We start from the raw sequence: 54,583 nt of genomic DNA, 5'->3' as shown, positions 1-54,583 counted from the left end.
CCTCGCGCGTCGCGCGGCATTGGACGGGCGAGGCGATCCAGGTGCTCGGCGGCTACGGCTACACCCGGGAGTTCCCCGCGGAGCGGTTCTACCGTGACGCCAAGGTGACCGAGATCTACGAGGGAACGAGCGAGATCCAGCGGCTCGTCATCGCGCGCGGCATCCTCGGGGAGCTGGCGTAGGTGGCCCGCCGAATCGGCTTCAGCGAGCAGGAGTGGCTGCGCCTCGGCCGCGCGCCGATCCTCGTCGGCCTGGCGATCACGATGGCCGATCCCGGCGGCCCGTTCGAGGCGCTCAAGGAGGCGTCCGCCGCCGCCCACGTGCTGCAGGAGGCGACGACCGACGACCGCTTCGGCGCGTTCGTCCGCGACGTCGCGCGCGACGCGGCCGAGCACGCGCGCCACGCCGGCGGCGACTTCCTCGGCGAGGTCAAGCCCACGCGCGAGGGCGGCGTGCAGCCGATCCTCGACGAGCTGCGCGGCGTCCACGCGCTGCTGCGCGACAAGGCGTCGCCGGAGGAGCTCGACGAGGTGCGCGAGTGGCTGCGCGTCGCCGGCCAGCGCGCCGCGCTGGCGGCGAAGGAGGGCGGCTTCCTCGGCATCGGCGGCGAGTGGGTGAGCGAGCGCGAGCAGGAGATGCTCGAGACGATCGGCGAGATCTTCGGCGTGCCCCGCGCCTGACCCTGCCGCTTGCTCACGAGACCTGGTTCCTGACGCTCATCATCCGCACGATCGCGAAGGCCCGCGGTCCTGCTCGGCGCGGTCATGGTCGTCGTGGCGATCGGCGGGGCGCCGCCCGGACCACGCTCGAGTTGCCCGACGCGGCGAAGGCGATCTTCAGCCTGCGCGTCGCGGCCGGCCTCGCGCTGATCATCGTCGCGTTCGTCGAGAAGATCGCGAACCCCGACATGGCGCTCGCGACGCTCGCCGACCACCCGCAGCTCAACGTGTTCCGCGAGATCGGCTTCAGCATGAGCGACCTCGAGTTCGCGCGGCTCGCGGGCGGCATCGAGGTGCTGTTCGGGCTGCTGCTCATCGCGGCGCCCTGCCGCAGGCGATCGTGCTCATCGCCGGGATCCCGTTCAACGCGACGCTGCGGTTCTTCGGCACGACCGAGCTCGTCGGCCACCTGCCGGTCTACGGCGCGATGCTCGTGATCCTCGTGTGGGGCTCGCACCCGCAGCTGCGGCCGCTGTGCAGCGCGTTCCCGCGCCTCCTGCCCGACCGCCGCGCGATCAGCCGAAGAACGTCTGCTGCAGCAGGAACAGGTTGAGCCCGATGATGAGGGCCGCGACGATCGAGGCCACGATCGTCGTGTGACGCCGGTTGACGAGCGCGCCCATCACGTCGCGGCGCCTCGTCAGCAGGATCATCGGCACCAGCGCGAACGGGATGCCGAACGAGAGGACGACCTGCGAGACGACGAGCGTGTCGGTCGCGTCGAGCCCGATCGCCAGCACGACGAGCGCGGGGGTCATCGTGACGAGCCGCCGCAGGAAGAGCGGGATGCGGCGGGCGATGAAGCCCTGCATGACGACCTGACCGGCGTAGGTCCCGACGCTCGAGCTCGACAGGCCCGAGGCGAGCAGCGCGACCGCGAAGGCCAGCGCGGCGCCACCGCCGAGCAGCTGCTCGAACCCCGCGTGCGCGCCCTCGATGCTGTCGATCGTCGTCGCGCCGGACTCGTGGAAGAGCGACGCCGCGACGACGAGCATCGTCATGTTGATGAACCCGGCGACGGTCATCGCGACGACGACGTCGACGCGCTGGAAGCGCAGCAGCTCGCGCCGCTCGTCGTCGTTGCGCGCCTTGATCCGGCCCTGCGTGAGCGCGGAGTGCAGGTAGACGACGTGCGGCATGACCGTCGCGCCGAGGATGCCGACGGCGAGCAGGACGCTGTCGGTGCCCTGGAAGCCCGGCACGAAGCCGCCGAGGAACGCGCCGCGGTCGACGTCGACCTGCGAGAGGTCGTAGAGGAAGCCGAGGCAGACGATCCCGAGGAACGCCGCGATCGCGAGCTCGAAGCGCCGGTACCCGCGCTGCTGCAGCCCGAGGATCATGAACGCCACGACCGCGGTCATGAGACCGGCGATGAACGGCGGGACGCCGAAGAGGAGGTTGAGCGCGATCGCCGCGCCGACGAACTCGGCGAGGTCCGTCGCGATGGCGACCGCCTCGGCCTGCAACCACAGCCCCAGCGTCACGCGGCGCGGGAAGTGCTCACGGCACAGCTCGGGCAGGTTCTTGCCGGTGGCGATGCCGACCTTCGCCGACAGGTACTGCACCAGCATCGCCATGAGGTTCGCGGCGAGGATCACCCAGACGAGCAGGAAGCCGTACTTGGCGCCGCCCGCGATGTTCGTCGCGAAGTTGCCCGGGTCGATGTACGCGACCGCCGCGACGAACGCCGGCCCGAACATCGCCGTCCGCCCGCGGAACCGGCCGCGCGCACGGACCGTCCGCAGCGGCGAGAGCGGGAGCTCGGCGGTTGCAGCGGCGGCGGAGGCGGCGGGAGGCGGCGGGGGCATGTCGTCCGGGTAGTCGGCAGGCAGACGATGAAGTGCAGTCATAGTACAACAGAAGTCTTGGCAAGCCTAACTTTCGGCCACGGGTAGCCTGCGAAACCGACCATGGCCGCACCCGCCTCACACGCCGTCGAGGACTACCTCAAGGCGATCTACGCGCTGGAGACGCGGCTGGACGCCCCCGTGCCGACGACGGGCCTCGCCGAGCGGCTCGGCGTCACCAGCGGCTCGGTGTCCGGGATGCTGCGCCGGCTCGCCGAGCTCGGGCTCGTCAGCCACGAGCCCTACCGCGGCGTGACGCTGACCGAGGAGGGCCGGCGGATCGCGCTGCGCACGCTGCGCAACCACCGCCTGCTCGAGCTCATGCTCGTCGAGCTGCTCGACGTCCCGTGGGACAAGGTCCACCGCGAGGCCGAGCTGCTCGAGCACGCGCTCTCCGACGAGCTCGCCGACCGGATCGCCGCGAAGCTCGGCGACCCCCGCTTCGACCCGCACGGCGACCCGATCCCCGGCGCCGACCTCTCGCTCAAGGAGGCCGAGACCGACGCGCTCGACGACCTCGAGCTCGGCGCCACCGCCTCCTTCGCCCGCGTCTCCGACGCCGACCCCGAGATGCTCCGCTACCTCGCCGACCGCGGGATCGTCCCCGGCGTGGTCCTCACGATCGTCGACCGCCAGCCCTTCGGCGGCCCCCTCACGGTGCGTGTCGGCGACGGCGCCGAGCACCACCTCGGCCGCCAGCTCGCCGCCGCGATGCGCGTCGCCGCGTCGTCGCGCTAGTTCAGCGACGGGTCGGGCGGCATCGTCGCGAGCAGCGCGTACTCGCCGCCCTTGCGCCCGAGGACCCGCGACCACAGGCGGTCGGGATCCTCCGTGAAGGCGTCGGCGGGCTCGAAGGACGCGACGATCCAGTCGTCGCGCTCGAGCTCCTCGTCGAGCTGGCCGGGGCCCCAGCCGGCGTAGCCGAGGAACGCGCGCGCCCGGCGGACCGCGTTGCCGACCTCGTCGAGGTCGGCCTCGGGCAGGACGATGCCGACGTCGCCGTGCACGGGCATCGCGTGCGGCTCGGAGTCGAGGAAGTCGGCGAGGACGACGACGCTCGTCGTCTGCACCGGGCCGCCGACCCACAGCGTCTCCGCGACGGGGATCGCGCCGGTCAGCTCGGGGATCGCCTGGTCGGCGGGGATGGGGGACGGGCGGTTGAGCACGAGGCCCATCGCGCCGTTGTCGTCGTGCTCGCAGATCAGGACCACCGTGCGGTGGAAGTTCGGGTCCAGCAGGGTGGGCCCGGCGACGAGGAGCTGTCCGCGGACGGTGACCACCTCACCTCCGAGCGTACCCGCGTTCAGGAAGGGCGGAGCGTGAGCTCGAGCAGGCCGTCGACGACGCGGAAGCCGAGCCGGTCGTACATCCCGCGCGCGATGGGGTCGTCGGCGTCGGCCACGAGGAACACCGGCTCGCAGCCCTCCTCGAGCGCCGTGGCGGCGACGCCGAGCACGAGCGCGGTTCCCAGGCCGCGCCGCCGGTGCTCGGCGAGGACCTCGACGTTGTCGATCTCCGCGGCCCCGCCGAAGCGGTGCAGCGTCGCCATCCCGGCCAGCTCGCCCTCGGTCGTGCGGATCCCGAAGCGCCGGGCGTTGCCGCGCGACTCCTCGCGGCGGTCGGCGGCGAGCAGCTGGTCGATGACGCCGGGCGCCTCCGCCCACGCGTGGGCGGCGAGCTGCCGGCGCCGGAACTCCGCGTACGTCTCGGAGTCGAGCCGCTCGACGCCGGGGTCGGGGCCGAGCCGGGCGCCGGCGGGCAGCGCCATCGCGACGAGCGAGACGACCTCCCAGCCGGCGCGGTCGGCGAGCACGGCGATCGGCTCGGCCAGCGTCGGCGCCGTCACGACGAGGCGCTGGTGGCTCAGGCCGGCCCGCACGAGCTGCTGCTGCGCGTCGGCGAAGATCGCCGCGGCGTCCCACCCGGCGGTCTCGCGCTCGACGCGCACCTGGTTGCCCTCGTACCAGTCGGGCAGCGCGGGGGAGAGCAGCGCGGTCCCGTACGGCAGCGCCACGAGGCGCTCGGCCGCCGCGTCCTGGGCGAGGATGCGGGCGGCAAGCGGGCGGATGGGACGGCGCCGGTCGGCCATGGGCGAGGATCCTGCCCGAACCGACCGAGAGGAGACGGCCCGATGAGCAAGGTCCTGTACGAGAAGCGCGACCGGATCGCGTACATCACGTTCAACCGCCCCGAGGCGAAGAACGCCATCGACCCCGAGATGCAGGACCTCCTCGTCGAGACGTGGACCGACTTCCGCGACGACGACGCGGTCGACGTCGCGATCGTCACGGGCAGCGGCGACGCGTTCTGCGCCGGCGCGGACCTCAAGACCTACATCCCGCCGATCATCAAGGGCGAGAAGCCGATCCGCGACATCGTCGACCTCGGCTTCGGCGGCTTCACGCGCGGGCTGCACAAGATCCGCAAGCCGATCATCGGCGCGGTCAACGGCTGGGCGCTCGCCGGCGGCCTCGAGCAGGCGATGGCGTGCGACATCCGCATCGCCTCGGACCGCGCGATGTTCGGCTCCTTCGAGGCGCGCCGCGGCTACCACCACGGCGACGGCGGGATCGTGCGGCTCGTCAACGCGTGCGGCGCGGGCGTCGCCGCCCACATGCTCCTCACGGCCGAGCCGATCGACGCGCAGCAGGCCTTGCAGTGGCAGCTCGTCACCCGCGTGGTGCCGCACGACGAGCTCATGGACGCGGCGGAGCAGGTCGCCCGCCAGATCCTGCGCAACTCGCAGCGCGCGGTGCGCAGCGCGAAGGAGACGATCGCCGAGATCATCGGGCAGGACCTCGACGCGCAGCTGCGCATCGAGGCGTGGAACGCGTACACGAGCCCGGACCCCGAGGAGACGCTCGGACTGCTCTCGCGGTTCTACGAGAAGAGCGACGCGGGGCGCGCCGGGAGCCACGCGACACCACTCCCGTAGCGCCAAGAGCGGCGGACGGACGTGCGAATCCACTGACCGCCGCTCAAGGGACCGCCCACCCGGACGATGAAGACGGTCGCCGGACCTTTCGCACTGGGCCGGTGGTACTCAACGGCCCGCAAGGGGAGGTTCCAAGTGCTCAAGCAGCTGCGCGACCGCGCGAACGAGGAGCGGGGCTTCACGCTCATCGAGCTCCTCGTGGTCATCCTGATCGTCGGCATCCTCGCCGCGATCGCTCTGCCGGTCTTCCTCGGCCAGCAGAAGAAGGGCCAGGATGCGTCGGCGAAGTCCGATGCCCGCAACCTGGTGTCCCACGTCGAGTCCTGCGCCACCGACTCCGCCGGTGACTACACGAACTGCACGACCGCCAACCTCGGCACCGCCGGGACGGGCCTGCAGCTCGGCACCGCGGCCGGCCAGGTCGAGGTCAGCGCCGTCAACGGCACGACCGGCTACACGATCATCGGTCACTCGAAGTCGGGCAACGACTTCACGATCACCAAGTCCGGCTCGACGATGACCCGGACCTGCACCACCACTGGCCAGGGCGCCTGCCCGACCAGCGGCAACTGGTAGGCCCCGGCCGAACCACTCGCGTTCCGGGTGCGAGGGAGCCCAGCGGTTCCCTCGCGCCCTCTTCGCACCGCCCCCACGATGCGTCAGCGTCCTTCCACGCCCTCCGGCGAGTCCGGCTTCACCCTCGTCGAGCTTCTCGTCGTGATCCTCATCGTGGGGATCCTCGCGGCGATCGCTCTGCCGATCTTCCTCAAGCAGGACGAGAAGGCGCACGACGCGGATGCCAAGTCGGACGTCCGCAACCTCTACAGCCAGGTGGAGAGCTGCGGCACGCACGGCGTGGACGCGTCCTACGACGGCTGCACGACCGCCTTCATGCAGACGCAGGGCACCGGGCTGGACATCGGCACGGGCCCCGGCCAGGTCGAGGTCGCCTCGGCTTCCGGCCAGAACTTCGAGGTGCTCGGCCACTCGAAGACCGGCCACACCTTCACGATCACCCGCGCGGGCTCCAACGTGACCCGGACGTGCGCGCCGGCCGCGCAAGGCGCCTGCCCCGCGGGAGGCACCTGGTGATGAACGCCGCGTCGATCAAGCAGCTCTCCGGCCGCCGCGTCACCAAGGGCGGCGAGTCCGGCCTCTGGCGCTGGCTGATCCCGGCGCTGGCGATCGGCGTGGTCATGCTCGGCGGTCAGCAGGTCGTCGTCATGAACAGCGACGCCGACGCGTCGCTCGACACCGCGAGCGCGGCGCAGGAGCTCTCGGGCCAGATGGCCGAGTTCGCCGGCGTCATCGCGCAGGAATCGATGCCGGGCCGCCGCGGCGCCCCGTCGATCCGGCGCATCAAGGCCGCGCGCAACGTCGTCAGCGCGACCATCCAGGATCTCCCGAACGGGCCGCAGACGCAGGTCGTCCAGGCCGAGCTCGGGAAGGCCGACCGCGGCATCGCGGAGATGGCCGCCAGCATCAAGGCGGGCGAGATCCGCTCCGCCGCGGCGCTCGGCCGCCGCCACGCGCATCCCGGCGCCGAGCGCGCGACCGCGGTCAGCCGCAAGGTCGCCCAGCGCTTCGGCGACGTCAGCACGCAGATGGTCTCGCGCGCCCGCAACGGCGTGATCCTGCTGCTCACCGCCGGCCTCGTCCTCGCGACGCTGCTGCTGTGGAGCTTCTGGGCGCGGCGCAACGCGCTCGTCGCCGTCCAGCACGAGCGGCGCTTCAAGTCGCTCGTCCAGAACTCGTCGGACCTCATCGTCGTCGTCGACGGTGCGGGCACGATCACCGAGGTGACCCCGGTGGTGGAGCGGATGCTCGGCCGCCTGCCCGACGCGGTCATCGGCATGGCGATCAGCGACCTCGTCCACGCGGACGACACCGCCGTCGTCACCGGCGCCTGCCGCGCCGCGCGCACCGCGCCGTCGAGCACCACGCTCGCCTGGCGCGCCGCCCACGCCGACGGCAGCTGGGTCCCGGTCGAGAGCACCTGCACCGATCTCCTCGAGGACCCCGCCGTGCGCGGCGTCGTCCTCTCCGTGCGCGACGTCCGCGAGCGCAAGGCGTTCGAGGAGCAGCTGCACCACCAGGCCTTCCACGACGCGCTCACCGGCCTGCCGAACCGCGCGCTGTTCGAGAACCGCCTCGAGCACGCGGTCGCCCGCGCCGTGCGCACCGGCGAGCGGATCGGCGTGCTCTTCGTCGACCTCGACGACTTCAAGACGATCAACGACTCGCTCGGCCACGCGCCCGGCGACGAGCTGCTCACCCAGACCGCCGCGCGCCTCGATGAGTCGCTGCGCGGGATGGACACCGCGGCGCGCCTCGGCGGCGACGAGTTCGCCGTGCTCGTCGAGGACATCCCCGGCCCCGAGGAGGTCGACGCCGTCGCCGGCCGCCTCCACGGCGCGCTCGAGCGGCCGTTCATGCTCGGCGAGCACGAGGTGTTCGTCCGCGCGAGCATCGGGATCGCGGTCTCGACCGGCGGCGACGTCCCGGCCGACGAGCTCATGCGCAACGCCGACACCGCGATGTACGCGGCGAAGGCGGCGGGCAAGGGCCGCCACGAGGTCTTCCGCCCGACGATGCACGCGGACGCGACGAAGCGCCTGCAGCTGACGTCCGACCTGCGCCGCGCCGTGCAGAACGACGAGTTCGTCGTCGCCTACCAGCCGCTCGTCTCGCTCAAGGACAACCGCGTCCTCGGCGCCGAGGCGCTCGTGCGCTGGGAGCACCCCGACTTCGGCCGCGTCCCGCCGATCGACTTCATCCCGATCGCCGAGGAGACCGGGCTCATCATCCCGATCGGCGAGTTCGTCCTCTTCGAGGCGTGCCGCGAGGCCACGACGTGGCCCACGGGTCCGAACGGCGAGCCGGCGCCCTACGTCAGCGTCAACCTCTCGCCGCGGCAGTTCCTGCCGCACGTGAAGATCGTCGACGTGGTCAAGCGCGCCTGCGCGGAGACGGGGCTGCCGCCGAAGCGCCTGCTGCTCGAGATCACCGAGTCGGTCGTCATGCAGGACCAGGAGGCCGCCGCGCGCGACCTGCAGGCTCTGCGCGATCTCGGCGTCCGCGTCGCGATCGACGACTTCGGCACCGGGTACTCGTCGCTCTCGTACCTGCGCGACTTCCCGATCGACATCGTGAAGATGGACCAGTCGTTCGTGAAGGAGCTCGGCCGCGGCGCCGCGGACGACGCGCTCGTCCGGTCGGTGCTCGAGCTCGGCGAGGCGCTCGACATGGACATCGTCGCCGAGGGCATCGAGGACGACTCCCAGCTCGACTCGCTGCGCCAGCTGCGCTGCGGCATCGGCCAGGGCTACTACTTCTCGCAGCCGCTCAGCGCGGAGGAGATCGGCAACGTGATCCGCGCGCTGCCGAAGGCCGCCTAGGCGGCGCCGGGCATCACGACGCCGCTCTCGTAGGCGAGCACGACCGCCTGGACGCGGTCGCGCAGCCCGAGCTTCATCAGCATCCGCGCGACGTGCGTCTTCACCGTCGTCTCCGACACGACGAGCTCGGCGGCGATCTCCGCGTTGGACATCCCGCGCGCGATGAGCTTGAAGACCTCGAGCTCGCGCGGCGTCAGCTCGTCGAACGACGGCGGCGGCGCCGGAGGCTCGGCCGGGCGAGCGCTGGCGAACTCCTCGATGAGGCGCCGCGTGATCGACGGGGCGAGCAGCGCCTCCCCGTTGGCGACGACGCGGATGCCCGCCGCGAGCTGCTCGGGCGGGACGTCCTTGAGCAGGAACCCGCTCGCCCCGGCGCGCAGCGCCTCGTAGACGTACTCGTTGAGGTCGAACGTCGTGAGCATGAGGACGCGGACGGGGTGCTCCTCGCCGGCGTCGTGGCCCGAGATGCGGCGCGTCGCCTCGATGCCGTCGAGCTCGGGCATGCGGATGTCCATCAGCACGACGTCGGGTCGCAGCGCGAGCGCCTGCTCGACCGCCTCGGCGCCGTCGGCGGCCTCGCCCACGATCTCCAGGTCGTCCTCGGCGTCGAGGATCATCCGGAACCCCGCGCGCACGAGCGCCTGGTCGTCGGCGATCAGGACCCGAACGCTCATGCAGCAACCTCCTCGCGCCGCAGCGGCAGCCGCGCGCGCACCTCGAACCCGCCGCCCGTTCGCGGCCCCGCCTGCAGCTCTCCACCGTAGACGCGCACGCGCTCGCGCATGCCGACGATGCCGTGGCTGCCGCTCGGCAGGTCGAGGCGGGGCGTTGCGGTGGCGCCGCGGTCGACGACCTGGAGCTCGACCGCGTCGTCGAGCCAGCGCAGCCGCACGGTCGCCGGCGCGCCGCCCGCATGCTTGAGCGTGTTGGTCAGCGCCTCCTGCACGATGCGGTACGCCGCGACCTCGGCGCCGGCCGGCAGCGGGCGCCGCTCGCCCTCGACCACCACGTCGACCTCCATGCCGGCCGACCGCGCGTGTCGGACGAGGCCGTCCAGCCCGTCGAGCGTCGGCTGCGGATCGAGCGCCGGGTCGTGCTCGCCCGGGTGCAGGACGCCGAGCAGCCGGCGCATCTCGACGAGCGCCGCGCGGCCGGTCTCCTCGATCCGCCGGGCGGCCTCCTCGGCGCGCTCCGGGTCGCGGTCGAGGATCCGCCGCGCGCCGCCGGCCTGCACGACCATGACCGAGACCGAATGCGCGACGACGTCGTGCATCTCGCGCGCGATGCGCCGCCGCTCGTCGGCCACCGCCTGCGCCTGCTCGGCCTCGCGTTCCTCGCGCGCGCGGACCGCCGCCTCGTGGAGCTCCTCGGTCAGCCGGGCGCGGTGGGTGACCGTCCGGCCGATGCCCCATGCCGCGAAGAAGAAGCCCATCGGGAACACGAAGTCGCCGAGCTCGTGGTGCGAGAACGACGCGGCGAGCACGGCGACGCCGACGAGGCCGAGGCCGAGCGCCTGCACCGCCGCGCGCGGGCCCGCGTGCGCGCCGACGCCGTAGGCGAGCATGCAGATGACCAGGAACGGCGTCGACATCTCGTCGAAGGCGCCCGTCGTCTGCAGCGCGGTCGTCCCGACGCCGAACACCAGCACCACGGCGAGGCGCGGCGCGCGGCGGCGCAGCGCGAGCGGCGCGCCGAGGCCGGCGGCGAACAGCAGCTGGAGCGCGAGCGGCGAGCCGTCGTCGCCCTTGGCCAGCGTCTCGACGCAGACCGCGACGACGGCCAGGGCGGCGATCAGCAGGTCGGCCGCCGTCGGCGACAGCCGGCGCCACAGGGCTCTCATGCCGCGCCTCCGAGCGGCAGCCGCGCGCGCACGACGTGCCCGCCGCCCGCCAGCGGCCCGCTGTGGAAGTCGCCGCCGTAGAGCCCGACGCGCTCGCGCAGCCCGAGCATCGGGACCTCGTCGGCCTCGGTGTCCGCGCCGTCGTCGCGGACCTCGAGCGCGACGTCGCGGTCGCCGTAGCGCACGCGGACGACCGCGTGCCCGGCGTTCCGCTCGTCGCGAGCGCCGCCGAGCGCCTCCTGCACGACGCGGTAGCCGGTCACGTCGAGGCCCGCGGGCAGCTCGATCGCGCTTCCCTCGGTGTGCAGCTCGACGGGGAGGCCGGCGGCCCGCGTGCGGGCGGCGAGCGCGGCGAGGTGGCGCAGGCTCGGCTGCGGCGCGAGCGCGAGCTCCTCGTCGTCGCGGCGCAGCACGCCGAGCAGGCGGCGCAGCTCCGCGAGCGCGTCGCGCCCGCTCGTCTCCACGGCCGCGAACGCCTCGCGCGAGCGCTCGGGGTTGCGCCGAGCGAGCCGGCCGGCGGCGGTCGCCTGCACGGTCATCTCGCTCAGCGCGTGGGCGACGATGTCGTGCAGCTCGCCCGCGATGCGGCTGCGCTCGTCGGTGACGGCCTGCGCGGCGGCGCTCTCGCGCTCGCGCTCGAGGCGGCGCGCCTTCTCGCGCAGCGCGCGCTGCAGCCGCGACCGGCTGCGGACCAGGCGGCCGGTGATCATCGGCGCCGCGACGTACACCAGCGAGGCGAAGAAGACGTCGTCGAGCAGCCCGCTCTCGTAGTCGTCGATGCGCGCCGCGACGATCGCCGCGGCCAGCGCGATCGGCGGCGCCGCCCGGAACGCGCGGTCGCTCGTGTTCGCCGCGATCGAGTAGCTCAGGAAGAGCACGGCGAAGAGCCCGAGGTAGAGGTGGTCGGCGACGTCCGAGCCCGCGCCCTGCACGACGACGTAGGAGACCTGGGCGACGAGGAACGCGGGCCACGGATGCGTCCGGCGCACGATGAGGCACAGCGCGAGCAGGAGCGCGACGAAGTGGGCGAGCAGGCGGTCGCCCGTGGGGGCGTCGATGAAGAGCGCCTCGATCTGCATCTCGATCCCCGCCACGAGGCCGAGCAGGGCGTCGACGCGCCTCCCATCGAGGGCGCGCAGACGGTCGGCGAGTCCGGTGAAGGCCATGGCCGATCGCGAGACTAACCGCGCCCGGGGCCGGGATCGTCCTCCTCGATCCGGATTCGCGGGTCATCCTCGAGGAGGAGGCGGGCTCATCCCCGGGCCCCCCGCAAGATCGTCGTCGCGGCCGACGACGCGGCGCCTCCGCGCAGGGAGAGTCCTCGGCGACCCCGATCACCAGAGGAACCCACCATCGATGCTCGACACGCTCCCCCTCACCCCGTCCGCCGTCTCGACCGCCATCGCCGCCCGTGCCGTCACGCGCACCTACGGCCACGGCGACGCGACGGTGCACGCCCTGCGCGGCGCGACCTTGGACGTCCCCAGCGGCCAGTTCGCCGCGATCATGGGCCCGTCCGGGTCCGGCAAGTCCACCCTGATGCACCTGCTCGCCGGCCTCGACCGGCCGACGAGCGGCACGGTGACCATCGGCGGCGAGGACGTCTCGGCGATGAGCGACAAGCAGCTGACGAAGCTGCGCCGCCGCCATGTCGGGTTCGTCTTCCAGGCGTTCAACCTCCTGCCCGTCCTGACGGCGGAGGAGAACGTGCTGCTGCCGCTGACGATCGCCGGCGTCAAGCCCGACCGCAAGCACCTCGCCCGCCTGCTCGACCGCATGGGCCTGAGCGAGCGCCGCTCGCACCGGCCGTCGGAGCTGTCGGGCGGCCAGCAGCAGCGCGTCGCGATCGCGCGGTCGCTCATCACCAAGCCGACCGTGCTGCTCGCCGACGAACCGACGGGCAACCTCGACTCGCGCGCCGGGCGCGACGTGCTCGAGCTGCTGCGCGAGGCCGTCGACGTCGACGGCCAGACCATCGTCATGGTCACCCACGACGCGAACGCGGCCGACCGGGCCGACCGCGTCATCCACCTCGCGGACGGCCGCATCGTCGACGAGGTGATCAACCGATGACGAAGGTCACCCTCAGGAGCCTGGCCGCGCGCCGCCTGCGCACGGCCCTGACCACGCTAGCGATCGTGCTCGGCGTCGCGCTCATCGCCGGGTCGCTGACGCTGACCGACACGCAGCGCCGCGCCGCCGACTCGCTGTCGGCGTCCGCCTACGACGGCACCGCCGCGGCGGTGACCGCCAAGACCGCGTTCGACGTCGAGTCCACCGACTGGACGATCCGGACGCCCACCGTCTCCAAGGCGCTCCTCGACGAGGTCCGCGCCACGCCGGGCGTCGGTGTCGCAACCGGCGACGTCACCGACCAGGACGCGAAGATCATCGGCAAGGACGGCAAGCCGCTGGGCCAGGGCCCGTACTTCGGGATCGGGCTTGACAGCCGCTCGCCGGAGGCGATCGACCGCCTCTCGCCGTTCTCGCTGACCGACGGCCGCTGGGCCGGCGGGCCGGGCGAGGTCGTCGTCGACCAGAAGACGGCCGAGGACGAGGGCTACGGCGTCGGCAAGAAGATCACGATCACCGGGCGCGGCGACGCGCAGCGCTACGAGGTCGTCGGCGTCGCCCGCTTCGGGTCGGTCAAGGCGCTCGGGCCGGCGACGGTCGCCGCGTTCGACCTGCCGACCGCGCAGAAGCTGTTCGGCAAGGGCGACGGCTACGACGCGATCCTCGTGGGCGCCGCCAAGGGCGCCGACCCCGCGACGGTCCGCGCGTCGCTCGAGCAGCGCCTCGGCGACCACGCCACCGTGCGCACGGCCGCCGAGCAGGACCGCTTCACGTTCAAGGGCCTGGAGCAGTTCATCGACATCATCCGCATCGTGCTGCTCGTGTTCGGCGGCGTGGCGATCCTCGTCGGCGCGCTGACGATCGTGAACTCGCTGTCGATCACCGTCGCGCAGCGCACGCGTGAGATCGGGCTGCTGCGCCTCGTCGGCGCGAGCCGCCGCCAGGTCCTGCGCGGCGTGCTCGCCGAGGCGGTCGGCATCGGCCTGATCGGCTCGGCGCTCGGCATCGGCGCGGGCTACCTGCTCGCGGCCGGCCTGCAGTCGCTGTTCACCTCGCTCGGCCTCGACCTGCCGGACGCCGGGACCGTCTTCGGGACGGGCACCGTGCTCGTCTCGGTCATCGTCGGCACCGGCGTGACGGTCCTCGCCGGCCTGATCCCGGCGATGCGCGCGACGCGCATCGCCCCGGTCGTCGCGCTGCGCGAGAGCGGCGCGGGCTCGCGCAAGGTCGGGATCGCCGGCCGTCTCGTGCGCCCGGTCGTCTCGGTGCTGGGCCGCCCGGCCGAGCGCATCGGGGGCGCGGCGGGGATCCTCGCGCGCCGCAACGCGATGCGCGCTCCGGGGCGCACCGCCGCGACGGCCGGCGCCCTGACCGTCGGCGTGGCGCTCGTCACCGTGGTGGCGATCCTCGCCGCCGGCCTGCGCGACACGACGACGTCGTCGGTGCGCGACCGCGTGCACGGCGCGTACGTCGTGACCGGCACGGACGGCTGGTCGCCGACCGACCCGAGCGTCGCCTCCGCGCTGCAGCAGGTCGACGGGGTGCAGGGCGTGACGACCGTCCGCCAGGACGGGGCGCTCGCCTTCGGCGACAAGGAGCGCGTCAACAGCATCGACGGGCCGGGCGTGACGTTCGACTACGCCGAGGGCTCGACGCCCGCGACGGCGCTCGGCACCGACGGCGCGATCGTCGACTCCGGCTGGGCGAAGGAGCACGGCCTCGACGTCGGGTCGCGGTTCGCGCTGACGAGCCCGTCCGGCGAGCGGCTGTCGCTGACCGTTCGCGCCGTCGAGGAGTCGCCGGTCATCAGCGCCGTCGACCTCGGGCCGATCACGGTCGGCCGCGCCGTCTACGACAAGGCGTTCGAGAGCGACCTCTCGACGCTCACCGTCGTCGACGCGCCGGGCGTGAAGCAGTCCGCGCTCGACCGCGTCATGGCCGCGCACCCCGACGCGAAGGTGATGACCAAGCAGGGCTACACCGACCAGGTGCTGACGTCGATCGACCAGATGATGGCGCTGTTCGTGGTGCTGCTGGCGCTCGCCGTGATCGTGTCGCTGTTCGGCATCGTCAACGCGCTCGTCCTGGCGACGTTCGAGCGCCGGCGCGAGCTCGGGATGCTCGCCGCGGTCGGCATGACGCGGCGCCAGATCCGGCGCATGGTCCGCCACGAGAGCATCGTCACGGCGCTGCTCGGCGCGGTCACCGGCGTCGCGGCCGGCCTCGTGCTCGGCAAGGTGGCGACGACGCTGCTCGCCGACCAGGGGCTCGCGTTCGCGGTGCCCGCGGGTTCGCTCGTGGCGCTCGCCGCGGTCGCGGTCATCGCGGGCACGCTCGCGGCGATCCTGCCCGCGCGGCGCGCGTCGCGCATGAGCCCGCTCTCCGCGCTCGCCTACGAGTAGTCCGTATTTCGTACCCCCGACTGGCGTGAGGGTCCCCGGCGACGGGGACCCTCACTGCTTCGTCTCTTCGACTGGGGGATCGCGGATGCGCACCATCACGACGTTGGCGGCGACGGCTGTCGCCGCGCTTGGACTTGCGGGCACGGCGGGCGCCGCCACGCCGAACGACCCGTACTGGGACCTCCAGTGGGGCCCGAAGCAGATCCACGCCGACCAGGCCTGGGACACCTCGACCGGCGCCGGCGCCACGATCGCCGTCGTCGACTCGGGCGTCGACCTCGACCACCCGGACCTCGCCGGCAAGATCGCGGGCGGCATCACGTTCTCCGGCTGCCCGGGCAACCCGAGCGGGTGCGGCAACGGCGACTGGGCCAACGGCGACCCGCACGGCACGCACGTCGCCGGCATCGCCGCCGCCGCCACGAACAACGGCACCGGCATCGCGGGCACCGCGCCCGACGCGCGGATCCTCGCGGTCAAGGTCCTGGACGACGAGGGCTCCGGCACCACGCCCGAGATCGTCGCGGGCGTCAAGTGGGCCGCCGACCAGGGCGCCGACGTCATCAACCTCAGCCTCGGCAGCCTGCCCGGCACGCAGCTGCTGCAGGCCGACCTCCACGACGCGGTCGGCTACGCGACCTCGAAGGGCGCGGTCGTCGTCGCGGCGGCCGGCAACGAGTTCGTCGCGCCGTTCTGCGACTCGCCCTCGTTCGCCGACGGCGCGCTGTGCGTCGTGGCGACCGACCCGAACGAGCTGCGGTCGAGCTACTCGAACTTCGGCATCAAGCCGGACCTGAACGTCGTCGCGGCGCCGGGCGGCAGCGGCACGCTGTTCTGCGAGGACGACATCGTCTCGACGTTCCCGCCCGGCGAGGAGGGCGCATGCAGCCCCGGCGGCGGCTACGACTACCTCGCGGGCACGTCGATGGCCACGCCGCACGTCTCGGGCGTCGCCGCGCTGCTCGCCGCGCAGGGCAGGACGAACGAGCAGATCGTCGCCGCGCTCGAGGAGACCGCGCGCCAGCCCGGCCTCGGAGTGACCGGGACGTACAACCCGGTCTACGGCTACGGCATCGTCGACGCGGCGGCCGCCGTCGCGTCCTAGGCGGCCTTCGCCGCTCGCGGTCCGGGGAGATCGGCGACGAGCGCTCGCTCGATCTCCTCGACCGCGCCGCTCGCCCGCCGCACCCGCACCGTCGGGTGGAACGGGTCCTCGGGGTCGACGGCCGCCACCACGCCGATGCGGCCGTCGGCCAGCTGCACCTCGTAGCCGGGCGGGAACGGCACGACGACGCGGTTGAAGATCTCGACGACCTCGGGGTCGAACGCGGTGCCGGATCCCTGCTGGATGACGCGCATGCCGACGTGCGGCGGCGCGGCGCGCTTGTAGCAGCGCTCCGACGTCACGGCGTCGTAGACGTCGGCGACGCTGGCGATGCGCGCGAACTGGTGGATCGTCTCGCCGGACAGCCCGTCCGGGTACCCGGTGCCGTCCCAGCGCTCGTGGTGGTGGCGTACCACGGCGCGCACGAGGAACGAGGCGCCGTCGCCGAGCATCTCGACGCCGACGAGCGGGTGGCGGCGCATGACCGCCCACTCCGCGTCGTCGAGCGGGCCGGGCTTGTCGAGCACGGAGGACGGGATCGAGAGCTTGCCGATGTCGTGCAGCAGCAGCCCGAGGCCGATCTTCGACAGCCGGCCCATGAGGTTGTCGTGGCGGCGGTTGCCCGCGAAGTCGATCCAGCCGTTCGTGCGGAAGAGCTCGCGCGCGAGGACGATGCCGAGCGCAGTCACGTCCACGACGTGCTGCGTGAGGTAGTCGTCGGCGCCCATCAGGTCGGCGAGGTGCAGCGCCGCGTTCGGGAGGCTGAGCACCTCCTGGGTGATGATGGTCGCCATCGCGCTCAGCTCGGCGACCGCGTCCTCGGAGACGCCGCCGCGGCCCCGAGCCATCGCCTCCTGCGCCTCGGCCAGCGCGACGTCGACCGCCTGCGCCGCGCGCTGGCGCGTGTGCTCAGTCAGCGGCGTGACGGGCTCGATGCCCTCGCCGAGCCCGTCCTCGATCCACACCGCCGTGATGCCGTTCTCTCGCAGCGCGCGCTTGAACCCCTCGGTCACGCGCACGCCGCTGCGCAGCAGCGGCATGTCGCGGCCGGGCAGGAGCACGTCCTGCGCCAGCTGCGACCCCGCGTCAAGGGTCTGAACGCTGATCAGGCGCATGTGGCGCACGCATCGGCAGGCGTGTTGGCGCGCTTGAGCTACGGTTCCCGGCCGTCATGAAGCTGTCGACGTTCCTCCCGCCGGGCGGCTCCACTCCGGTCGCCGGCGAGGTCCGCGGCGACGACGTCGTCGCCTTCGAGGGCACGGTCCTCGACCGCCTCGCGAGCGGCGATCGCACCCCCGCGCGCGGCGAGGCGTTCCCCTTGTCGGACGTGACGCTGCTGGCGCCCGTCCCGCGCCCGCGGGCGATCTTCGGGATCGGCCTCAACTACCGCGCGCACGCCGAGGAGGGAGGCCGCGGCGTCCCCGAGGCGCCGATCGTGTTCATGAAGCTGCCGACGTCCTCGGCGGCGCCCGGCGCGCCCGTCGTCTGCCCGCCGGTCGTGCGGCGCCTGGACTACGAGGGCGAGCTCGCGGTCGTCATGGGGGCGGGCGGCGAGGTCGGGGGCTACGCGGTCGCCGACGACGTCTCGGCCCGCGACCTGCAGAAGCGCGAGCCGCAGTGGACGCGAGCGAAAGGCGCGGACGGGTTCTGCCCCTGGGGTCCGTGGATCACGACGGCCGACGAGGTGAGCGACCCGCACGCGCTCGAACTGCGGACGTGGGTGAACGGCGAGCTGCGCCAGGACAGCTCGACGAGCGACCTCATCTTCGACGTCCCGTCGCTCGTCTCGTTCATCTCGGAGGCGATCACACTGGAGCCGGGCGACCTGATCCTGACGGGGACGCCGTCCGGCGTCGGCGCGTTCATGGATCCACCGCAGTTCCTGCAGAGCGGCGACGTCGTGCGCATCGAGATCGACCTCCTCGGCGCGATCGAGCACCCGATCGCCTGAACCGGCGCGCCGCCGCTCGCGCTGGCGTACGGTCCCGCGGGTGCGCTTGGCATGGATCGCCGTCGTCACCGCGCTGGGGCTTCTGAGCCTCGTCACGTCGCCGGCGGGCGCCCAGTCGCCCGCGCCTCCCGGCAAGGTCTCCGACCGCGTCTCGTACGCCGGGTTCCTGCCCGATCCGGGCGTCATCTCCGCCCGCTTCAAGGACGGGCTCATGTACGTCTCGACGATCCGCGGGCTGTCGATCTACGACGTCAAGGACGCGGCGGCGCCGAAGAAGCTGGGCGAGCTGCCGCTGCCGAACTTCGAGAACGAGGACATCGACGTCGGCAACGGGATCGCGCTGATCTCGAACGACCCGAGCGAGGGGCTCGGACGGCTGCACGTCATCGACGTGAAGGACCCGACGGCGCCGAAGCTGCTGACGAGCTACGACACCGGCACGATCTACGACTCGACGTTCGACGGCGTCTTCGCCGATCCGGTCGGCAAGGGCACCGGGCACACGGCGAGCTGCCTGCAGCAGTGCAAGTACGTGTGGCTCGCGGGGACCGCCGCGGGGATAGACATCGTCGACCTGCGCGTCCCGGCCGCGCCGGTGTACGTCAAGCGGTTCGCGGCGACCGAGGCCGCGGGCGGGCTGGCGACGCACGACGTGCAGTTCGACCGCGCGGGGCGCGCATGGGTCGCGGGCGCCGGCGGGACGGCGGCGTACGACGTGACCGACCCGGTCAACCCGAAGCTCGTCTACCGCACCGACGAGCAGGGCGACTCGCGCTACGACGAGACGTTCTGGGCGGACGACGGGTCGACGTACAACGACTTCATCCACCACAACTCGATGCGGCTGCGCAACAGCTCGCTGGCGGCGCTGCCCGCCGGTGCGGACCCCGCCGCCGACTCGGACGTCGTCGCGATCACCGAGGAGGACTACAACCGGCCGACGTGCGCGGGCGCCGGCTCGTTCGAGACGTGGCGGATCGACGGCGCGCAGCTGCACCCGCTCGACAAGTGGGACGTCGAGGTCGACCCGAACCGGCAGACGCTGTGCTCGGCGCACTACTTCGACGAGCGCGGCGGCCTCGTGGCGCAGGGCTGGTACGAGCAGGGCATCCGGTTCCTCGACGTGTCCGACCCGCGCGACATCCGGCAGGTCGGCTACTTCGTGCCGCAGAAGACGCTGGCGTGGGGCGCGCTCTACGTGCCGACCGATCCGACCGGCGAGGTCGTGTACGGCCTCGACAACCTGCGCGGGATCGACGTGCTCCGCTTCGACCGGCCCGACCCCGCGCCGGGCCAGGCGCCCGCGCCCTCTTCCCTCTCGAGCCTCCCGACGGTCGTCGCGCCTTCGTCGGAACCACCGGCGCAAGGGTCTTCGGGTGACGCATCGTCGTCGAGCGCTCCGAACGTCGCGCTCAGCGTCGCCAACAGCGTGAAGTCGGTGCGGCGCGGCCAGAAGCTGCGCTGGCGCGTTCGGGTGCGGCACCTCGCGGGCCCGGCCGCACGCGGCGTCGTGGTGCGGGTCGACGTCCCGAAGGTCGTCACGCGCAGCAAGCCGGCCGGACGCCGCGTCGAGTTCCGCGTGGGGGAGCTGGCGCAGGGGGCGTCGAAGACCTACACGCTCACCGCGACGGTCCGGCGCAAGTCGCGCGCCAAGGCGGTCCTGCTCATCGCTTCGGTGCGCGCGGACGAGGACCTCAACCCGCGCGACAACCGCGCGGTCGACCGCGACCCGATCCGCCGCCGCACCGCCCGACGCTCTTCCGCCGCCGCGCGCGCGGCCGCCGCCCGCCGTTCCTCTTCGCCCGACCCCGGCATCGCGGCACTCGCCGGCGACGAGCGCTCGGGCGCGTCTCCGGCCGAGCGCCGCCGCGCGCTCGCGGATCACCGGCTCGCCGCGCGCAACCGCACGCTGGTCACGCTCTCCGGCCCGCGCGTCGCCGCACGGCGGATCGAGGCCGCCGCGCGTTCCGCCTACGGGTGGGTCTGCCGCCTCGCGGCGGTCAGTGGCTCGAGATGACCTTGTCGATGAGGCCGTACTCGGCGGCCTCGTCGGGCTTGAAGAAGCGGTCGCGCTCCATGTCCGAATGGACCTGCTCGATCGCCTGCCCCGTGTGCTTCGCGTAGATCTCGTCGATCCGCTGGCGCGTCTTGAGGATCTCGCGCATGTGGATCTCGATGTCGGTCGACTGCCCCTCGAAGCCCGCGGACGGCTGGTGGATGAGGATGCGGCTGTTCGGCAGGCTGAAGCGCTTGCCGGCGGCTCCGCCGGCCAGCAGCAGCGAGCCCATGCTCATCGCGATCCCGCAGCAGATCGTCTGCACGTCCGGCTTGATGAAGTTCATCGTGTCGTAGATCGCGAGGCCCGCGTAGATCGACCCGCCGGGCGAGTTGATGTAGATCGAGATGTCCTTGTCCGGGTCCGAGCTCTCGAGGTGGAGGAGCTGGGCAACGATCAAGTTGGCGACCTGGTCGTCGACCGCCGAGCCGAGGAAGATGATCCGCTCGTTGAGCAGGCGGGAGTAGATGTCGTACTCGCGCTCGCCGCGCGCGCTGCGCTCGACGACGGTGGGGACGAGGGGCATCGGTCGAGTGTATGTGGTTGCTACGGTCTCCCACTTCGTGGTGCGACGCGTTCTTCTGACAACCGCCGCAGCGCTGCTGGTGTGCGCCTCCGTTGCGAACGCCGAGTGGCGGACCATCGAGCAGGGCGATCGTGGTGACGACGTCAAGCTCGTCCAGCAGGCCTTGACGAAGGTCGGCTACTCGACCGACGACGATGGCGTCTTCGGGTCGATCACGGCTCGCCTCGTCCGCAGGTACGAGCGCCGCGTCGACATCGCCGTCGACGGCCGCGTCTCGCGTGGCCAGGCGCGCGGGCTCTTCAAGCGCGCTGACATGGACCCCTCCGTCGTCGACGCGTCGGACGAGATGTCGGATCGCCGTGCGGCACCGCGCAGCGCGTCCGGCGACGGTTCGTTCCCCGTGCAGGGCGACTGGACGTGGGGCCGCGGGTTCGGCGCCGACGGCGGCCACCGCGGCGTCGACGTCATGGCCGACTGCGGCCTGCCGCTCATCGCGCCGGAGGGCGGCGAGGTCCGCATCCGCAAGACCGAGGGCAGCGCCGGCAACTACCTCGTCCTCACCGCCCCGTCCGGCGAGGACCACGTCTTCATGCATCTCTCCTCGCCCGCGTCGGTGAGCGAAGGCGAGGACGTCGCCGCCGGCCAGCGCATCGGCTCGGTCGGCATGACGGGCAACGCCTCGGCCTGCCACCTCCACTTCGAGATCTGGACGAGCCCCGGCTGGTACGAGGGCGGAAGCGCCCGCGACCCCAAGCCCGACCTGCAGTCCTGGGCCGGCGAGTAGCCGCGCGCCCCTACACGCCCTCTTCCCGGCCGCGCTGACTTCCCGTCGTAGCCTCGTTGGGGTGACCCCGCCCGCCCTCGAGCTCACCGGCCTGACCAAGCGCTACGACGACGGTCTCCTCGCGCTCGACGGCTTCGACCTGCGCGTCGAGGCCGGCGACTTCTTCGGGTTGCTCGGCCCGAACGGCGCCGGGAAGACGACGCTCATCTCGGCGGTCTGCAACCTCATCCGGATCACCGACGGCGACGTGCGCATCTTCGGCGAGCGCCACGACACGGCGGACGCCCGCAAGCTCGTCGGCCTCGCGGAGCAGGACGTCAACCTCGACCGCTTCCTCGACGTCGAGGAGACGCTGCTCTACCACGGCGGCTACTACGGCATGGATCGCGCGCACGCGAAGCGCCGGGCGACGGAGATGATGGACGTCTTCGACCTGCGCGGGAAGGCCGAGGTCCGCGCGCCGAAGCTCTCCGGAGGCATGCGCCGCCGCCTGCTCCTCGCCCGCGCGCTCATGCACGAGCCGCCGCTCGTCATCCTCGACGAGCCGACCGCCGGCGTCGACTTCGAGCTCCGCCTCGAGCTCTGGCGCTACATCCGCCGCCTCCACGGCGAGGGCACCACGATCCTCCTCACCACCCACTACCTCGAGGAAGCCGAGGAGCTCTGCGAGGAGATCGCCCTCATCCGCTCCGGCCAGCTCCTCGCCCGCGACACCGCCGAAGGCCTCCGCACCGCCTACGAAGCCGATTCCCTCGCCGACGTCTACGTCAAGGCCATGGCGGCCGGGCCCGGACCGACGACGGTCGCCTGACCACTCGCTCGCCGGCGGTTCCAACAGACGAGGGACAGACGGCCCCCGTCACGCGTCCGCCTTGTGAAGAGCGTGCCCGTCGGAACCGTGGAAGGCGTCCGCCGAGGTTGACCGCCCCCGGCGGCGGGGCGAGACTCGACCCGACAGGCATCGCGCCGGTGCACACGGAGAAGGGAGCGGGCATGACGCGCGTGCGATGGACCGGGTTGGCGGTCGCCGCCGGGCTGCTGCTCGCCTCGGCCGGGACGGCGGCCGCGGAGCCTCCGATCACCGACACGGAGGTCACGAAGCCCTCGGAGTCGTTCTCCGACGAGCCGTTCCTCTGCCAGGACGAGCTCTACACGATCAGCGGCGAGGGCCACATGGTCGTGCACTTCACGTTCTTCGAGGACACCGGCGCTCTGATGTTCCACCTGGTCCTCCACGCGCAAGTGGTGGCAGTTCCGCTCGACGGCACCGGCCCCAGCTACCGCGGCACGTTCGGCACGCACGACATCGAGAGCATCCGGTCCGTCCGGAACGCGGAGGAGCTCGTCGAGCAGGACACCGACTTCAACCGCGTCGTGGCCCGCGGATCCGACGGCTCACGCGCGTTCCTCTACGAGCACGCCCACTTCACCATGAACGCCGCGGGCGAGATGACCGCCGAGTTCGAGACGACCCGGATGGTGTGCACCTGACGCGGTCGCTCGATCTGCGGGGGCCGACTGGCACCCGGAGGACAGGCGCGAGGGACGACGTCTCCGGGTGCGTACCCGGCGATACGCGGTGCCCGTGACGGGCAGCCTCTCCGCGAACATACGCGACGTGGCGCCGCCGGCCCGGACTTCATCGGCGCGCCGCGACGGGCCCCGGGATCGCGGCGCGCGGGTTATCGACGGACGTGTGGCGGGGCGAGGTCAGATCTGCGTCTGGCAGAACAGGATGAGATCGGTGCCGTTGTTCTTGCCGTCGGCGTAGTCGATCTTCGAGTTCGGCCCGGCGTAGGGACCGGGCGGGCCCGGGTACGCGCCGAGCTGCGGGATCGGCGCCAGCTCGCCCGCGCCGACCTCGTTGGCAGCCGCGCATGCGGCAACACCACCGGAGCCGAGCCCGAGGCGTGCATCCGCGGTCGGGGCCACCGCCAGTCCGACGACCACAGCGGTGAGAAGGATCGGCTTGACCATGCGCACTCCCTCGGTCGCCGGGACCGGCTGTCCCGGTTGGGACGACACTACGCCCCGTGAGGGACCGGCGCCGCGCCATCAGCCGGCGAGGCGCTCGACGAGCGCCGCCGACAGCGGCGCCGCCTTCTGCGCGACGTAGTCGTAGCCGACCAGCCACCCATGACCTTCGGCGGCGAGGCGCTCCCCGACGTGCATCTCGAAGTCGACGCGGAAGGCGCTGCGGCGGACCTCGCCGATCGACAGCCGGATCTCGACCTCCTCGTCGTAGAAGACCGGCGAGCGGTAGTTGATCTTGCACTCGGCGAAGATCAGCGCGGTGTCGTCCTGCTCGGGCGCGGTCGGGTTGCGCTCGGGCAGCAGCTCGGTGATGAACCCGATCCGGGCCGTCTCGAAGTAGCGCAGGTAGACGACGTTGTTGAGGTGCCGCAGCGCGTCGAGATCGCCGAAGCGGACGCGCTCGCGGTGCACGTAGGTGGGAGCCCCTGACACGAGGCGGGCACCGTATCCGGATCAGCGTTCGGGCACGCCGCGCAGCACCGGCTTCACGTCGACGACCGGCGTGCCGTCGAGCGCCTCGAGCCCGCTCACGCGCACGCGCTCGCCCGCAAGCTCCAGCACCGTGACCTCGTGCAGCCCGATCGGGTTCGGCCGGTCGGGCGACCGCGTGGCGAACACGCCGGCCTCCGACCGCGATGCGTCCCCACGCGGATGGACCCGCAGGACGTCGCGCCGCGCGCGATCCAGCCACGTCAGCACGAGCACCTCGTCGCCGACCTCCACCCCCTCGAGTGCCGGCAAGAACGCCGGCGAGAACGCGAGCCACGCCTCGGGTGCGCCCTCGTCGCCCTGCCGCGGCGCGTCCTCGATCGACTGCAGCGGCGACTCCACGACGCCGATCACGGTGAGCTCCATCCCGCGCATGATGCCTCGTCGTCACGCCCCGGTGATCGTGCGGACGAGATCGGCGACCACGGCGACGCGCGCGTCGCGACCGAGCCCCTGGTCGCGCAGCGCCTCCCACATGTTCAAGTCGACCAGCGCCCGCACGACGGCGCGATCGCGGGCCGGCACCCGCAGCGGCGCGAGCGCCGCGTCCACCAGCGCGCCGAGCGACGCCTCGACCGCATCGCGGTCCTCGGCGACGCGGGGGTGGACGTCGGCCTCGCGGCGGATCGCCCGCAACTCGGGCGCGCCGCGGTCGTAGGCCGCGAACGCCGTGCGGACCAGCCGTTCGATGCGCTCCGCCGCCGCGGTCGCATCGGCGAACAGCTCGGGCGCGCTCGCCGGCTCGGGCAGCGCGACCGCCCGCATCGTGACCTCCCCGCAGGCGGGCACCAGCTCGTCCAGCGACGGGAAGTGCCGGTAGACGGTGCCGACGCCGACGCCGGCGCGCGCGGCGATGTCCTCCCAGCTCGTTGCGCCGATCCCCCGCTCGCCGTGCAGCGCGCGCGCCGCGTCGACGATCCGCTCCCGCGTCTGGGCGACGGCGGCGGCGCGCTTCGACATGTCGTATTTCCGCGGAGACATTTCGTTGACGAAATCCGTCCGTCTAATTATAGTGGCCCAATGACCACCACCACCCACACTCCCACCGCACTCGGTCAGCCCCGCTGGTTCTTCGGGATGCTCGCCGAGGTCAAGGCCTCGGCCGCCGACACGAACGGTCGCTACAGCCTCCTTGAGGTCACCGCGCCCGCCGGGCTCGCTGCGCCCCTGCACGTGCACCACACCGAGGACGAGGGCTTCCTCGTGCTCGCGGGCAGCGTCACCGTCACGGTCGGCGACGACACCGTCGAGCTCGCCGCGGGCGACCACGCGTTCGGCCCGCGCGACGTCCCGCACCGCTTCGAGGTCGGGCCGGACGGCGCCCGGATGCTCTGGATCCTCACGCCCGGCGGCTTCGAGGACCTCGTCGAGGCGGCCAGCGTGCCGGCCGAGACGCGCACGGTCCCGCCGGCGCACGTGGTCCCGGCGGACGACGTCGCCGACGTCCTGCGCCGGCACGGCAACGAGCTGGTGGCCGGCTAGCCCACGCTCGCGCCCGTCACCCGGGCGGCCCGCTCCAGTTCGACCGCACGCGGGTCGTCCGGGTTCCCCTTGGCCCACTGGTCGTCGTCGTAGTGGCGCAGCTCGTGCACGCGCGAGGAGAACGCCTTCCCGCGCGCGTTGAGCTCGTCGAGCGGCAGGCGGCCCTGCGTCGTCGCCCACTGCGCGGTCTTCGGCGGCAGCGACGTGCTGCCGCCGCGGATCGGCCCGACGCCGGCCGTCCACTCGTCGTCGGAGAGCACCGAGTACGGGATCGTGTTCCACATCTCGCCGCGCTGATCGGAGTAGCGCGCCATGTGGAACGGGCTCATGGTCTGCGACGGCAGCGACACGAGCCCGACGATCTCGCCGATCAGCCCGTTCGCGTACTCGTCGTTCATGAGCGGCTTGAAGCGGTGCACGCGCTCCTCGACCTCGAACCAGTCGCGCTGGTCGTAGACGCCGGCGAAGTGCGCGAGGTCCTTGCACACGCCCGACGCGTAGACGAGCAGCCCCGCGTCGAGCATCTGGTCGCGCGTCCACGACGCCATCGATCGCCACATCGCCGCCGTCGCGCCGTCGAGGCGCTCGGCGAGGTCCTCAAGGAAGTCCGCCAGCGCCGACGGGTCGTCCATGTGCAGCGGCACGTAGCCGTCGGAGAGCAGGTCCGACGTGTAGACGCCGATCGCGACGATGTTGCGGTCGTCGTACGCCGGCGCCGCCTCGAAGCTCGCCCAGTCGTCGACCATCGTGAAGTGCGTGTCCTTCATGACGACGGTGACCGTCAGGTTGTTGTGCTCGAGCTCGGACGCGATCCCGTCCATCCACGGGTAGTCGCACTCGGCGAGGTCGAGCGCGTCGCGCACGAGCATCTCGTTGCCGTCCGCCATCCGGTACGGGCCGTGGTTCGCGAACGACAGCCGGCACTCGCAGTGGGTGAGGAACCCGTACGTCGACAGCGCCGCCATCATCCGCCCGAACGCGCGGTGCAGCCGGTCGCCGGGCGTCACGCCGATCGCCGCGTCGGCGAACGCCTGCGTCTGGCGCGCGGTGTGGATCTGGTCGCGGTGGCCGGCGTCGCTCGGGATCAGGTGCGCGTGCGCGCGGTGGTAGGAGAGGTTGAGCCGCCGGCAGAAGTCGAGGACGAACATGACGTCGTCGAGCGCGTCGGTCGGCTTGAGCATCCCGAGGTCGATGAGGATCTGGCGGCCGCCGAGGTAGAACTGCGCGATCGCGCCCATCGTCTCGGTGTTCACCGCGGTGCCGACCTGCCGCGCGCGGTCGCCGATCTCCTCGGCCGGCATCGCCGCGTCGATCTTGCGGAACAGCTCCGGGTAGCGGTACCAGGCCTGCAGGTACGACAGCGCGATGTACGGGCTGACGGGGTAGAGCTTCGACTCCTGCACGGTGCGCGTCGTGCACTGGAAGTAGAAGGAGTCGCTCAGCTTGCGGATGTACGCGTTCGCGTCGAGCAGGTCCTTGTAGCTGTGCACAGTCGGCATGCGGTCTCCCCGATTCGGCTTTCGCGAGGCCGAGCGTAAGTTCCGGCGCCAGGCCCGTGAACTTCTCGCTCACCCCGGATCAGTCGGAACTACGAGACCTCTGCCGCCGCGTCGCGATGGAGCGCTTCCGGCCGACGGCGTGGGAGCGGCGCGACTTCGCGCCGCCGCTCGAGAACCTCCGACTGCTCGGGGAGCTCGGGATCCTCGGCATCGCGCTGCCCGAGGAGCACGGGGGAGCGGGGCGCCACGAGATCGACGCGGTGATCGCGATCGAGGAGATCGCGCACGCGTGCCCGACCACCGGCGACCACGCGCTCATGGCGATCACCGGGCCGGCGTCGTTCATCGCCAAGTACGGCACTGAGGAGCAGAAGGCCCGCTACGTCCCGCCGGTCTGCGCCGGGCTCGAGCGCTTCGCGATCTCGCTGTCCGAGCCGGAAGCCGGCACCGCGCTGACCGACCTCAAGACACGCGCGGAGCTGCGCGGCGGCGAGTGCGTCATCAACGGCCAGAAGACGTTCTGCAGCCGCGCCGACGTCTCCGATCACATGCTCGTGTTCGTCCGCTTCGGGCCCGGCACCGACGGCATCGGCGCGGTCATCGTCCACCGCGACACGCCCGGCCTGACGATCGGCAAGGCGCACCTGCACATGTCGGGCGCGCGCTGGAACGAGCTCTTCTTCGACGACGCGACGATCGACGAGGGCGACGTGCTCATGACCGGGCAGGCGTTCCGCCGGCTGATGGCCGCCTACAGCCTCGAGCGCAGCGGCGCCGCCGCCTACGTCCTCGGCATCGCGCGCGCCGCGTTCGAGATGGCGACGGAGTACGCCGGGCAGCGACGCCAGTTCGGCCGGCCGATCAGCGACTTCCAGTTCGTCCAGGGCAAGCTCGCCGACATGTACATCGCGCTCGAGAGCGCGCGGCTGCTCGTCTACCGCGCCGTCGCCTCGGCGGACGACGGGCTGCCGTCGCGCCTGGATTCCTCGGCCGCGCGCATCGCGGCGACCGACGCGGCCTGCCTCGTCACCGACCTCGCGATCCAGATCCACGGCGCGACGGGCCTCGACCAGGAGATGCCGCTCGAGTGGCTCTACCGCTGCGTCCGCGAGCACACCGTCGCCGGCGGCACGAACGACATCCACCGCAGCATGGTCGCCGGCGAGCTCCTCGGCCGCCGGATCGACCACCGCCCCGCGGTGCGGGCCTAGAGGGCGCGGTCGGGCGTCAGCCGCCAGCCGGAGTCGGCGCGCCAGAGCCACACGGGCGGGTCGACCGGGTCGCCGTGGGCATCGAAAGGGCCGAGGCGGCGGAGCGCGGCGAGCAGCGACGGGCGATCCCGGGCGCCTTCGCCGACCGCGGCGGCGATGAGATCCGCGGCGCGACGCACCAGCGGCTCGAGACGCACCTCACCGTCGGCAGCGGCCTCGGGCCCGAAGGGGAGGGCGACGTGGACTTCCCGGTCGCCGAGGTCTGCGCCCTGCACGCCGTCGAAGGCGACGATCGGGACGCCTCCGAGCGCCGCGGCGCGCTCGATCTCCGGCTCTCCCGCGAGGCCGGCGAGGACGACGAGGTCGGCGCGCTCCGGGTCGTCGGTGCGGGGCAGGCCGGCCATCCGCAGCTGTCCGTCGAGCTGAACGCCGTAGTCGTGCTCGCCCGCGACGACGAACGCGGTGCGGCCGCTGTCCCGGATGTCCGCGGCGATCCGCTGCGCGACGACGGTGTCGCGGGCGACGAGCCGGATGACCGTGCCGCGGTGCCGGGCGGCGTCGTCGCAGCCGGGCTCGTCGTCGCGCGTCACTCCGGCCCACGTTGCGACCGGCGCGATGAGCGGCAGCCCGGCCGGTGCGGTCGCCTCGACCGCCTCGGCGACGTCGTGCGAGCGGAACGGCCCGATGAGCGCGATCGCTCGTTCGTCCGCCGCCGCCCGTTCGGCGTCCGTCTCGGTGACGGCCGCGATGCCGGCGGCGCCGAGCGACTCGGCCGCCACCGGTGCGAGCGCTTCCGGAAGGATGATGTGCACCGATGAGTCGTCCGCCATGCGAAGGTCTCAACCGCCGATGAGCAAGACAACCTGCCACATGTCCATCTCGCTCGACGGGTTCGTCGCCGGCCCCGACCAGCGCGAGGACAACCCGCTCGGCACCCGCGGCCGGGAGCTGCACGACTGGCACCTCCATCCCGTCGGCGAGCCCGGCTACGAGCTCGACGACCCGGTCCGCGAGATGCTGCTCGCGCCGAAGGGCGCGTACGTCATGGGCCGCAACATGTTCGGCCCGATCCGCGGCGAGTGGACCGGCGACTGGCGCGGCTGGTGGGGCGACGAGCCGCCGTACCACGCGCCCGTCTTCGTGCTCACCCACTACGCGCACGACCCGATCGAGATGCAGGGCGGCACGACGTTCCACTTCGTCACCGACGGCTTCGACGCCGCGTACGCGCGCGCGAAGGAGACCGCGGGCGACATGGAGGTCGACATCGCCGGCGGCGCGTCGACCGTGCGCCAGGCGCTCCGGGCCGGCGTGGTCGATGAGCTCACGCTGAACATCGCGCCCGTGCTCCTCGGGGCCGGAGAGCGCATCTTCGACGACGTCGACGACCCCGGCCTCCAACCGATCGCGGTCGTCAACTCGCCCCACGCGACCCACATCACCTACCGCGTGGGACGGTGACCTCCGACCTCGTCGAGCTGCGGGAGGAGGATCCCGAGACCGACGACGCGCAGCGCTGCCTTCGCGCGTACTACGAGGAGCTGCGTCGCCGCGCGCCCGACCGCGGCTTCGATCCGCACACCGGCGCGACCGCCGAGCCGGACGAGGTCCGCCCGCCGCACGGCGCGTTCGTCGTCGTGTACCTGCGCGGCGAGGCGATCGGCTGCGGCGCCGTGAAGCACCACCCCGGCGACGTGACCGACCTCAAGCGGATGTGGATCGACGAGTCGGCGCGCGGGCTCGGCATCGGGCGGCGGCTGCTCGAGCGGCTCGAAGGCCTTGCGCGCGATCGCGGCTCGCACACGGCGCGGCTGGAGACGAGCGACGTGCTGCCCGAGGCGATCGCGCTCTACCGCTCGGCCGGCTACGCCGAGGTCGAGCCGTTCAACGACGAGCCGTTCGCCGACCGCTGGTTCGCGAAGCCGCTCTAGCAGTCGGACACGTCGAGCACGAGCTTGCCGACGTTCTCGCCGCGGAACAGCATCTGCAGCGTCTCGGGGAAGTCGTCGACCGTGCCGTGCACGACGTGCTCCTTGACCTTCAGATCGCCCGACCGGATCCAGCCGCCGAGCTCGCGGACCGCGTCGCCGAACCGCGGCGCGTAGTCGAAGACGAGGAACCCCTCCATGCGCGCGCGGGAGACGAGCAGCGCCATGTAGTTCGACGGGCCCTTCATCGGCGCCTCGGTGTTGTACTGGCTGATCGCTCCGCAGATGACGACGCGCGCCTTCATCGCCAGCCGCGTCAGCGCCAGGTCGAGGATCTCCCCACCGACGTTGTCGAAGTAGACGTCGACGCGGTCGGGCGTCGCGCGCTTCAAAGCGTCCTTCAGCCCGTCCTTGCGGTAGTCCAGCGCGGCGTCGAACCCGAGCTCGTCGGTGAGCATCGCGCACTTGTCGGGCCCGCCCGCGATGCCGATGACACGACAGCCCTTGAGCTTGGCGATCTGCCCGACGACCGTCCCGACCGCGCCGGCGGCGCCGGACACGAGGACGGTCTCGCCCTCCTTCAGGGCACCGACGTCGAGCAGCCCGAAGTACGCGGTCAGCCCTGGCATGCCGAGCGCGCCGAGGTACGTGGTCAGCGGCGCCGTCCCACCGTCGACCTTCACGGCGCCCGCGCCGTCGGACATCACGTGCGACTGCACGCCGAACATCCCGCTGACGTGATCGCCGACCGCGAAGTCCGGGTGGTTGGAGGCGATGACCTCGACGACCGACCCGGCGCGCATCACCTCGCCGAGCCCGACCGGCGGGATGTACGACGGCACGTCGCGCAGCCACCCGCGCATCGCGGGGTCGAGCGAGATGCACCGCGTGCGGGCCAGGAACGAGCCCTCGGGCGGGTCCTCGACCGGGACGTCGGCGTGCTCCCAGTCGGACGGCTTGATGTCGCCCTCGGGGCGAGCGGCGAGGCGGATCTGACGGTTCGTCGCGGTCACGGTGCTGCGGATGCTGTCACGGTTCCGGCACGGTGCGTATGGATCACGTCATCCTCGCCGCCGCCGACCTCGACGCCGCGGCCGCCCGCATCGAGGCCGAGCACGGCCTCGTCGCCACCGGCGGCGGGCGCCACGACCGCATCGGGACGCACAACCGCATCGTGCCGCTCGGCGGCGGCTACCTCGAGATCGTCGGGATCGCCGACGCGGACGAGGCCGCCGGGTCGCCGTTCGGCCGCGCGGTCGCGAAGCGGCTCGAGACCGCCGGCGACGGCCTCATGGGCTGGGTCGTCGAGGTGCCGGACGCCGACGCGGTGGCGCAGCGGCTCGGCGTCCAGGTCACCGCGATCTCGCGCCGCGGCCTCACCGCGCGCATCGCCGGCGTGGAGGAGGCGCTCGCCGAGCCGCTCCTCCCGTTCTTCCTCAGCCGCGACCACGACGTGCCCGACCCCGGCGCCGGAACGGACGCCGGCGGCATCACGTGGATCGAGCTCGCGGGCGACGCGGCCCGCCTCGACGCGTGGCTCGGCCCGCACGACCTGCCCGTGCGCGTCGTGCCGGGCGACCCGGCCGTCCTCGCCTTCGGCGTGGGCGACCGGGTCATCCGCTGAACGACGTCAGGACGCGTGCGCGCGCGAAGGGGCGACGAGCGCGTGCAGCTCGTACGTCCGGATCTCCGGCGGCGAGCCGGCGGCCGGCCCCGACGCTGCGACGGACGGCATGAGCACCTCGTCGCGGAACCGCTCGTAGTGCTCGAGCGACTCCCAGATCGAGAACCCGCGGAACGTGTCCCCGTCATAGCCCGCGCTGTGGACGATGAGCCCTTCCGGCTCTCCGCCCGTGCGCTCCCGGACCTCGTTCGCCACGGCGTCGTAGCCGGTGGTGCCCCGGCCCGTCGACGCCGCCCACTCCTGAACGACTGCCACGGCCATCCTCGAGACCTCCTCTCGAGATCGTGTGCAGGTCGACTCTCGTTGCGCCCGGCGCGCGCGTCAAGCGTCCTAGGGTGATGACGATGAGTCGTGGGTTGGTGGCGCTGACCGGGCGCGAGGTGAACCGGGTCCTGAAGCTGTGGACGCAGACGGTGGCGGCGCCGGTCGTCTCGTCGTTCCTGTTCATCCTGGTCTTCGGCCTGTCGCTCGGCGGCCGGATCAAGCAGATCGACGGCGTCGACTACGAGGTCTTCATCGTTCCCGGCCTCATCACGATGGCGATGGTCCAGGCGGCGTACGCGAACAACTCCGCCTCGGTCTTCCAGGCCCGCTTCGACCGCTACATCAACGACATCCTCGCGTCGCCGATGCGGCCGTGGGAGATCAACGTCGGGCTGTCGTTCGGCGGCATCGTGCGCGCGCTGCTCATCGGGATCTCGCTGCTGGTCGCCAGCCTGCTCGTCGTCGACGTCCCGATCCGCGAGCCGGTGGAGCTCGTCGTCGCCGTCGCGCTGGCGCTCACGCTGTTCAGCGCGCTCGGCGTCGTGGTCGGCATCTACGCGGAGAGCTGGGACCACACCGCCTTCGTCAACAACCTGGCGATCCTGCCGCTCACCTTCCTCGGCGGCGTCTTCTACTCGATCGACGTCCTGCCGTCGCCATGGCAGGAGATCTCCCACGCGAACCCGATCTTCTTCCTCGTGCAGTCGGTCCGCTACGGCTTCCTGGGAACGAGCGACGTGCCGATCGGGCTGGCGCTCGGCGTCACCGGCGGGCTGGCGCTCGTCTGCGTCGCGTGGTCGACATGGCTCTTCGCGACCGGTCGCAAGCTCAAGCCCTAGTCCCGCGGGCGGTCGACCGGGTCCCGCCGGTCACGCTCGTCCTCGCCGGCGCGACGTCGATCCAGTGCGGCGCCGCGCTCGCCACGACCGTCTTCGACGACGTCGGCCCCGCGGGCATGTCGCTGCTGCGCCTCGGGCTGGCCGCGATCGTGCTGTTCGCGCTCGTTCGCCCCGACCCGCGCCGGTACACGCGCGCGGACCTCAAGCTCGCCGCGGTCTTCGGACTCGTCCTCGGCGTGATGAACCTGTGCTTCTACGAGGCGCTCGACCGCATCCCGCTCGGTGTCGCGCTGACGCTCGAGTTCACCGGGCCGCTCGGCGTCGCGGTGTTCGGGTCGCGCCGCCGCCTCGACCTGCTGTGGGCGCTGCTGGCGGGGATCGGGATCGTGCTGCTCGCGGGGCCGGGCGGGGGAGCGAACACCGCCGGCGTCCTCTTCGCGCTCGCCGCGGGCGTGCTGTGGGCCGCGTACATCCTCATCAACAAGCGCACGGGCGAGCGCTTCGAGGGGATGGACGGGCTCGCGCTGGCGATGGTCGTCACCGCGCTGGTCCCGATCGTTCCCGGCATCGTCGAGGCGGGCTCCGACCTGCTCGCTCCCGAGATCCTGGCGATCGGCCTCGCCGTCGCGCTCATGTCGAGCGTCATCCCGTACTCGCTCGAGGTCGAGGCGCTGCGCCGGATGCCGAGCCACGTCTTCGGGATCCTCATGAGCCTCGAGCCCGCCGTCGGCGCGATCGCCGCCTTCGTCATCGCGGGCCAGGACCTCGCGGCGCGGCAGGTCGTCGCCATGGCGCTCGTCGTCGCCGCGAGCGCCGGAGCAACCCGGTACGGGGCGCGAGAGTCCCCGGTGGAGCCGGGGTAGTCTCAGTCCATCTTCCCGGTCAACGTCCCGAACGTCCTCACGGTGCTCCGCATCCTGCTGGTGCCGGTGCTCGTGGTGGCACTCCTCGGCGAGACCGAGCACGGCGACGTGCTCGCCGCCGTCGTCTTCGCCCTCGCGTCGCTGACGGACTTCGTCGACGGCTGGCTCGCGCGCTCGCGCGGGTCGGTCACGACGTTCGGCAAGCTGATGGACCCGATCGCCGACAAGCTGCTGGTGATCGCGGCGCTCGTCTCGCTCGTGTCGCTCGACCGCCTCGACGCGTGGGTCGCGATGGTGATCATCGCCCGCGAGCTCGCCGTCACGATCGCCCGTGCGCAGGCGCCGCAGGTCATCGCCGCCGCCGGGTGGGGGAAGGCGAAGACCGTCGTTCAGGTCGCGGCGATCTTCTTCCTGATCCTGTTCGACCCGTCACCCGCGTGGGTCGACGGGCTCGTCTACGCCGCCGTCGCCGTGACGGTGATCAGCGGGATCGACTTCTTCTTCGGGCTGCGGAAGCTGGCGGAGGCTCAGCGGCCGGCCGCGTCGAGCCACTCGCGCGCCGACGTGTGATGCGGCAGGTGCTCGCCCGAGGCGAGCTCCCGCTTGATCTCGCCCAGCAGCCCGAACCGCTCCGCCACCACGTTGTGCTGGTGGATCGTCTCGAGGTTCTCCTGCTTGGCCGAGACGAAGTGGTCGTCGGTGAGCTGGGGGAGCCGCTCGACGACGCCCCCGATCATCTCGCGCACGCAGTCCTCGACGAACCGCGGCTGGCGGTGCGCCTTCTCGACGACCGCGCCCTCGTCGGAGCGCTTCATGAGCTCGTAGATCTCGGATGACATCGAGCTCTCGACGATCGACAGCAGCAGCGTCGCGTCGAGCTCGAGCACGCAGTCCTCGGGGCAGCCGATCTGCAGCGTCCCGAGGCCGCGCTGGTTGTGCGTGGCGACGGGGACGTGGTCGAAGATGCGGGCGATCTCGTCGTCGCTGAAGCCGTCGTCGGACAAGCGCCCGCGCGCCGAGCCTGCGACGAGCTGCTGCGCGCACGGGCACGCGGTCATGCCCTGGGCCTGGACGCCGATGAGCTTCCGCGTGCCATTCTCGCTCGCCACGGCCGAGCCGAGCATCGTGTAGATCTCCTGCGTGAGGATCCCGCTGACGGGCGCCGGCTTGTGCTCCGGGTACCGCGCGGCGACGGTCACTTCGGCGCGCAACGCGTCTTGACGCTCCCTCACCGTCTCGGCGATGCGGGCGGCGAGCTGCTCGGCGCGGAACGCCGGTTCGCCCAGCACGGCCTCGCCGATCGCGTCGTTGACCGTCTCCTCGAAGCGCGACATATGCGCGCCTTTCTGCTTCGGACCGAGGTCGACGTAGCACTCCAGACGCGCGCTGAAGAGCTGGTCGTTGATCCGGATGACCTTCTCCACGCCGGTGACGCCGACGCGCGACAACGAGACGTGCAGGGTCGGCAGCGAGGCCTGCACGTCGAGCGACGAGACCACGTTCACGTCAACGAGCGTAGCGACGGGCATCGACACCGCTTTGCGGATCATCCATACTCGGCTTGTGCGACCGGATGCAAGAAAGCGCTAAAGGTCGACCGGACACATGTCCGATGGTGTCTGTGTGGATGGGACCGCATCTTGTGTTGATGGCAACAGGCCAGCCGTAGAGGACCCGGGGGGGAACCGTTGAGCGAGAAGTCGCTACTTGCTGACGAGACGTCGATCGCCGATCTCGACGAGCTTCGTCCGCTGATCGCGGAGGGTCAGGAGAAGGGTCTCCTGACGTTCGAGCAGATCGCGACGGCGCTCGAGGAAGTCGAGGTCACCAAGGAGCAGGTGCAGGAGCTGCACTCTTACCTGGACGACCAGGGCATCGACGTCGTGGGCGCCGACGGCCGTGCCGCGACGTCCGAGGCCGCGAAGGTCGAGGCGGCCGCCGCCGCCCGTCGTGAGCCGAACGCCGAGGAGACGGCGAAGAAGCCGCAGATCGACCTGACCGTCGAGCCGTCGCTGGATTCCCTGCGCCTGTACCTCAGGTCGATCGGCCGCGTGCCGCTGCTGACGGCCGAGGAGGAGGTCTCCCTCGCCAAGCGCATCGAGCGCGGCGACATGGCGGCCAAGCAGCACATGGTCGAGGCGAACCTCCGGCTCGTCGTCTCGATCGCCAAGGGCTACCTCGGGCGCGGCCTGACGTTCCTGGACCTCATCCAGGAGGGCTCGCTCGGCCTCATCCGCGCGGTGGAGAAGTTCGACTACCGCCGCGGCTACAAGTTCTCCACCTACGCCACCTGGTGGATCCGGCAGGCCGTCACCCGCGCCATCGCCGACAAGGGCCGCACCATCCGCATCCCGGTCCACATGGTCGAGAAGCTCAACAAGGTCGTGCACGTCGAGCGCCAGCTCGTCCAGTCGCTCGGCCGCGAGCCCACGCCCGAGGAGATCGCCTCCGAGCTCGAGTGCACGACCCGCGAGGTCCGCGACATCCTGCGCATGAGCCAGCAGCCCGTCTCGCTCGAGAAGCCGATCGGCGACGAGGAGGAGTCGGAGCTGGGCGACTTCGTCGAGGACCAGTCCACGATCTCGCCGTTCGAGATGGCGTCGGAGAACCTGCGCAAGGAGAACGTCCGCAAGGCGCTCCAGGCGCTGCCGCAGCGCGAGCGCGAGGTCATCGAGATGCGCTTCGGCCTGCTCGGCGGGCGCCCGCGGACGCTCGAGGAGGTCGGCCGGGCGTTCAACGTGACGCGCGAGCGGATCCGCCAGATCGAGAACCACACGCTCAAGAAGCTCGAGTCGCTGCCCGAGGCGCAGCGGCTGCGCGACGCCGTCTAGGCCGTCGCACCCGGAATTGGGTCGAGCCGCGCGCCATCTCGGCGCAGTTCGACCATCTCGGTTCGGGGCCGCCGCCGTACCGGGGACGAACTCCAACCCCCCCAATGGGAGGTCGTCCTCGTGAAGCGCATCATGCTCGTCCTCGCCGGTACCGCTGCGCTTGCGGTACCCGTCGCCTCGACCGCCACGGCGGAACCGTCGGCACAGGCCGCCGGCTCCGCCCAGACCATCGTCGACATCGCCGCCGGTGATCCGCGGTTCACGACGCTCGTGAGCCTCGTCAAGAAGGCCGGCCTGGTCGAGACCCTGTCCGCCGACGGTCCGTTCACCGTCTTCGCGCCGACGAACAAGGCGTTCAAGAAGCTCTCGAAGAAGACGCTGAAGAAGGTCTCCAACGACCCGGATCTGCTCAAGGCGGTCCTGACCTACCACGTGGTCGCCGGCGAGGTGAAGGCCGCCGACGTCGTGAAGCTGAAGAGCGCGAAGACCGTCAACGGCAAGTCGATCCGCATCTCGGTGCGCGGCGGCAACGTGTTCCTCAACAAGTCGACGAAGGTCACGAAGACCGACATCGACGCCTCGAATGGCGTGATCCACGTCATCAACAAGGTGCTCATCCCGTAGCACCTCGGGGGCCCGCCGTCCGACCCTGCGGCGGGCCCCCTTCAGGCGCCGCGCGCGTGGCGCAGCGCCTCGGCGTAGTGCGGCAGGAGGCCGAACGTCGCCGCGTCCGGGATGACGTGGACCGGACGCCCGCCGAGCGCCTTCGCGAGCCGGCGGGCGTGCGGCGCCGGGTGGACGGGGTCGCCCTCGCCGGTCCAGAACTCGACCGGGCACCGGACGGCGCTGAAGTCGACGCCCCACGGCTTGGCGATGAGCGCGAGCTCCTCCACGACCGCGGGCGCCTGGCCGAGGATCTCCTCGGTCGAGGTCAGGTGGAGCTGCCACCAGCGGTCCTGTTGCATGAGCTTCGCGTCGATGGGCGGAAGCTCGGTGACCGCCTTGCGCGCCATCTTCTCGGGGTCCTGCCGACGGAGCGCGAACTTGAGCAGCCACGGCGCCTTGCGCGCGAGCCGCGCACCGGCGCGGACCTGCGACCCGGCCTCCTTCATCGCGCCCTTGTCGTGCAGCGGCGCCATCGCGCCCATGAGCGAGACCGCCGTGACGCGATCCGGGAGCGCCGCGGCCGCGGCGAGCGAGTAGGGCGTCCCGCCCGACTGCCCGAAGACGCCCGCCCGCTCGATCTCCAGCGCGTCGAGCAGCGCGGCGTGATCGGCCGGCCAGTCGACGATCCGCCGGCCGGTCTGCGGCGTGCTCCCGAACGCTCCCGGCCGGTCGGGCGCGATGAGCCTGATCCCCTCCGCGGCCGCGGTCTCCGCCGCCGCCCGCGCGAGCCCGCGGGAGCAGGGCCCGTCGAGCACGACAACCGGTGTCCCGAGCGGGTCGCCGTAGGTCGTGTAGCTCAGCGCCCGTCCGTCGGAGAGCGTGACGCTGCCTTCGATCTTCTTATCCAGCCTGTCCATCGTCGCTCGCATCTTCGGTCCTTTGTGACGTTGTGTCGCAAAGCCCACTGTGCCATGCTTGCGACACTGTGTCAACTGCAGCTCGCAGCGCACGCGTCTCGTCGGAGGAGGCGCGGCGCCGGATCCTCGAGGCCGCGCGGGCGCTGCTGCTGGAGCGGCCGTTCTCGTCGTTGACGGTCGGCGCGGTGATGGACGAGGCGGGGCTCGCGCGGACAGTCTTCTACCGCCACTTCCCGAGCGTGCCGGCGCTGGCGCCTCAGCTGTTGCCCGACTCGGACGACCCGCTCGTCGATCACGTCGAGCGGCTGGAGGGCCGCGAGCTGCTGGAGGCGATGGTCGACGGCCAGGTCGCCGTCTACGCCGAGCACGGCCGGCTGCTGCGCGCGATCGACGACGCGGCGCGCCGCGACTCGGAGGTGGCGGCGGAGCTCGATCGAGCTCTTGTGGCTCCGCGGCGGCTGCTCGAACGCCTGCTGCGCGAGGCCGAGCATCCGCCGCCGGACCCGGGTGAGTCGGCTCGCCTCGCGATGGCGACCCATCGGGCGTACCTGCTCGACACGTTCGGCGATGGCGGGGACGCGCCGCGGCGCCGCGGCGCCGCGCGGGCCGCCCTGCTCGCGTTCTGGGAGCGGATGCTCGGCTGAAGCTTCAGATGGGGTTGGTGTCCTCGCGCGGGTCCGTGTCCCGCGCGATGTCCACGCCGGCGCCTTCCTTGGCCACGATCAGGTAACCCTCATGACGCTCGATGACCGTCTCGACGTCGGGCAGCTCATGGCCGGGCAGCAGCAGGAAGCGGTCGTAGCCGGCGCGCAGCTGCTCGTAGTCGCGGAGGGTGAGCTCGATCGCTGTCGTGCATCCGAGCCGTCCGCACTCGCACATGAACATGGCTCGGTCGCTGCCGCGATGCCCCCGCTCGATCGCCTCGTTGACACGCCGGCCGTTGGCCTCGATCAGCGCAGCACGCCGCTCGAACTCGGCGTTCGGATCCCCCTCGGTCACGCTCAGATCATGCCGGAACGCCGAGCACGAAGCACATGCGCACTTCGGTGCCACGCGGCGCGCGCCGCCCGATGCTGAAGTCGGACGTGACCTGCGCGACGAGCCCGAGTCCCAGGCCCTGACCCGTCGAAGGCTTGCTTCGGATTCCCAGGCCATCGTCGGCCACGAGCACCTCGAGGACGCCGTCGTCGAAGCGCGCACGGCACTCGACCCAGCCCTGATCGCCGTCGTCGTACGCGTGCATGACGACGTTCGCGACCGCCTCGGACACCGCGAGCCGGATGTCGCCCAGCAGGCGCTCATCGGCCCCGTTGGCGCGCGCGAGATCCACGACGGCACGCCGCAACCGCGTCACCGCTTCGGGTTCCGCAGGCAGACGCTCGCGCAGAGCGCGGGCGCGCTCATGCGACGCGTCTCGCTTGAACCGCGTCACCACGCGCCCATCCATGGTGTCGTCGTCGCCCTCATTCAACAACGTCTCCGGTCGGGGTGGTGTACCCGGCGTACCCGGACCGAACGCGATAGACCTCACATAGGGCGCGACATGCAAAGAGCCCACCATCTGGCGGGCTCTTACCTGCACATTCCTACTTATGGCGGGAGCAGGATTCGAACCTGCGAAGGCTGAGCCACATGATTTACAGTCACGCCCGTTTGACCGCTTCGGTATCCCGCCTGGCGCGGCGATGGAGTTTAGCGAGGGGGAATCGGGCGACCGGGCTCGATCTCGAAGGGCGCGTACTTCGGGCCGCCCAGCAGGATCGCCGTCTCGCCCTCCACCCGCTCGGACGGGATCAGCCACCGCCGGCCGCCCCCGGTCAGGACGAAAAGGCGGTCGCAGCGGTCGGCGCCGAAGCGCTTGACGGTGCCGGACCAGCTCTGGTTGCCGCCCTTCGTGGCGAGCATCACCGTGAACCGCCCGTTCTCGATGCGAGTGCAGGTCTTGACCTGGATCCGGAGCAGCTTCTCGCCGTCGTCGACGACGAGGTCGCAGTCCGGCGCGTGGCCGAGTGGGAGGTAGACGTGCGAACCGCGGCTGACGAACCAGTCGATCGCCGAGAGCTCTCCGAGGTCGCCCTGCGCTCTGTTCGTCAACCTCACGCACACGAACATATGTTCGCGGACGGACGGAACTCACGGCGAGCGCTCGGGCTCGGGTGACCGTCGCGCGAGCCACTCGACGCCCGGCGTGTCGGTGAGGCCGTGGGCGAGGACGGAGACGAAGACCGCGAGGGCGGCGATGCCGAAGAGGCGCTCGCCTTCGGGGACCTGCTCGGCGAGGACGAGCAGCGAGAACGCCATCGTCGCGACGCCCTTCGGGCCGAACCAGCTCATGAACGCCCACGTCGCGCGGTCGGTTCCCGTCCCGAGCAGGGACAACCAAAGGGCGACCGGTCGGGCGACGAGGAACGTGACCGCGACGATCGCCACCGCGGCCCAGCCGTCGGCGAAGAGCACGTCGGTCGTGAGGATCGCGCCGAAGACGACGAACACGACGAGCTTGACGATCTCGACGATGTCCTCGGAGCGCTCCTCGACCGCGCGGCGGATGTCGGGGCGGCGGATGCCGAGCGTGATCGCCGCGACGAAGACGGCGATGAACCCGTTGCCCTCCGGCGGCGCCAGCGCGATCCCGTACGCCGCGAGCGCGACGCCGAGGCCGAAGAGCGCCCGCTGGTGATCGGGCAGCTCGGCCTGCAAGCCGAGCGTGCGCGGCATCAGCAGCGACCCCACCCATCCGACGGCGATGCCGGTTGCAAGCCCGATCCCCACGTCCTGCAGCAGGAACTCCCACCACACGAAACCGCCGCCGTCCGGATCGACGGCGGCGAGGAACGTCAGCACCGCGGTCAGCGCGAGGCCGTCGTTCAGCCCGCTCTCCAGGTTCAGCGAGTGCCGGATCACGCGCGGCACACGCGGGTTCGTGACGACCGCGTTCGACAGCACCGGATCGGTGGGCGACAGCAGTGCGCCGAGCAGCAGCGCGTGCTCCCAGTCGAAGTCGGTCGTCAGCATCGCCGCGGCCGCGACGATCAGGCCGGTCAGCGGCATCGCCAGCACGAGCTTGCGCAGCGGCAGCCGCCACGCGGTCGTGAGTAGTTCGCGATCGATCTCGATCCCGTCGCGGGCGAGGATCACGATGAGCGAGATCACGGCCAGGTCCTCGACGAACTTGGACGTCGGGTCGAACTGCAGGACCTCGAGGCCGCCCTCGCCCAGCACGAAGCCGGCGACGACGAAGACGGCCGTCAGGGACAGGAACGAGCGCTGGGCGATGCCCGAGAGCGCGGCGCCCAATGCGAGCAGGGCGCCGAGCGCCAGCAGGACGGTGTCGAGGTCCACGGCCCGGCATCATGGCGGGCCGTGCACGTCGGCCTGCCGGAGGTCCTACGCGAATGGGGCCGCATCGGCGTCATCGGCTTCGGCGGCCCGCCCGCGCACGTCGCGCTGCTGCGCGACCTCGTGGTCGACCGCAAGGGCTGGATCGACGCCCGAGAGTTCGAGGACGCGAACGCGGCCTGCGGCCTGCTGCCCGGCCCCGCGTCGACGCAGCTCGCGATCTACTGCGCGCAGCGCGTCGCCGGCATCCCCGGCGCGATCGTCGGCGGCCTGGCGTTCATCCTGCCGGGGCTCGTGCTGCTGCTGGCGCTCGCAGCGGCGACGCTGTCGAGCGCGCCGCCGGAGTGGCTGCGCGCGCTCGCGGCGGGAGCGGGCGCCGCGGTGGTCGCCGTGGTCGTGCAGGCGGGCGTGGCGCTCGGGCGGTCGAGCCTCGCGGGCGCGCGTGAGACGCCCGGCGCCAGCGTCGTTCGCGCCGCCGCGTACGCGGTGATCGGCGCCGCGCTGGCGGCCTTCGTCGGAGCGTGGGTCGTGCTCGGGCTGCTCGCGTCGGGGTTGGTCGAGCTGGGGCTGCGCCGGCGCTGGGTGCAGCACACGGCGCTCCACGCCTGGCCGGCGCTGGCGCTCCTCGCCGCGAGCAGGGCGAGCGAGCTGCCGGCCGTCGTGTGGACCGCTATCAAGGTCGGAGCCCTGTCGTACGGAGGCGGCTTCGTGATCGTCCCGCTCATGCAGGGCGACGCGGTCGAGCGCCACGGCTGGATGACGAACACGGAGTTCCTCAACGTCGTCGCGCTCGGCCAGCTCACGCCCGGGCCGGTCGTGCAGACGGTCGGCGGCGTCGGCTACGCGGCGGCGGGGCTCGGCGGCGGGATCATCGCCGCGGTCGTCGCGTTCCTCCCATCGTTCCTCGTCATCGGCCTCGGCGGCCGCCGGTTCGCGGCGTTCCGGGGGAACGTCAACGCCCGCGCGTTCCTCGATGGCGCCGGGCCGGCCGCGGTCGGGGCGATCATCGGCACCGCGGTGCCGCTCGCGTCGGGGATCGCCGAGGTGTGGCAGGGCGTCGTGGTCGGTGCCGCCGCTGTCGCGCTCTTCCTGTTGGGACGCAGCCCGCTGCAAGTGCTGCTCGGCGCCGCGCTCGTGGGCGTCGTCGTCAGCGCGCTGGGCGGGCCGATCCCCTAGCTCAGCCGCGGGCGCGCTCGATGAGCGACGACGTCGAGCGCCCGGCGAGGAACGGCAGCACCACCGTCCGCCCGCCCCACGAGGCGACGACCTTCGCTTCCGGCAGCTCGCCGAGCGCGTAGTCGCCGCCCTTGCACCACACGTGCGGGCGCAGCGTCGCGAGCACCTGCTCCGGCGTGTCCTCCTCGAAGACCGCGACCGCGTCGACGCAGCGCAGCGCCTCGAGCACCGCGGCCCGGTCGTGCTCGTCGTTCAGCGGGCGGTCGTGGCCCTTCAGCCGGCGGACCGAGGCGTCGGAGTTGAGGCAGACGATGAGGCAGTCGCCGAGCGCGCGGGCGCGCTGGAGCACCTGGACGTGGCCCGCGTGCAGCAGATCGAAGCAGCCGCCCGTCGCGACCACGGTGCCGCCCTGCGCGCGGACCCGTTCGGCCAGCTCGACCGCGCTCTGCGTCGCAGGCGGAGCGGTGCGTGTGCGGCCATGCGTCGCCGCTCCACCGGCGGCGACGAACCGCGAGGCGGCCTCGACGGCGCAGGCGACGGCCTCGCTCGGGAGGCGGCCGTCGGCGAGCGCGCCCGCCGCCGCCGACGCGAAGCGGTCGCCCGCGCCGCACGGATCCCCGTGGGCGACCGACGGCGCCGGGACCACCAGCGGCGGCCCGTCCTCATCGCCGCTGCGCAGCAGGGCGCCGCGCGCGCCGAGCGTCACGGCGACGTAGACCGCGCTCCAGTGCCGGGCGAGCGCAGAGGCCGCCGTCTCCGGAGCGGGATCCGCACCCGAAGTGAGGGCGAACCGCTCCGCCTCCGCGCGGTTCGGCGTGACGAGCGTCGCGCCACGCGTCGGAGGAGGGCCGTTCGGGTGCGGGTCCCAAACCACGGGACGGTCTGCCCCGAGGCGTTCCAGTGCAGCACGCACCTTGGGATCGGCGGCCACGCCGCGTCCGTAGTCGGACACCAGCACCGCCTTCGCCCGCGCGATCGCCAGGCGCCCGTCCAGCGTCAGCGGTCCGACCGTCCGGCCCGCGCCGCCGCGGTCGAGCCGCACGAGCGCCGTCCCGCCCGCGCGCACGCGGACCTTCTCGGGCGTCTCGCCGTCGAGGCCCAGGTCGACCACCGTGATGCCTTCGCCGGCGAGCAGCGCGCGCAGCTCCTGCGCCGCCTCGTCGCGCGCGAGTGCCGTGATCAGCGTCACCTCGCGCCCGTCACGCGCCGCCAGCACGGCGGCGAGCCCGGCGCCGCCCGCGCGGGGCGTGCTCTCCAGGTCGCTCAGCACCGGCACCGGGGCGTCCGGGCTCAGACGGAGCGCGCTGCCCTCGAGGTCGCGGTCGAGCAGGGCGTCGCCGATGACGACGAGCGGTGCGGGGCGGGTCACGCCGACGCTCCCTCCCCCGAGCGGGTGCGGACGTGACGGGCGGGGCGGGCGGCCTCGTGGTGCTCGCCCGAGACGATGCGCGCGTAGACGTCGCGGGTCGCCACGGCGATCCGCCGCCAGTCGTAGCCGCGGGCCGCACGCCGCGCCGCGCCGTTGCCGAGCTGCTCGCGCCGCTCCGGGTCGGCGAGCAGCTCCCGGAGGGCCATGGCGCAGCTCTCCGGGTCGCGAGGGGGAACGTGCAGGCCGGACACGCCGTCCACGACCGTGTCGATGTGGCCGCCGACGCGGCTGGCGACGACCGGCACACCGCAGGCCATGGCCTCGAGCGGCACGATGCCGAACGGCTCGTACCACGGCGTGCAGGCGACGACGTCGGCCGAGCGCAGCAGCGCCGGCACGTCGTCGCGGGCGACCTGGCCGAGGAAGTGGACGCGGTCCGCGACGCCGAGCTGCTCTGCGACGCCCATCAGGCGCCTGGCCAAGGGGTCCTCGTGCAGCCGCTTCTTGGGCGGGCCGCCGGCGATGAGCAGCTCCACTCCGTCGAGCGCCGCGACCGCCTCGATGACGTTCCCCACGCCCTTGCGCTCCACCAGCCGGCAGATCGTGACGACGCGCTGCATGCCCGGGGTGCGCTCGAGCGCGGGGCCGTCGGGCGTGAAGTGGTCGAGGTCGACGCCGCACGGGATCACGGAGATGTGGTGACGGTCGGCGCCGAGGCGCACGAGCTCCCACACCTCGTCGCTGCACGTCGCGATGATGTGGTCGACGTCGTGGGCGACCTGCGGCTCGAGGTGCTCGCGCTCGGGCGGACTCGTGTCCTTGATGCCCTGCTGGCGGCGCTTGACGACACCCAGCGCGTGGAACGTCTGGACGACCGGGATGTTCAGCGGCCGCGCCGCTTGGAGCGAGGCAAGGCCGCTCATCCAGAAGTGCGCGTGGACGATGTCCGGACGGTCGTTCTTCCATCGTTCGTGGAGGTCCTTGGCGAACGCGTCCATGTGGGGGAGGAGCTCGTCCTTCGAGACCTCCTCCGGCGGGCCGGCGTCGACGTGATCGACCGCGAGGTTCTCGGTGAGCTGCACGCGGCGCTCGAGCTGCGGCGTGTCCCGGCGGGTGTGGATGACGACGTCGCAACCGAGGTCCGCCAACCCCCGGCCGAGCGACGCGACGTGGACGTTCTGCCCGCCCGCGTCCTCGCCACCGAGCGCCGCGAGAGGGCTCGCGTGCTCGCTGACCATCGCGACCTTGAGGCTCATGCGACCACCGGCGTGATGAGCCGTTCGAGAGCGTTCAGCACTGCGGACACTGGGACCTCGTTCAGGCAGGGGTGGCCGGACACGGGGCAGAGGCGCGCGCGGCATCCCGCGCAGGGCACCTCCACGTGCAGCAGCTCGTGGGGGACCTTCCATGGCCGCCAGCGAGCTGCCGGGACGGTTGGGGCGAAGAGGGAGACGACCGGTGTTTGCACCGCGGCCGCGAGATGCGCCGGGCCGGTGTTGCCGACGACGACCGCCCGGGCTTGCTCCAGCGTCGCCGCCAGAGTGGGCAGATCGGTGGCGCCGCCGAGATCGAGAGCCTCGTCCGCTGCGACGAACGCGGTGAGCTCTCGTTCGCCGGGGCCGCCGGTGACGACGACGTTCGTTCCGGAGTCGGTCAGCTCGTGAACGAGCGCGCGGTAGTGATGCGGCTCCCACGCGCGCGCGGGAACAGACGCGCCGGGGTGGACGACGACGTACGGCTCTTCGATCCCGCTTGGCTTCTCGCCGGAGTTGACCTTGAGCCGGCCATCGTCGTCCGGCGGAAGCTCGTAGCCGAGCGTCTTGGCGAGCCCCAGCGCCCGCTCGACCTCATGGATGTCGCCGGGGTCGGGCGCGCGGACGTCGAGCAGCGTGCCGGGGTAGTCGATGCTGATCGCCGAGACGATCGGCACGCCGGCTATGCGAAGGATGAGCGCGAGCGGCAGCGGGCTCTGGTGGAACGACGTCGAGATGAGCGCCTGGTCGATCTGGCGGTCGCGGAGCTCGTTGATGAGTGCGTCGATCGTCTGGCGGTCGACCGGGTCCGGCTGCGCGTCGATCCAGGCGGCCTTGTGGACGAGGATCTCGTCGACGTCGGGCAGCAGTTCCGCGGCCTTGCGTCCTCTCGGCCCGCAGAGCAGGGTCACCTTGTCGGCGCCTGCGGCAACGGCCCGGATCGCCGGGCCCTGGAGCAGGACGTCGCCGTCGTTGTCGAGGCGGCAGTAGAGGACGTGGGTCACGCCGCCACCCTCTGCTCGAGCACCCGCTCCACCGCCTCGAGGAGGCTGTCCGCGACCTCATCGGCCGCGTCGATCTCCTCCTCGCGAGTGATGGAGGTCGGCACGAGGATCCCACGCGCACCCGCGGCCTTCGCAGCCTCGATGTCAGCCCCGATGTCGCCGATCACGACGCAGTCGCTTGGGTCGACCCCAAGGGACTCGGCCGCCTGGTTGACGAGGCCCGGCAACGGCTTCCGGCAGTCGCAGCCGTCGTCCGGCCCATGCGGGCAAACGAGCCACGGCCCAAGCGGCGCACCGACCAGCTCCTCGATCCGTCGATTGACGGAGTCGACCTGCTCGCGGGTCAGCATCCCCCGCCCGATCCCGCTCTGGTTCGAGACCACCGCAGTCGCGATCCCGGCCTGATGAAGCCGCGCGATCGCCTCGCGCGCGCCCGCCATCAGAAGAACCTTCGCCGGATCGCCGTTGTACGGGACGTCCACCACGATCGTCCCATCGCGATCGAGCAGGACGGCATGTGGCGGGGGGGTCGTCACAAAGCGGCTCTACCCCCACTTCTCCGCTCCGACCAGAAGCTGGCAGCTTCGAATGACACCCGTTCAAAGCCAACGGGAGATCTCTCCCCAACTCGGCTGACGCCCGCTCACCGAAGCGCCTCCCAAGCCCACCCGAACCCCGTCGCGCTACGCTTCGCCGACCAGCCCTCTTAGCTCAGCTGGTAGAGCACTTCCATGGTAAGGAAGGGGTCGCCGGTTCGAGTCCGGCAGAGGGCTTGTGACATCGGGCGGGATGCAGCCGGGTTTTGTCCGCAACGACTCGCGCCTGTCGCTGCACGGGCCGGGCTCGGCTCACCGCAGGCCCGGCGGCAGAGGTTTGTAGTCGGATCTCGAGAGCCCGTCTCTTGGCTCCGCAAGGGCTTTGATCTCACTCGGACGACGCCTGAGCCGGCGTGCGGCAACCAGAGGGCGGAAGTCAACATCACGGACGATCACAGCCGACTCGGTCGCGCCGTGAATCGAGAGAGCGATCGCTTTCTCGTTCTTCGTAGGACGCGTGATCCTGGTGCCGGGATACTGGCTCGTGTTGACGCAGACCGTGACGCAGTAGTTGTCCCGCGTCGTCGCCTCCTGAACCGCGTCGAAGTATCTCCAGTCGGGATTCCATGATGAGACCGTGAGCAGATCAGCGGTCGCACGGAGCTTCTCGCGGAAGCGGATGTCGGCAAATTCGAAGCAGATCAGCGACGCGAACCCGATCCCATTCCAGTTGTACACGGGTACGCGCGTACTGCTCCGCGCCTGCGGAGTCGGTCCCTTCGTCCGGACTTCTACGTCGCTCAAGTGACGCTTCTCACGCGGCGGCGGCACGAAGCAAGCCGGCCTGTTCAGAGAGTCGCGGATCGGAATGGCGGTCCACACGCGGTTCGAGTACTCCCCAGCCACGATCCGCGGAGCCTCACCGCCAATTGCCAGCAGCTGGTCGCTGGCGCTCCGTTCGAAAAGCCATGGGAGCTGTCGCGCGGGGAGGCTCCACTCGGGGAAGACGATCGCATCTGCCCCATGGGCGACTGCCTCTCGCGTCGTGCCGATAATCCCGCGGCGGGCGGCCCGCGATATCGCGTTCAAGCGTTTGAGATCGCCGTCGACGAGGGCCTCCAGTTGGTCGCCGGCGACTCCAATGCTTGGGACTGCAAACCGAACTGGCCGCATGTCGTCAACATCTTCGAGCTTGAAGTCGCCGTCTCCGCGCCGCAGGATCTTGGCGACGTGCGCCTTGAGCTCGTTCACCGATGCTCGCGACACAAGGGGTTGGGATCCGAAGATCTTGAAGACTCGTGCCCGCCAGGTCGTTGTCTCCGTTGCGTTCCAGAGATGCACGGCCAGACATGCCTCGTGGAGTCGCACGAACCTTTTTGCTTTTTCGACTCCGCGCGCAATCGCAAACGCGTCGGCCCCATCGGGAGTCTCGCTCGCCCAGGCCTCGAACGCCGTGTACGCGTCCGCGCCGAAGAGCGGCCCACTCCAGCCGGTGAACTCAGCGAGCGGAGCCGAAACAAGAATTGCCCGCACAAACCGCTCACGTCTTATGGCTTGAGCGAGCTCTTCGACCTCCTCGACGGTGCATCCGAGCGCGCGCTCTGCACTTGTCGCCTCAAGTTCCGCGAGCGCCTCCGGTGCCCCCGATGTTGCGGCGATCGCCTCGGCGACAGCCTGCGCCAGGGACGTTCGAAGGCCGTCGTTCACCGCATTGCGCAATGCTCGATTAGCGCCTAACGGCGCATCGACATCGTCGAAGAGCTCATCGAAGGCCGCGAGCATGTAACGCAGACCTTCATTTCCTCTCGCATGGTGAACGCAGGCCGCGAGTTCGGTCCAGTACGACCTGAGCTCGAGACGCGACACGGCGTCCGTATTGCGGATCAGCTTCCTCAGGTCAGACCACGCTTCCTCTCGATCCGTCCCAATGCGAATCTCATCAGTTAGCCGCATTAGCTCCCTGACGGCCTCTCGCGGAACGCGATCACGCCGCGCCGGCGCCCGGAAAAGCATCTGCATGCCGGGCCCGTCGGCGTCCTCATCGTCATCTTCGTCGGGGAGGTCGAAGTAGGGGTCGAGCGGAGTCGCGATAAAGATGTCGTCCGAACCAGGCGCGACAACGGGCGCATCGGAGATGCCGACGACTCTTCCGTAGGAGATGCGGCCCTTGTCAGCCGCGACGACCATGGTGGCAAGCGCAGCGGCAGCCGGGCTTGCAATTCGCTCGACATCGGGGTCGTCCGCGTTGGGCACGATGACCCCAAGGCGACGGAGGTAGCCGTCGTGGTCCTCCCCATGCTCCGGGAGATCTGAGCTAACGATGAGAATGTCGTCGACGTACGTCGCCGCGCCGTCGACGGCGGGGAGGTCGCGGAGGTCGGCCAGCGCCACGGCCATGATCAGGTTCGAAATCACCGCTGATGAAGGGAGCCCGACTGGGAGAGGACGCGTGCCAATCTCGGGCCCGCTCCCTCGGGGTTCGAGCGCGTCGTGCGCGCTGGCATGCATTGCGTGGGCGACGTCGAGCATCAACGTCAGGTTGTGCCCACGGCGTGAAATTCGGGGAGGGGCGTCGAGCGTTGCGAGAAACGCACTCACGATTTCGCTTGGTGTGGCTCCGACCGAGTAGTAGTACGAGCGAAGGTCGGCGGAAGCCGAAACAAATTGAGTGTCCTGTTCGCTGCGCGCGATTTCGCGGAGGTACTGAGCGAAGAACGAACGCGGCTTGACCGGCGTGCGCAGCAGTGCTCCGGCCGTCTGCGGACGTTCGACGTAGGCGGGATGTAGACGATTGCCACCGACGTGCTCGCCGAGGCATTGATCCAGCAACCGTCCGACCTCGATGCACCACAGGTGCGAGACAAGCCACCAGAACTTGGTTGCGACCGCGAACGCATTCACGCTGGCGACACCTGCTCTGACGCCTACGGCCGAATAAACCGACTGCAGATCGCGGGGCACGACGCCGAGACGAACGCCGCCAACATCGCCGTTGACGACCCCCGTGGGCGGCTGCCCTAGCGTGCGTGTCGCGGACAAGACGTCGCGTAGTACCTCCCGTGCGTGTGACGGAAGACTCTCTACCGCGACCCGCCGGAGGAAAGGGTTGTCGAGCGTGCGGTACGCAGCGCGGCCCAAGTGGTGCTCAGCGACATCGATCGCCGCATCGATGGCGTCTGGCACGGTGTCAAACTAGGTTGCCGGCCGGTCGGAACCGTCAGCAGCGGGCAGTGGGCCTGATCCGCGCGGAAACTTGATCAGAGGACGCAACTGCGCCGCAACAGGGGGCTGCCCGCTGACCTCGATCGGCGCGACTCTGCCGGAGCCGCGTCACAAAAGCATCGACGAGCGCGCCGACACTCGGAATACCTCTCGGACGCTTCCACCCGTACGCAGACGACTGATCCATCGCTCGCTACGGCGCCTGGCGCGCCGCGCGGGAGCGTCCGAACGGATGTCTACCGTTCCGCGGCCGTGACGCTTCGCCTCATCGACCTGTTCGCCGGATGTGGAGGGATGACGCGGGGCTTCCTGGACTCCGGGGCCTTTCAAGGTGTTTTCGCCGTGGAGATGGACCGTGACGCGGCGGCGACTTACGCCGCAAACTTCGGAGATGAGCATCTATTCCGCGGCCCGATCGAGAAGGTCAATGACTTCCCGGCCGCCGACGTTGTGATCGGGGGGCCCCCATGTCAGGGCTTCAGCCCCCTAAACCGAGAGGGAGTCGGACTAGAGCGGCGAGCACTCTGGACTGAGTATCTGCGTGCCCTTGAGGAATCGGCCCCCGCTGCTTTCGTGATGGAGAACGTGCCCGAATTACTTGTCTCGGTCGAGTACGAAGCCTTTCTCGACGAAGCGCGAGGTCTGGGATACGAAGTCCACGGCCAGGTCCTCAACGCTGCAGACTTCGGCGTGCCTCAGCATCGCCGTCGGGCAATCGTGATTGGGTCCCGGATTGGAACCCCGCCGTGGCCGACGGCAACTCACTCGGACCCGAAGAAAAACGAGTTCGGTACAGAGCCTTGGCGAACATTCAGAGACGCAGTCGCTGGCTTGTCGCTGCGGCCGACCAACACAGACTGGCACAACGAACGTAACCCGCGTCCCGAGAGCATTCGGCGGTACAAGGCCGTGCCGCCGAATGGCGGAAATCGATTCGAGATGCAGCGCAATCTCGATCGCGCAGGTCTCGCCCACCTCGTGCCAGCATGCTGGCGGAAAAAGCCTGTCGGAACCACCGATGTCTTCGGACGGCTGTGGTGGGACCGGCCTTCTCCCACCATCAGAACCGAATTCCACAAGCCGGAAAAGGGTCGTTATCTCCACCCGTCGGCTCATCGCCCGATCACGGTGCGGGAGGCCGCACGCTGCATGTCATTCCCGGACGCGTTCGTTCTGCCTGCGGATCAGTCCATGACGTCAATTGCACGCCAGATCGGGAATGCAGTCCCGCCGCTCCTCGCACGCCGCATCGCCGAAGCGGTGGCAGGCCACCTGATGACGAACTTCGAAAGCGGTCGCGCGCTCGCCCGTAGCTAAGACCCGCGTCCCTGAACGGCCGCTCAGCTCATCTCGTGGGTCAGCTGGCCTGATCCGGCAGCCCGTCAGTGCGAAGCATCGTCGGCCATGTCGCCAAGATCGCCGCTTAAACGCCGATCGGCCCTGTCATTTACCGCGCTCGTCTCGTGGTGGTCTGGCTCGCGGGTAGATCACGGATACGCGCGCCGTCGGACCTCGGTTACTTCCCGGCCGTGGCGAACCCCCAACCGCGCTGCGCCACACGGAAACCGCCGGCCAGCGATTCCACGGTCGTATCTCTGGCCGCCGGACCAGTAGGCAATTGCTCCCAACTGTCCGGCATCTCAGCGTCCTGCGCGGCCCAGTCGCGGTAGGTGGCCCAATCGTCCTGTTGCAAGTTGGTCTCGAGCTCCGGCGGTGCGCCAGCGGTGGCGAAGTTCAGGACCCGCGCAAGGTCGTTCACTTCGCTGGACTTGACTGAGGTCGGGTCGTCCGCTGGTGCGACGACGTCGAGGATCCCAAGAGCGAGTGAACGGCAACGTACGAGGGGCCGGTGCAGGTAGCTGTTTATAAGGTCCTGCCTGACGAAAGCCCGTTCGACCGGGCCGTAGTCGGCGCCGTTGCGAAACAGTTCGCCGCCCCACCAGAGCCGTGCCATTGCCTGCTTGTGAACGGGACCGTGCCAACGGTCATCGCTAAGAGTCACATTTGTGTGGTCGAACCATCGCCAGTAGGTGTGATCCTTGTAGCGGAGCGCAAGCCACTCCCAGATCGCGCGGTCGGCGGCGAGGTCGCGAGTAAGACGCAACGCGTAATGGACCCTCGGTGCGAGCCAACGATCTGCCGTCGCACGGTCGTCAGTCCACGCGCCAGCAGCGCGCCGCTCCACGAAATCGTTCATGAGAGCGTCCAGCACAACGAGACTGATTTCAGAGTCGTCGGCGCGCGTAACTAGCTCCTCGTGGATCCCTGTCGGAACGCTTTCGTCGAGCACGCTCTCGCGCTCGTCAGGACTCAAGCGCCGGTTGTACTTCGCCAGCACGCCGTCAGACATATTTCACGTCTCTAACAACGCTCGCGACCGCCGACGAGTGGCCGGTCATTCGGTCCACGGCGGCGTCCACCTCCGCCCAGAGCTGAGCCTGGTCGACCGCAGACCCTCGAGCGGCATCGAGGAGTCGCTCGTAGAACTCTCCGGCTGAGGCCACCATCGTCATCTCGCCGGCGACCGCCTCGCACACTTGCCTTAGCAGCCCGTCTTGCGGCTCCTGCGGGTCGAGTACTTCAGGATCCATCGGGACAACTTCGTTTGCGGCGGCTCGAACCAGGGCCGCCGTCGCGTCACGCGCGATGGAGCTCCCGATGATGTCTCGCAGTCGCTTCCGCTCTTGCCGAGCTGTGGCTGGCAGCAGCAATTCCTTGAGACCGTCTATTCCCGCGTTCAGAAGAAGCGTGGGCTTGACCCCCGTCAGGTCCATCACGGCATACGCCTCGGGTTGCTGCCTGGCGACGAGAGGCGAGGTCGTGTCGGCGAAGTCGATCCACGCGCTGTCGAACGGTGGCTTGCCGGGGGGCGTTGGCGCGTCGGCGGGATCGACGATCACATCCCACTTGTCGCCAACTCCAACCAGCCGACGGCGGTCGTCCACATCTCCACCGATGTCAACCGTCAGGTCGCAAGCGCCAGCTAGTGCTGCCCGCGTGATCGTGATCGTCCCCGAGAAGCGGTCTGACACTGACGGATCGACGGGGGGGAGGGCGAAGGGCAGGCGTGTGTTTGCTCGGGATGACGACACAACCGCGAACGCTGTGACCGAGGCAACCCCGGACGGCGGGGCTTCGTCGCTCGAAGCAGTCACCTCGAATGTGGCCGTCTCCCAGTCGCCAGCCTGATCGAGCCGCACTCTCCGGCGCGTTGCGTCAACCCGGTCGGTTTCGTCGCGGCCGTCGATTCGCATCTCGCTCAGCCAAACCGACCACGGCTTCAAATACGAGGGCCACGCGAACCGCACGCTCATGAGGACAGGCCTCCATTTTCGTCGGCACCAGACGCAACCTGCGCGGCATCGAGCCCGCGAAGCACCGCCTCGATCGTTGTCTCACTGGCAGGAAGCGGCAGCTCAGCGACGGAGGTGCCGCGGAACGTAGTCAGGACGTGACGCTTCCGCCCGACGAACGGCAGCGTCAGCCGTCCATCGGAATCGATGGTCCCAGGACCTGCGACGGTCTCGCAGCTCTCCCAGTTGATGAAGCTGCGTCCTTCAAGCCCGACGATTGCGAGGCGCGGGAACATCGACCAACCCTCGCGTCGGTTCCGCGCTTGAACCTGGCAGACGACGTGCCAGCGCCCATCCTCCACGTGGCAGTCCAGGATCTCGATCTCCGGCTTGCGCCGGGCGGCACCGGAGCCCGGCGACGAACTGGTCTCCCCACGGAGGAACCGGAGATGTTTGAAGATCACCTCAGGCGGCTTATCTTCGGTGGGCGGTGGGGCACCGAATAGTTCGAAGAGCGCATTGAGAATGTGCGTCTGGATCTCTCGCAAGTTCGGGACCCAGGGCGGGACGTAATGCGCCGTCAGGTTGGCCTGCGAGGTCTGATTGCGGCCCTTGCCGGGAATCCATCGATCATGTGACGGGGGCTCCGAGAAACGCAGGAAATCGTCTGCGCGTAAGTCGTCCTGGGAGGGCGAGACGGGATTGATCGCTGCCCCGGCAAGAAGAAACGCGTGGTACGTCCGGCCTTCGAACTCGCGGTCTAGCGTTTCGACGATCATCTCCGGCCGGCGAAAGAGGCAGACGCGATTCTCGAGCGAGTCCTTGTTCTCGTCTGAGATCGTCACGATCAGCTTGGCGTTGTGGACGAACGCGTCGTGACCACCCGCGGTCTTGCGCTTCGCGATCGCGATCGGTACGTCGCGACAGACGGTCGATAGCGGCTCGTCGAGCGATTCGTCCAAATCGCCGTCGTCGAAACGACGGAGCGCCTGGACGAGCTCGGCGAAGCTCTCTTCGGGATCGACATTCGCTTCCATGAGCGCGGCGGCTCCGTCGAATACCTCGATGGTCACTTTGAGGCGTCCGCGAGTAAGCAGCGGCCAGAAGT

At 71.1% G+C, this 54,583-nt stretch carries 59 protein-coding genes and 2 tRNA genes (2 of these 61 running past the window's edge); 30 read left to right on the top strand and 31 right to left on the bottom strand.

Annotated elements, in window-relative coordinates:
• From AC1UE4_RS13790 to AC1UE4_RS13780, 3 genes are all read left to right on the top strand, one after another.
• On the top strand, window positions 1-182 hold the final stretch of the coding sequence (locus AC1UE4_RS13790) for an acyl-CoA dehydrogenase family protein (RefSeq protein ID WP_482917803.1). The gene continues 937 nt to the left of window position 1, outside the view; only the last 182 of its 1,119 coding nucleotides appear in the window; its start codon lies off the left edge, out of view; the stop codon is at window positions 180-182.
• The gene (locus AC1UE4_RS13785) at window positions 183-680 is read left to right on the top strand and encodes a hypothetical protein (RefSeq protein ID WP_482917802.1); all 498 of its coding nucleotides are present in this window, start codon (window positions 183-185) and stop codon (window positions 678-680) included.
• Between the two features lie 131 nt (window positions 681-811).
• A complete protein-coding gene (locus AC1UE4_RS13780; RefSeq protein ID WP_482917801.1) occupies window positions 812-1,156 on the top strand; it encodes a hypothetical protein in 345 nt (114 codons plus the stop codon).
• A gap of 78 nt (window positions 1,157-1,234) precedes the next feature.
• Here AC1UE4_RS13780 and AC1UE4_RS13775 read toward each other — a convergent pair whose 3' ends face one another.
• Complete coding sequence (locus AC1UE4_RS13775; protein WP_482917800.1) at window positions 1,235-2,527, bottom strand: Nramp family divalent metal transporter; 1,293 nt, start codon at window positions 2,525-2,527, stop codon at window positions 1,235-1,237.
• A 102-nt stretch (window positions 2,528-2,629) separates the two neighbouring features.
• Between AC1UE4_RS13775 and AC1UE4_RS13770 the strand changes: the two genes are divergently transcribed.
• A complete protein-coding gene (locus AC1UE4_RS13770; RefSeq protein WP_482917799.1) occupies window positions 2,630-3,304 on the top strand; it encodes a metal-dependent transcriptional regulator in 675 nt (224 codons plus the stop codon).
• Here AC1UE4_RS13770 and AC1UE4_RS13765 read toward each other — a convergent pair.
• Together AC1UE4_RS13765 and AC1UE4_RS13760 are read right to left on the bottom strand one after the other, a co-directional pair.
• On the bottom strand, window positions 3,301-3,846 hold the full coding sequence (locus AC1UE4_RS13765; protein ID WP_482917798.1) for a YqgE/AlgH family protein: 546 nt from the start codon (window positions 3,844-3,846) through the stop codon (window positions 3,301-3,303). The genes AC1UE4_RS13770 and AC1UE4_RS13765 overlap by 4 nt on opposite strands.
• A 23-nt stretch (window positions 3,847-3,869) precedes the next feature.
• Complete coding sequence (locus tag AC1UE4_RS13760; protein WP_482917797.1) at window positions 3,870-4,655, bottom strand: GNAT family N-acetyltransferase; 786 nt, start codon at window positions 4,653-4,655, stop codon at window positions 3,870-3,872.
• 42 nt (window positions 4,656-4,697) lie between these two features.
• Between AC1UE4_RS13760 and AC1UE4_RS13755 the strand changes: the two genes are divergently transcribed.
• The 4 genes from AC1UE4_RS13755 (at window position 4,698) to AC1UE4_RS13740 (ending at window position 8,899) form a co-directional block, all read left to right on the top strand.
• Window positions 4,698-5,501, top strand: a complete 804-nt coding sequence (locus tag AC1UE4_RS13755; RefSeq protein WP_482917796.1) for an enoyl-CoA hydratase/isomerase family protein — start codon at window positions 4,698-4,700, stop codon at window positions 5,499-5,501.
• A 135-nt stretch (window positions 5,502-5,636) separates the two neighbouring features.
• Entirely contained in the window at window positions 5,637-6,077 is a 441-nt protein-coding gene (locus tag AC1UE4_RS13750) for a type IV pilin protein (RefSeq protein WP_482917795.1), read from the top strand.
• Between the two features lie 78 nt (window positions 6,078-6,155).
• On the top strand, window positions 6,156-6,593 hold the full coding sequence (locus AC1UE4_RS13745; RefSeq protein ID WP_482917794.1) for a prepilin-type N-terminal cleavage/methylation domain-containing protein: 438 nt from the start codon (window positions 6,156-6,158) through the stop codon (window positions 6,591-6,593).
• A complete protein-coding gene (locus AC1UE4_RS13740; protein WP_482917793.1) occupies window positions 6,593-8,899 on the top strand; it encodes a putative bifunctional diguanylate cyclase/phosphodiesterase in 2,307 nt (768 codons plus the stop codon). The genes AC1UE4_RS13745 and AC1UE4_RS13740 overlap by 1 nt, the downstream gene beginning before the upstream one ends.
• Here the strand turns inward: AC1UE4_RS13740 and AC1UE4_RS13735 are convergent.
• From AC1UE4_RS13735 to AC1UE4_RS13725, 3 genes are read right to left on the bottom strand one after another with little or no spacing between them, the layout of a single operon-like run.
• Window positions 8,896-9,573, bottom strand: a complete 678-nt coding sequence (locus AC1UE4_RS13735) for a response regulator (protein ID WP_482917792.1) — start codon at window positions 9,571-9,573, stop codon at window positions 8,896-8,898. The genes AC1UE4_RS13740 and AC1UE4_RS13735 overlap by 4 nt on opposite strands.
• Window positions 9,570-10,739: a sensor histidine kinase gene (locus AC1UE4_RS13730; RefSeq protein WP_482917791.1), complete on the bottom strand. Its 1,170-nt coding sequence runs from the start codon at window positions 10,737-10,739 to the stop codon at window positions 9,570-9,572. Before AC1UE4_RS13730 ends, AC1UE4_RS13735 begins: the two co-directional genes overlap by 4 nt.
• Entirely contained in the window at window positions 10,736-11,905 is a 1,170-nt protein-coding gene (locus AC1UE4_RS13725) for a sensor histidine kinase (protein ID WP_482917790.1), read from the bottom strand. The genes AC1UE4_RS13730 and AC1UE4_RS13725 overlap by 4 nt, the downstream gene beginning before the upstream one ends.
• A gap of 190 nt (window positions 11,906-12,095) precedes the next feature.
• Between AC1UE4_RS13725 and AC1UE4_RS13720 the strand changes: the two genes are divergently transcribed.
• The 3 genes from AC1UE4_RS13720 to AC1UE4_RS13710 all read left to right on the top strand — a co-directional run bounded on the left by AC1UE4_RS13720 (window position 12,096) and on the right by AC1UE4_RS13710 (window position 16,319).
• Entirely contained in the window at window positions 12,096-12,812 is a 717-nt protein-coding gene (locus AC1UE4_RS13720) for an ABC transporter ATP-binding protein (protein WP_482917789.1), read from the top strand.
• Window positions 12,809-15,214, top strand: coding sequence for an ABC transporter permease (locus AC1UE4_RS13715; protein ID WP_482917788.1), 2,406 nt, complete (start codon window positions 12,809-12,811; stop codon window positions 15,212-15,214). The genes AC1UE4_RS13720 and AC1UE4_RS13715 overlap by 4 nt, the downstream gene beginning before the upstream one ends.
• An 85-nt stretch (window positions 15,215-15,299) precedes the next feature.
• Window positions 15,300-16,319 (top strand): S8 family peptidase, encoded by a 1,020-nt coding sequence (locus AC1UE4_RS13710; protein ID WP_482917787.1) that lies wholly within the window; start codon window positions 15,300-15,302, stop codon window positions 16,317-16,319.
• Here the strand turns inward: AC1UE4_RS13710 and AC1UE4_RS13705 are convergent.
• Window positions 16,316-17,434, bottom strand: a complete 1,119-nt coding sequence (locus tag AC1UE4_RS13705) for an HD-GYP domain-containing protein (RefSeq protein WP_482917786.1) — start codon at window positions 17,432-17,434, stop codon at window positions 16,316-16,318. The two genes, AC1UE4_RS13710 and AC1UE4_RS13705, sit on opposite strands and share 4 nt — an antisense overlap.
• Window positions 17,435-17,490: 56 nt before the next feature.
• Between AC1UE4_RS13705 and AC1UE4_RS13700 the strand changes: the two genes are divergently transcribed.
• Window positions 17,491-18,270: a fumarylacetoacetate hydrolase family protein gene (locus AC1UE4_RS13700; RefSeq protein WP_482917785.1), complete on the top strand. Its 780-nt coding sequence runs from the start codon at window positions 17,491-17,493 to the stop codon at window positions 18,268-18,270.
• A gap of 40 nt (window positions 18,271-18,310) precedes the next feature.
• Window positions 18,311-20,287 (top strand): LVIVD repeat-containing protein, encoded by a 1,977-nt coding sequence (locus tag AC1UE4_RS13695; protein WP_482917784.1) that lies wholly within the window; start codon window positions 18,311-18,313, stop codon window positions 20,285-20,287.
• On the opposite strand, the gene AC1UE4_RS13690 is transcribed toward AC1UE4_RS13695, so the two are convergent.
• Window positions 20,271-20,852 carry an ATP-dependent Clp protease proteolytic subunit gene (locus AC1UE4_RS13690; RefSeq protein ID WP_482917783.1) on the bottom strand — a complete coding sequence of 194 codons (582 nt, stop codon included), beginning with the start codon at window positions 20,850-20,852 and terminating at the stop codon, window positions 20,271-20,273. The two genes, AC1UE4_RS13695 and AC1UE4_RS13690, sit on opposite strands and share 17 nt — an antisense overlap.
• Window positions 20,853-20,931: 79 nt before the next feature.
• Between AC1UE4_RS13690 and AC1UE4_RS13685 the strand changes: the two genes are divergently transcribed.
• From AC1UE4_RS13685 to AC1UE4_RS13675, 3 genes are all read left to right on the top strand, one after another.
• Window positions 20,932-21,636, top strand: a complete 705-nt coding sequence (locus AC1UE4_RS13685; protein ID WP_482917782.1) for a peptidoglycan DD-metalloendopeptidase family protein — start codon at window positions 20,932-20,934, stop codon at window positions 21,634-21,636.
• Between the two features lie 61 nt (window positions 21,637-21,697).
• Complete coding sequence (locus AC1UE4_RS13680; protein ID WP_482917781.1) at window positions 21,698-22,447, top strand: ABC transporter ATP-binding protein; 750 nt, start codon at window positions 21,698-21,700, stop codon at window positions 22,445-22,447.
• Window positions 22,448-22,629: 182 nt separating this feature from the next.
• A complete protein-coding gene (locus AC1UE4_RS13675) occupies window positions 22,630-23,127 on the top strand; it encodes a hypothetical protein (RefSeq protein ID WP_482917780.1) in 498 nt (165 codons plus the stop codon).
• Window positions 23,128-23,346: 219 nt separating this feature from the next.
• Here the strand turns inward: AC1UE4_RS13675 and AC1UE4_RS13670 are convergent, their stop codons facing one another.
• The 4 genes from AC1UE4_RS13670 to AC1UE4_RS13655 all read right to left on the bottom strand — a co-directional run bounded on the left by AC1UE4_RS13670 (window position 23,347) and on the right by AC1UE4_RS13655 (window position 25,119).
• Window positions 23,347-23,613 (bottom strand): hypothetical protein, encoded by a 267-nt coding sequence (locus AC1UE4_RS13670; RefSeq protein ID WP_482917779.1) that lies wholly within the window; start codon window positions 23,611-23,613, stop codon window positions 23,347-23,349.
• Window positions 23,614-23,691: 78 nt separating this feature from the next.
• A complete protein-coding gene (locus tag AC1UE4_RS13665; protein ID WP_482917778.1) occupies window positions 23,692-24,102 on the bottom strand; it encodes an acyl-CoA thioesterase in 411 nt (136 codons plus the stop codon).
• Window positions 24,103-24,123: 21 nt separating this feature from the next.
• Entirely contained in the window at window positions 24,124-24,534 is a 411-nt protein-coding gene (gene tsaA / locus AC1UE4_RS13660; RefSeq protein WP_482917777.1) for a tRNA (N6-threonylcarbamoyladenosine(37)-N6)-methyltransferase TrmO, read from the bottom strand.
• Between the two features lie 12 nt (window positions 24,535-24,546).
• Window positions 24,547-25,119 carry a TetR/AcrR family transcriptional regulator gene (locus AC1UE4_RS13655; protein ID WP_482917776.1) on the bottom strand — a complete coding sequence of 191 codons (573 nt, stop codon included), beginning with the start codon at window positions 25,117-25,119 and terminating at the stop codon, window positions 24,547-24,549.
• A 60-nt stretch (window positions 25,120-25,179) separates the two neighbouring features.
• On the opposite strand from AC1UE4_RS13655, the gene AC1UE4_RS13650 reads away from it, so the two are divergent.
• Window positions 25,180-25,641, top strand: a complete 462-nt coding sequence (locus AC1UE4_RS13650; protein ID WP_482917775.1) for a quercetin 2,3-dioxygenase — start codon at window positions 25,180-25,182, stop codon at window positions 25,639-25,641.
• On the opposite strand, the gene AC1UE4_RS13645 is transcribed toward AC1UE4_RS13650, so the two are convergent.
• Entirely contained in the window at window positions 25,638-27,140 is a 1,503-nt protein-coding gene (locus AC1UE4_RS13645) for a hypothetical protein (RefSeq protein ID WP_482917774.1), read from the bottom strand. The genes AC1UE4_RS13650 and AC1UE4_RS13645 overlap by 4 nt on opposite strands.
• A 56-nt stretch (window positions 27,141-27,196) precedes the next feature.
• Here AC1UE4_RS13645 and AC1UE4_RS13640 point away from each other — a divergent pair, with 56 nt between their 5' ends.
• On the top strand, window positions 27,197-28,351 hold the full coding sequence (locus AC1UE4_RS13640; RefSeq protein ID WP_482917773.1) for an acyl-CoA dehydrogenase family protein: 1,155 nt from the start codon (window positions 27,197-27,199) through the stop codon (window positions 28,349-28,351).
• On the opposite strand, the gene AC1UE4_RS13635 is transcribed toward AC1UE4_RS13640, so the two are convergent.
• A complete protein-coding gene (locus AC1UE4_RS13635) occupies window positions 28,348-29,181 on the bottom strand; it encodes a type 1 periplasmic-binding domain-containing protein (protein WP_482917772.1) in 834 nt (277 codons plus the stop codon). The genes AC1UE4_RS13640 and AC1UE4_RS13635 overlap by 4 nt on opposite strands.
• A 19-nt stretch (window positions 29,182-29,200) precedes the next feature.
• Between AC1UE4_RS13635 and AC1UE4_RS13630 the strand changes: the two genes are divergently transcribed.
• Both AC1UE4_RS13630 and AC1UE4_RS13625 read left to right on the top strand, forming a co-directional pair.
• Complete coding sequence (locus tag AC1UE4_RS13630; protein WP_482917771.1) at window positions 29,201-29,812, top strand: dihydrofolate reductase family protein; 612 nt, start codon at window positions 29,201-29,203, stop codon at window positions 29,810-29,812.
• The gene (locus tag AC1UE4_RS13625) at window positions 29,809-30,282 is read left to right on the top strand and encodes a GNAT family N-acetyltransferase (protein WP_482917770.1); all 474 of its coding nucleotides are present in this window, start codon (window positions 29,809-29,811) and stop codon (window positions 30,280-30,282) included. Before AC1UE4_RS13630 ends, AC1UE4_RS13625 begins: the two co-directional genes overlap by 4 nt.
• Here the strand turns inward: AC1UE4_RS13625 and AC1UE4_RS13620 are convergent.
• Window positions 30,279-31,292 carry an NADP-dependent oxidoreductase gene (locus tag AC1UE4_RS13620; protein ID WP_482917769.1) on the bottom strand — a complete coding sequence of 338 codons (1,014 nt, stop codon included), beginning with the start codon at window positions 31,290-31,292 and terminating at the stop codon, window positions 30,279-30,281. The genes AC1UE4_RS13625 and AC1UE4_RS13620 overlap by 4 nt on opposite strands.
• Window positions 31,293-31,330: 38 nt before the next feature.
• Between AC1UE4_RS13620 and AC1UE4_RS13615 the strand changes: the two genes are divergently transcribed.
• A complete protein-coding gene (locus AC1UE4_RS13615) occupies window positions 31,331-31,903 on the top strand; it encodes a VOC family protein (RefSeq protein WP_482917768.1) in 573 nt (190 codons plus the stop codon).
• A 6-nt stretch (window positions 31,904-31,909) separates the two neighbouring features.
• Here AC1UE4_RS13615 and AC1UE4_RS13610 read toward each other — a convergent pair whose 3' ends face one another.
• Window positions 31,910-32,218: a hypothetical protein gene (locus tag AC1UE4_RS13610; protein WP_482917767.1), complete on the bottom strand. Its 309-nt coding sequence runs from the start codon at window positions 32,216-32,218 to the stop codon at window positions 31,910-31,912.
• Between the two features lie 89 nt (window positions 32,219-32,307).
• On the opposite strand from AC1UE4_RS13610, the gene AC1UE4_RS13605 reads away from it, so the two are divergent.
• From AC1UE4_RS13605 to pgsA, 3 genes are read left to right on the top strand one after another with little or no spacing between them, the layout of a single operon-like run.
• The gene (locus tag AC1UE4_RS13605; protein WP_482917766.1) at window positions 32,308-33,066 is read left to right on the top strand and encodes an ABC transporter permease; all 759 of its coding nucleotides are present in this window, start codon (window positions 32,308-32,310) and stop codon (window positions 33,064-33,066) included.
• Complete coding sequence (locus AC1UE4_RS13600; protein WP_482917765.1) at window positions 33,030-33,929, top strand: EamA family transporter; 900 nt, start codon at window positions 33,030-33,032, stop codon at window positions 33,927-33,929. The genes AC1UE4_RS13605 and AC1UE4_RS13600 overlap by 37 nt, the downstream gene beginning before the upstream one ends.
• A 9-nt stretch (window positions 33,930-33,938) precedes the next feature.
• Window positions 33,939-34,499 (top strand): CDP-diacylglycerol--glycerol-3-phosphate 3-phosphatidyltransferase, encoded by a 561-nt coding sequence (pgsA, locus tag AC1UE4_RS13595; protein ID WP_482918246.1) that lies wholly within the window; start codon window positions 33,939-33,941, stop codon window positions 34,497-34,499.
• Here the strand turns inward: pgsA and mptA are convergent.
• Complete coding sequence (gene mptA, locus AC1UE4_RS13590; protein ID WP_482917764.1) at window positions 34,457-35,434, bottom strand: GTP cyclohydrolase MptA; 978 nt, start codon at window positions 35,432-35,434, stop codon at window positions 34,457-34,459. The genes pgsA and mptA overlap by 43 nt on opposite strands.
• A gap of 183 nt (window positions 35,435-35,617) precedes the next feature.
• Here mptA and rpoD point away from each other — a divergent pair, with 183 nt between their 5' ends.
• The gene (gene rpoD / locus AC1UE4_RS13585; protein ID WP_482917763.1) at window positions 35,618-36,760 is read left to right on the top strand and encodes an RNA polymerase sigma factor RpoD; all 1,143 of its coding nucleotides are present in this window, start codon (window positions 35,618-35,620) and stop codon (window positions 36,758-36,760) included.
• Between the two features lie 132 nt (window positions 36,761-36,892).
• Window positions 36,893-37,384: a fasciclin domain-containing protein gene (locus tag AC1UE4_RS13580; RefSeq protein ID WP_482918245.1), complete on the top strand. Its 492-nt coding sequence runs from the start codon at window positions 36,893-36,895 to the stop codon at window positions 37,382-37,384.
• 41 nt (window positions 37,385-37,425) lie between these two features.
• On the opposite strand, the gene AC1UE4_RS13575 is transcribed toward AC1UE4_RS13580, so the two are convergent.
• Complete coding sequence (locus tag AC1UE4_RS13575) at window positions 37,426-38,283, bottom strand: alpha/beta fold hydrolase (RefSeq protein ID WP_482917762.1); 858 nt, start codon at window positions 38,281-38,283, stop codon at window positions 37,426-37,428.
• Between the two features lie 68 nt (window positions 38,284-38,351).
• Between AC1UE4_RS13575 and AC1UE4_RS13570 the strand changes: the two genes are divergently transcribed.
• On the top strand, window positions 38,352-38,927 hold the full coding sequence (locus AC1UE4_RS13570) for a TetR/AcrR family transcriptional regulator (protein WP_482917761.1): 576 nt from the start codon (window positions 38,352-38,354) through the stop codon (window positions 38,925-38,927).
• Between the two features lie 4 nt (window positions 38,928-38,931).
• On the opposite strand, the gene AC1UE4_RS13565 is transcribed toward AC1UE4_RS13570, so the two are convergent.
• The 5 genes from AC1UE4_RS13565 to AC1UE4_RS13545 all read right to left on the bottom strand — a co-directional run bounded on the left by AC1UE4_RS13565 (window position 38,932) and on the right by AC1UE4_RS13545 (window position 41,625).
• Window positions 38,932-39,282 (bottom strand): hypothetical protein, encoded by a 351-nt coding sequence (locus AC1UE4_RS13565; RefSeq protein WP_482917760.1) that lies wholly within the window; start codon window positions 39,280-39,282, stop codon window positions 38,932-38,934.
• A gap of 7 nt (window positions 39,283-39,289) precedes the next feature.
• Window positions 39,290-39,715, bottom strand: coding sequence for an ATP-binding protein (locus tag AC1UE4_RS13560; RefSeq protein WP_482917759.1), 426 nt, complete (start codon window positions 39,713-39,715; stop codon window positions 39,290-39,292).
• Window positions 39,716-39,876: 161 nt separating this feature from the next.
• Window positions 39,877-39,958: transfer RNA gene (locus tag AC1UE4_RS13555), tRNA-Tyr, on the bottom strand.
• A gap of 17 nt (window positions 39,959-39,975) precedes the next feature.
• On the bottom strand, window positions 39,976-40,383 hold the full coding sequence (locus tag AC1UE4_RS13550) for a group I intron-associated PD-(D/E)XK endonuclease (RefSeq protein WP_482917758.1): 408 nt from the start codon (window positions 40,381-40,383) through the stop codon (window positions 39,976-39,978).
• Window positions 40,384-40,416: 33 nt separating this feature from the next.
• The gene (locus AC1UE4_RS13545) at window positions 40,417-41,625 is read right to left on the bottom strand and encodes a cation:proton antiporter (protein ID WP_482917757.1); all 1,209 of its coding nucleotides are present in this window, start codon (window positions 41,623-41,625) and stop codon (window positions 40,417-40,419) included.
• A 21-nt stretch (window positions 41,626-41,646) separates the two neighbouring features.
• Between AC1UE4_RS13545 and chrA the strand changes: the two genes are divergently transcribed.
• Window positions 41,647-42,798 carry a chromate efflux transporter gene (gene chrA / locus AC1UE4_RS13540; RefSeq protein WP_482917756.1) on the top strand — a complete coding sequence of 384 codons (1,152 nt, stop codon included), beginning with the start codon at window positions 41,647-41,649 and terminating at the stop codon, window positions 42,796-42,798.
• Between the two features lies 1 nt (window position 42,799).
• Here the strand turns inward: chrA and rfaE2 are convergent, their stop codons facing one another.
• Genes rfaE2 through AC1UE4_RS13520 form a run of 4 tightly spaced genes read right to left on the bottom strand, consistent with a single transcriptional unit; the run spans window position 42,800 to window position 46,960 of the window.
• A complete protein-coding gene (gene rfaE2 / locus AC1UE4_RS13535) occupies window positions 42,800-44,167 on the bottom strand; it encodes a D-glycero-beta-D-manno-heptose 1-phosphate adenylyltransferase (RefSeq protein WP_482917755.1) in 1,368 nt (455 codons plus the stop codon).
• Window positions 44,164-45,423 (bottom strand): glycosyltransferase, encoded by a 1,260-nt coding sequence (locus tag AC1UE4_RS13530; RefSeq protein ID WP_482917754.1) that lies wholly within the window; start codon window positions 45,421-45,423, stop codon window positions 44,164-44,166. The genes rfaE2 and AC1UE4_RS13530 overlap by 4 nt, the downstream gene beginning before the upstream one ends.
• Complete coding sequence (locus AC1UE4_RS13525) at window positions 45,420-46,424, bottom strand: glycosyltransferase family 9 protein (protein WP_482917753.1); 1,005 nt, start codon at window positions 46,422-46,424, stop codon at window positions 45,420-45,422. Before AC1UE4_RS13525 ends, AC1UE4_RS13530 begins: the two co-directional genes overlap by 4 nt.
• Window positions 46,421-46,960 carry a D-glycero-alpha-D-manno-heptose-1,7-bisphosphate 7-phosphatase gene (locus AC1UE4_RS13520; protein WP_482917752.1) on the bottom strand — a complete coding sequence of 180 codons (540 nt, stop codon included), beginning with the start codon at window positions 46,958-46,960 and terminating at the stop codon, window positions 46,421-46,423. The genes AC1UE4_RS13525 and AC1UE4_RS13520 overlap by 4 nt, the downstream gene beginning before the upstream one ends.
• A 164-nt stretch (window positions 46,961-47,124) precedes the next feature.
• Here AC1UE4_RS13520 and AC1UE4_RS13515 point away from each other — a divergent pair.
• Window positions 47,125-47,197 (top strand) — tRNA-Thr (locus AC1UE4_RS13515).
• Window positions 47,198-47,272: 75 nt separating this feature from the next.
• Here the strand turns inward: AC1UE4_RS13515 and AC1UE4_RS13510 are convergent.
• A complete protein-coding gene (locus AC1UE4_RS13510) occupies window positions 47,273-50,143 on the bottom strand; it encodes a hypothetical protein (RefSeq protein ID WP_482917751.1) in 2,871 nt (956 codons plus the stop codon).
• 291 nt (window positions 50,144-50,434) lie between these two features.
• Between AC1UE4_RS13510 and AC1UE4_RS13505 the strand changes: the two genes are divergently transcribed.
• Entirely contained in the window at window positions 50,435-51,499 is a 1,065-nt protein-coding gene (locus AC1UE4_RS13505) for a DNA cytosine methyltransferase (protein WP_482917750.1), read from the top strand.
• A gap of 199 nt (window positions 51,500-51,698) precedes the next feature.
• On the opposite strand, the gene AC1UE4_RS13500 is transcribed toward AC1UE4_RS13505, so the two are convergent.
• The 3 genes in view from AC1UE4_RS13500 to AC1UE4_RS13490 are tightly spaced (at most 4 nt apart) and all read right to left on the bottom strand, a layout consistent with a single transcriptional unit that may run on beyond the window.
• Window positions 51,699-52,520: a DUF6339 family protein gene (locus tag AC1UE4_RS13500; RefSeq protein ID WP_482917749.1), complete on the bottom strand. Its 822-nt coding sequence runs from the start codon at window positions 52,518-52,520 to the stop codon at window positions 51,699-51,701.
• Window positions 52,521-52,524: 4 nt separating this feature from the next.
• Entirely contained in the window at window positions 52,525-53,496 is a 972-nt protein-coding gene (locus AC1UE4_RS13495) for a hypothetical protein (RefSeq protein ID WP_482917748.1), read from the bottom strand.
• Window positions 53,493-54,583, bottom strand: partial view of a hypothetical protein gene (locus AC1UE4_RS13490; protein ID WP_482917747.1) — the 3' portion only. Its footprint extends 853 nt past the window's final position; 1,091 of the gene's 1,944 nt are visible here — the last part of the coding sequence; its start codon lies off the right edge, out of view; it ends in the stop codon at window positions 53,493-53,495. The genes AC1UE4_RS13495 and AC1UE4_RS13490 overlap by 4 nt, the downstream gene beginning before the upstream one ends.

The organism is Parviterribacter kavangonensis, from assembly GCF_056863335.1.
This window is presented reverse-complemented; position numbering and strand designations above follow the sequence as displayed.

Excerpts from the sequence above, each read along its gene's own strand:
- AC1UE4_RS13775 (WP_482917800.1), bottom strand. The coding sequence starts at position 2,527 with ATGCCCCCGCCGCCTCCCGCCGCCTCCGCCGCCGCTGCAACCGCCGAG.
- AC1UE4_RS13770 (WP_482917799.1), top strand. The coding sequence starts at position 2,630 with ATGGCCGCACCCGCCTCACACGCCGTCGAGGACTACCTCAAGGCGATC.
- AC1UE4_RS13760 (WP_482917797.1), bottom strand. The coding sequence starts at position 4,655 with ATGGCCGACCGGCGCCGTCCCATCCGCCCGCTTGCCGCCCGCATCCTC.
- AC1UE4_RS13755 (WP_482917796.1), top strand. The coding sequence starts at position 4,698 with ATGAGCAAGGTCCTGTACGAGAAGCGCGACCGGATCGCGTACATCACG.
- AC1UE4_RS13745 (WP_482917794.1), top strand. The coding sequence starts at position 6,156 with ATGCGTCAGCGTCCTTCCACGCCCTCCGGCGAGTCCGGCTTCACCCTC.
- AC1UE4_RS13740 (WP_482917793.1), top strand. The coding sequence starts at position 6,593 with ATGAACGCCGCGTCGATCAAGCAGCTCTCCGGCCGCCGCGTCACCAAG.
- AC1UE4_RS13735 (WP_482917792.1), bottom strand. The coding sequence starts at position 9,573 with ATGAGCGTTCGGGTCCTGATCGCCGACGACCAGGCGCTCGTGCGCGCG.
- AC1UE4_RS13730 (WP_482917791.1), bottom strand. The coding sequence starts at position 10,739 with ATGAGAGCCCTGTGGCGCCGGCTGTCGCCGACGGCGGCCGACCTGCTG.
- AC1UE4_RS13725 (WP_482917790.1), bottom strand. The coding sequence starts at position 11,905 with ATGGCCTTCACCGGACTCGCCGACCGTCTGCGCGCCCTCGATGGGAGG.
- AC1UE4_RS13720 (WP_482917789.1), top strand. The coding sequence starts at position 12,096 with ATGCTCGACACGCTCCCCCTCACCCCGTCCGCCGTCTCGACCGCCATC.
- AC1UE4_RS13715 (WP_482917788.1), top strand. The coding sequence starts at position 12,809 with ATGACGAAGGTCACCCTCAGGAGCCTGGCCGCGCGCCGCCTGCGCACG.
- AC1UE4_RS13710 (WP_482917787.1), top strand. The coding sequence starts at position 15,300 with ATGCGCACCATCACGACGTTGGCGGCGACGGCTGTCGCCGCGCTTGGA.
- AC1UE4_RS13705 (WP_482917786.1), bottom strand. The coding sequence starts at position 17,434 with ATGCGCCTGATCAGCGTTCAGACCCTTGACGCGGGGTCGCAGCTGGCG.
- AC1UE4_RS13700 (WP_482917785.1), top strand. The coding sequence starts at position 17,491 with ATGAAGCTGTCGACGTTCCTCCCGCCGGGCGGCTCCACTCCGGTCGCC.
- AC1UE4_RS13690 (WP_482917783.1), bottom strand. The coding sequence starts at position 20,852 with ATGCCCCTCGTCCCCACCGTCGTCGAGCGCAGCGCGCGCGGCGAGCGC.
- AC1UE4_RS13675 (WP_482917780.1), top strand. The coding sequence starts at position 22,630 with ATGACGCGCGTGCGATGGACCGGGTTGGCGGTCGCCGCCGGGCTGCTG.
- AC1UE4_RS13670 (WP_482917779.1), bottom strand. The coding sequence starts at position 23,613 with ATGGTCAAGCCGATCCTTCTCACCGCTGTGGTCGTCGGACTGGCGGTG.
- tsaA (WP_482917777.1), bottom strand. The coding sequence starts at position 24,534 with ATGCGCGGGATGGAGCTCACCGTGATCGGCGTCGTGGAGTCGCCGCTG.
- AC1UE4_RS13655 (WP_482917776.1), bottom strand. The coding sequence starts at position 25,119 with ATGTCGAAGCGCGCCGCCGCCGTCGCCCAGACGCGGGAGCGGATCGTC.
- AC1UE4_RS13650 (WP_482917775.1), top strand. The coding sequence starts at position 25,180 with ATGACCACCACCACCCACACTCCCACCGCACTCGGTCAGCCCCGCTGG.
- AC1UE4_RS13645 (WP_482917774.1), bottom strand. The coding sequence starts at position 27,140 with ATGCCGACTGTGCACAGCTACAAGGACCTGCTCGACGCGAACGCGTAC.
- AC1UE4_RS13635 (WP_482917772.1), bottom strand. The coding sequence starts at position 29,181 with ATGGCGGACGACTCATCGGTGCACATCATCCTTCCGGAAGCGCTCGCA.
- AC1UE4_RS13630 (WP_482917771.1), top strand. The coding sequence starts at position 29,201 with ATGAGCAAGACAACCTGCCACATGTCCATCTCGCTCGACGGGTTCGTC.
- AC1UE4_RS13615 (WP_482917768.1), top strand. The coding sequence starts at position 31,331 with ATGGATCACGTCATCCTCGCCGCCGCCGACCTCGACGCCGCGGCCGCC.
- AC1UE4_RS13605 (WP_482917766.1), top strand. The coding sequence starts at position 32,308 with ATGAGTCGTGGGTTGGTGGCGCTGACCGGGCGCGAGGTGAACCGGGTC.
- AC1UE4_RS13600 (WP_482917765.1), top strand. The coding sequence starts at position 33,030 with ATGGCTCTTCGCGACCGGTCGCAAGCTCAAGCCCTAGTCCCGCGGGCG.
- AC1UE4_RS13580 (WP_482918245.1), top strand. The coding sequence starts at position 36,893 with ATGCTCGTCCTCGCCGGTACCGCTGCGCTTGCGGTACCCGTCGCCTCG.
- AC1UE4_RS13575 (WP_482917762.1), bottom strand. The coding sequence starts at position 38,283 with ATGGACAGGCTGGATAAGAAGATCGAAGGCAGCGTCACGCTCTCCGAC.
- AC1UE4_RS13530 (WP_482917754.1), bottom strand. The coding sequence starts at position 45,423 with ATGAGCCTCAAGGTCGCGATGGTCAGCGAGCACGCGAGCCCTCTCGCG.
- AC1UE4_RS13495 (WP_482917748.1), bottom strand. The coding sequence starts at position 53,496 with ATGAGCGTGCGGTTCGCGTGGCCCTCGTATTTGAAGCCGTGGTCGGTT.